The organism is Streptomyces sp. GESEQ-35, assembly GCF_017948485.1.
GTDB lineage: Bacteria > Actinomycetota > Actinomycetes > Streptomycetales > Streptomycetaceae > Streptomyces.
In genome coordinates this window covers 1-57,671 of sequence record NZ_JAFFSX010000038.1, presented here as the reverse complement: position 1 = coordinate 57,671, position 57,671 = coordinate 1, and the positions used below count along the sequence as shown (strand labels likewise).

The following is a 57,671-nucleotide window of genomic DNA, read 5'->3' as shown; positions in this document are numbered from 1 at the left end:
CGCTGCTGCTGGCGCGGCTGGGGCTGCTGGCGGCCGCGGCGGTCCTGCTGCGCAGGCGCATCCCGGTGGTGCCGGGAGCCGTACTCGCGGCCGGCCTCGCGCTGACCTGGGCGGCGGCCGAGCATGCGTCCGCCGGGATCCAGGTGCCGGTGGCGATCACCTCGTCCGCGTTGCATCTGCTGGCGACGGCGGTGTGGCTGGGCGGACTCGTGGCCCTGCTCCTGACCCTGCGCGGCCCGGCATCGGCCCTGACGGTCGCCCGCTTCTCCCGGCTCGCCTTCGCCTCCGTGACCGTCCTGGTCGTCACCGGCGTCTACCAGTCCTGGCGCGGGCTGGGCTCCTGGAACGCCTTCACCGACACGTCGTACGGGCAGATCCTGATCGCCAAGCTGGTCGCGGTCGTGTTGCTGCTGGCGGCGGCGGGATACTCGCGGCGGTGGACGGCGAGGGCCATCACGACGGAGGCCATCACGACGGACGCGGAGCAGGCCGTACGGGAACGGGTGCCGGCCGGCGGCCCGTCCCTTCCGGAACCGCCGCCGCCCGCCCCACCGGCCGCACCTGATCAGCGAGCCCTGCGCCGGTCCGTGCTGGCCGAAGTCGGCGTCGCCGCCGTGGTGCTGCTGATCACGACCGTGCTCACCGGGACGCTGCCCGGCCGCGCGGAGACCGAGGCGGCGCAGGCGGGCGCGCTGCCCGCCGCGTCCGTCACGACCGTCCCCTTCGAGGTCGGCACCGTGGGTGCGAAGGGCAAGGTGCAGATCACCCTCGACCCGGGCCGCACCGGCGACAACACCGTCGAGGCCGTCGTCTACGGCGCCGACGGCGGCCTGGCCGTCGTCCCCGAACTCCGTCTCTCCTTCACCCTCCCCGCCCAGGACATCGGTCCGCTCGACACCGAGCTGACGGACAAGGGCGGCTACTGGGGGAACGGTTCGTTCACCCTGCCGGTGGCCGGGGAGTGGACGATGAAGGTGACGGTCAGAGTGTCCGAGATCGACCAGGTGAGTGAGGAGCGGACGGTGCGGATCGAGGAGTGAGAGGCCCGGTGCTATGCCGTGAGCTTCTTCGACTTCTCGACCGCGGCGGCGAGGCGTTCGACGACGGGGGCGAAGCCGGCGTAGCTGAAGCGCTCCTCCATCGACCAGGGGGTGGTCTGGCCGGCCTTGACCGCGGGGAGTTGGCGCCAGGTGGCCTTCTCGGCGAGCTGGTCGGGGGTCATCGCGCTGGAGCGGTTGTCGACCATGATGAGATCGGCGTCGTACTTGTCGATGTTCTCCCAGCTGAGGAACTCCCAGAAGCCCCACTCGTCGGACTTCTCGCCCTCGACGAAGTCCACGCCGAGGTCCTTGAAGTAGTTCAGGTCGGCGTAGGAGTCGGGCACGGCGACGTAGAAGTTCTCGCTGTCGCCGGTGATCGCCATGACCTTGAGACCGTCGCCCGCCCGAGCGGCACCGCGCAGGGTCTCGACGGCACGTTCGAAGCGGGCCTTGGCGTCGATGACCTTCTTGGCGCTCAGGTCGGCGCCGAGGGATTCCGCCAGTTCGGCCGTGCGCTTCAGCGGGTTCAGCAGCGAGGTGCGGGCGATGCTGATGCCGACGGTCGGTGCGAGAGCCTCGATCTTCTTCTTGCTCTCCTCGGGGACGAACCACAGATCCGGCGCCGGGAACATGTTGCTGATCAGCAGTTGGGGCTGGAGGGCGGCGTACTTCTCGACGTTGAACTGGCCCCAGGCGGTGCCAAGGCTGGTCAGCTCGGCCACGTCCATGTCACCGGCCTGCGGGTTGGGCTTGCCATCGAGCGGCTCGGTGGGGCCGAAGACACCCGTGCACTTGACGCCGTAGTCGTAGAGCGCGGCGGCGGTGCTGACGAACGCGACGATCGTCTCCGGCTTCGCGTCGGTGCTGACCGTCCGGCCGCGGTCGTCCTTGAACGACCAGGGTCCGCCACTCTTGCTCGCCTCGGCGTCCTCCGCCTTCGATGCGCCACTGCCGCAGGCGGCGAGCAGCGGACCGAGGGCGAGCGCCCCGCCGGCCACGAGCAGACGACGACGGGACGGGCCGGGGGCGGAGGCGGCGGAGCGGGGGTTCGCAGCGGTCATGAGAGGGCTTCTTTCCAGCCGTACGGCAAATTTAGGTAAAGCTAACCTAAGTGTCTTCTTTGTGGGTAGCCGTCGGCGCGAGAGTGCGTCGGGTGGCGCCGCTTGGCGTCATCTGATGCCATCCGGTGCCATTCGGTGCTCGAAAAGTCGCGTGAGTGAGTGTGGCGCCACAATGACTCCGCGCGCCCTTCATGCGTTTCCACAGGTCAGTGACGTCCTCTCAAGTTCACCCGGCGTGAAGTGCCGCCATCGCTTGCACATGTCGCCATAGTGGTGCCATGATGGCGTCATGGACCTCACCCCGTATGTCGACACTCTCCGCCGCGAACTCGCGGTGGCCGCCGAAGCCGGCGGCGACGAAGCCCGCGAGCTGGCCCAGCGGCTCACCGCTCCCCTGGAGTCGGCGACCCGGCTGACCATGCTCAACGTGCTCTCCGCCGCGATGGACGAGATCACCCGTGAACTCGCCCCCGGCTCGGTCGACGTACGGCTGCGCGGGCTCGACCCCGACTTCGTGGTGACGCTGCCGCCCACCGACGGCGGTGCCTCCATGGAGCCGACCGCACCCGTCGAATCGTTCATGACCTCGGCGCCGGCCGACGGCGACGAGGGCGGCACCGCCCGCGTCAACCTGCGTCTGCCGGCCCACCTCAAGGCCCGCGCCGAAGAGGCCGCGAGCCGCGAGGGCCTGTCGGTCAACGCGTGGCTGGTGCGGGCCGTGTCGGCCGCGGTCGACGGCGGCACCCGGCCGCGTACGACGGAAAAGGCCCAGACCGTCGGACAGAGCTTCACGGGCTGGGTGCGCTAGCCGCGCCCACCGGCCCGCGCCCCAAGAAGGACTGAGCACAGCACCCACACCACGTCCCACCAGCGGGGACGCCCTGAAGACCCAAGAGGACGGGACAGCCATGCCTACTTTCGACACCCCCGAACCGATCTCGGTCACCGCGAACGTGGAGGCCGGTTCCATCCAGTTCACCGCGAGCGACCGCCTCGACACGGTCGTCGAGTTGCGGCCCCGCGACCCGAAGAGGGAGCTGGACGTACGGGCGACCGAGCAGACCGAGGTCACGTACGCGGGCGGCGCACTGACCGTCAGGACACCCAAGGGCAATCTGTTCGGCCTCGGCCGCACCGGCACCGTCGACGTGACCGTCGAACTGCCCACGGACTCGCGCATCGACATGACCGGCGCCTGGGCCCAGGTGCTCGGCGAGGGCCGGCTCGGCGAGGTCCGCGTGAAGATCTCGGCCGGCGACGCCCGCTTCGACACGACCGGCCCGCTGAAGCTGACCGCGTCGCACGGCTCGATCACCGTGGACCGGGTCGAGGGCACGGCCGAGATCACCACCAGCTCCGGCAGCCTGCGTGTCGGCCTCGTCGACGGCCCCGCCGTCCTGAAGAACTCGCACGGCACCACGACCGTCGGCGCCGCGACCGGCGAGCTGCGGGTGAGCGGCGCCAACGGTGACATCGAGATCCGGCGCGCCGAGGACTCGGTCACCGCCACCACCGCCCACGGCACCCTGCGCGTGGACGAAGTGGCCCGCGGCACCGTCCAGTTGGAGACCAACTTCGGCGCCATCGACGTCGGCGTCCGCGAGGGCACGGCCGCCTGGCTCGACGTCAACTCGGGCTCCGGCCAGGTGCGCAACACGCTCACCGCGTCCGAGACCCCGGAGCAGACCGAGGACACCGTCAAGATCCGCGCCCGCACCCGGCACGGCAACATCGACGTCCGCCGCGCCAAGGCCTGACCCCACCGGAGCCGGTCTCGATCCCCCTACTTCCCCAGTGACTTCAGCCTTCTAACGGGAGGGCCCCATGCCTTCATCTGTCATGCCCACGTCCAGTCAGGGCGACGGTCGCCCGTCACCGGCCGCCGTCTCCGCCGTCGGTCTGCGCAAGTCGTACGGCGACAAGACCGTCCTCGACGGCATCGACCTCACCATCCCGGCCGGCTCGGTGTTCGCGCTGCTCGGGCCGAACGGCGCCGGCAAGACCACCGCCGTGAAGATCCTCTCCACGCTCATCACCGCCGACGGCGGACAGGCCCAGGTCGCCGGCCACGACATCGCCACCTCCCCGGACGGGGTGCGCGGCGCGATCGGCGTCACGGGACAGTTCTCCGCCGTCGACGGCCTGATCACCGGCGAGGAGAACATGCTCCTCATGGCGGACCTGCACCTGCTGCCCAAGAGCGAGGGGCGGCGGGTCACCGCCGAACTGCTGGAGCGGTTCGACCTCACCGAGGCCGCCAAGAAGCCCGCCTCCACCTACTCCGGCGGCATGAAGCGCCGCCTGGACATCGCCATGACCCTGGTCGGCAGCCCCCGGATCATCTTCCTGGACGAGCCGACCACCGGCCTCGACCCGCGCAGCCGCCACAACATGTGGGGCATCATCCGCGAGCTCGTCTCCGACGGGGTGACCGTCTTCCTCACCACCCAGTACCTGGAAGAGGCCGACGAACTCGCCGACCGCATCGCCGTCCTCAACGACGGCAGGATCGCCGCCGAGGGAAGCGCGGAGGAGCTGAAGCGGATGATCCCCGGCGGCCATGTGCGCCTGCGCTTCTCCGACCCGGCCGCCTACCGGTCCGCCGCCTCCGCCCTGCGCGAGGTCACCCGGGACGACGAGGCACTGGCATTGCAACTGCCCAGCGACGGCAGCCAGCGCGAACTGCGCTCCATCCTCGACTGGCTGGACTCGGCCGGTATCGAGGCGGACGAGTTCACCGTGCACACCCCCGACCTCGACGACGTGTTCTTCGCCCTGACCGGGCCCGCCGGCATCCCCAACCAGCCCAAGGAGACCGTCCGATGAGCTCCACCCAGGCTCCCGCCCACCCGGCCCGGATCTCCCTGGCCGTGCGCAACTCGAGCACCATGCTGCGCCGCAACCTGCTGCACGCCCGGCGCTACCCGTCCATGACCCTGAACCTGCTGCTCACGCCGATCATGCTGCTCCTGCTGTTCGTCTACCTCTTCGGCGACGTGATGAGCGCGGGCATCGGCGGCGGCGGAGCCGACCGCTCCGAGTACATCGCCTATCTCGTCCCGGGCATCCTGCTGATGACCATCGGCGGCACCACGATCGGCACCGCGGTGTCGGTGTCCACGGACATGACCGAGGGCATCATCGCCCGCTTCCGCACGATGCGGATCCACCGCGGCTCCATCCTCATCGGACATGTCATCGGCAGCGTGCTCCAGTGCGTGCTGAGCGTGGTCTTCGTCGGCGCCGTCGGTGTGGCCATCGGCTTCCGCTCCACCGACGCCACCGTCCTGGAGTGGGTCGCGGGCTTCGCCCTGCTCGTCCTGTTCGCCCTGGCGCTCACCTGGATCGCGGTCGGCATGGGCCTGGTCAGCCCGAACGCCGAAGCGGCCAGCAACAACGCGATGCCGCTGATCTTCCTGCCCCTCATCTCCAGCGCCTTCGTCCCGGTCGACGCGATGCCGGGCTGGTTCCAGCCGATCGCCGAGTACCAGCCGTTCACCCCGACCATCGAGACCCTGCGCGGCCTGCTCCTCGGCACCGAGATCGGCCACAACTGGTGGATCTCCATCGCCTGGTGCCTGGGCCTCGCCGTACTCGGCTACTTCTGGTCCAAGGCGTCCTTCAACCGCGACCCGAAGTAGACGAACACCTCAGGGCCGAACCACTTTCGTGGTCCGGCCCTGAGAACTGAGCGTTAATTCTCGGCTAACTCTTCTACAACCTTCCGTCGCATGCGTCCGTCTGGTTAACGCAGGGTTATTCAGGGGTTGATGAAGAGGAGCTCAGAACGTGACTGTGCGTTCCTTTGCCCGGCGGATGCGACCGCGAGTCGAGCGGAAGGCCGCCGAAAGGGTGTGGCAGCTGCGCACCATGCGGCGGCGCCGCATGGCGGCGGTCACAGATCCGGAGCTCCGCCCGGTGGCCGTGCGCGGCCAGCGGCTCTACGGACGGGTCGTGACCCGGTTCAGCGCTGCCGAGGCCGCCGCCGCCAACCTCGGCCTGGTCGTCGCCGCGCTGGAGCAGGAAGGTATCCCCTACTTCCTGGTACCGGTCTCCCGTACACGCCACACGGTCGGCATGAACGCCGTAGACCGGGAGCGCTTCCTCACCACCCTCGAGGCGCAGAACGCGGGGAAGGCGGTGTTCATCGGCAGACCGCTGCCCGGCGGAAGGCTCAAGCACCCCGCACTGTTCATGGACGGTGTACTGCCGACCCCACTGCGTACGGCCCCCGCACTGCGGATCGGGGAGAACCACCTCGGGCCCTCGGGCCAGCTGCTCGCCGGGCCGGAACTCGCCTGCGACGTCGAGTTCTGGGAAGACGGGGCAGAGCTCCTCGCCTCCGACGACGGACCTCGCCGACTGGCCAAGGTGCAGCCGCAGGCGTCCGAGGACGTCTTCGCCGATTCCCTCGTCGCGCCGCGGAACAACGGCATCACGGACGTACTTCCGGCGTCCGAGCAGAAGCCGGCCACGGTGCAGGTCGGCGACCGGGAGCTGCCGAGCTTCGTCCCGCTCACCCTGCCGACCGTGAACGACGTGACCTTCCCCGTCGATGTCGTCTACACCTGGGTGGACGGCGAGCAGCCGGAGATGCGCGCCAAGCGGGCCCGGTACCAGGAGCACGGCACCGCCGAGATCCTGGACAAGGAGACCAACGCCTCCCGCTACACCAGCCATGACGAGCTGAAGTACTCGCTGCGCTCGCTCGCGATGTACGCCGACTTCGTCCGGCACATCTACCTCGTGACCGACGGCCAGAAGCCGCACTGGCTCGACGCCCGGGCCCCGGGGATCACGGTCGTCGACCACCGCGACATCTTCCCCGAGGGCGTCCTGCCGGTGTTCAACTCCCACGCGATCGAGACCCGCCTGCACCACATCCCGGGCCTGTCGGACCACTACCTCTACTTCAACGACGACGTGTTCGTCGGCCGCCGGGTCACCGCCGAGCACTTCTTCCACGGCAGCGGTCTGATGAAGATCCCGGTGTCCCCGCTCAAGATCGGCGTCGGCAAGCCGCACGCCGAGGAGACGGCCACCAACTCCGCGAGCAAGAACGTCCGTCGGCTGCTGCTGGAGAAGTTCGGGCGGATGACGACGAACAACTTCATGCACACCCCGCTGCCGCAGCAGCGAGAGACACTGCGGGCGCTGGAGGAGCTCTTCTCGGAGGACATCCGCCGCACCACGGCGTCCCGCTTCCGCGCGCCGCAGGACATCGCCCTGACGGCCCCGCTGCTCTACCAGTACGCGCTGACGACCGGCCGCGGCGTGCCGGGGAAGTACAGCTTCCGGTACGTGAACATCAGCCGTCCGGACGCCGAGGTGCGCCTGCGCGACCTGCGCCGCAACCGCCGCTTCGACTTCTTCTGCCTCAACGACGTCGACGTACCGCCCGAGGAACGAGAGCAGGTGGGCGTCCGCATGAACGAGTTCCTGGAGGACTACTTCCCCTTCGCGAGCCCGTACGAGAAGCAGAAGTAACGAGGGCGGGGGGCATGGACATGGGGGGCATTGACATCCGTCAGCGCTTTGGACGGCCGGGGGGCATCCGAGCGGCCCGGGACTTTCTGGCGCGCCTGAGGCTCTGGCCGGCGGCCCGGCTCTGGGCGCTGCGCGCGACCAGGGCCCGACGGCGCCTGCGGGCCGCGGTCCCCGGACTGCGCAAGGTCACCTTCGGACCGATGCGGCTCTACGGCCGTACGGTCGCCGGCTACAGGGCCGTGGACGCCGTGGAAGCGGATCTGGAGCGGGTGTGCGCCCTGCTGGAAGGGCTCGGCGTCCCGTACTTCCTGGTCCCCGCCGACCACGGGCACAGTGCGCCGCGGCACGTCATCGGCGTCGACGAGACCTACCGTGACGCGGTCCTCTCCCGGGCCGCCCAGCGCTTCGCCGGCACCGTCGGGTATGTCGGCGCCGTCGGACCGGACGGCACCGTGACGAACGCGGCACTGTGGACCGACGGGAAGCTGCCGCGGGCGCTGCGGCGGGCCGGGGTGCTCCGCACGGGCGTGGTGCGCCTCGGCCCGAATGGTCAGGTCCTCACCGGCCTGGAAACGGGCTGCGACATCGAATTCTGGCGTCACGGCCAGGACCTCGGCACCGCCCCGGATCCCTCCTGGCTCACCGTGCCCGGCAGCCGGTTACCGGACGTCATCGGCCCGGCGCTCGTCGCTCCGCGCCGCAACTCCGTGTCCGAAGTGCTCCCGGCGGCGGCGCAGCGTCCTGCGGCGGTCGCGGTCCGCCACCGCAACGTACCGACGTTCGCTCCGTTCGCCGAGCCGGGCATCGACGAGGTGCGCTTCCCCGTCGACGCCGTGTACACCTGGGTCGACGGGGACGACCCGGCGATGGCCTCGAAGCGCCGCGCCCATCAGGCGCTCTCCGACAACGTCATCGCTCCGCGCGAGACCGGTGCCTCCCGCTACACCAGCCATGACGAACTGAAGTACGCACTGCGCTCGTTGGAGATGTACGCCGGGTTCGTCCGGCACGTCTACCTCGTGACCGACTCCCAGATCCCCGCCTGGCTGGACCCGGACGCGGAGGGCCTGACCGTGGTCGACCACCGGGACATCCTCCCGGCCGACGCGCTCCCCGTCTTCAACTCGCACGCGATAGAGAGCAGGCTGCATCACATCCCGGGCCTGTCGGAGCACTACCTCTACTTCAACGACGACGTTTTCATCAATCGCCCGGTACGGGCCGAGCACTTCTTCCACGGCAACGGCATCGCCCGCATCCCCCTGTCCCCGCTGAAACTCGGAGTCGGCGCTCCACACCCACTCGAACCGGCCCCGAACTCCGCGGGCAAGAACGCCCGCGAGGTGATCAGACGCTTCCACGGCAGACACATCACCAACAAGTCGTTGCACACCCCGCATCCCCAACTGCTGTCGGTCATGCGGGAGATGGAGAGCCTCGGAATCGAGGAACTGGAGCGGACCTCCTATTCGCGCTTCCGCTCCACCTCCGACGTCGCTCCGGCGTCCACACTCCACCACCACTGGGCGATCGCCACCGGCCGGGCCGTCCCGGCCGACTACCGCTTCCGCTATGTGCAACTGGGCACCCTCGACATGCGGCGGCGCCTGGCCCGCCTCGCCACCGGCGAGGACATCGACTTCTTCTGTCTCAACGACGTGGACACCGCCCCGGCGGCCAGACCGGCGGCCCAGCTCGCCATCGACGCCTTCCTGAACCGCAAGTACCCGTTTCCGAGCCGCTTCGAAGGGCCGCCCCGGCCCACCTCCCGCCCGCTCCCGCCGCTCACAGCGCGTCTCCGGCGGCAGCCGACGCGGAAGGAAGCACAGCTTCGCGACTGAGACCGCACACGTCGAAGGGCCCAACCAGAACTGCAACCATCGCCCGCCTATCGGGCAGGTGGCGATGAGCCCGGCGGCTGCCGCCTGGTTTCGTCCAGGTCGATAACCGTCCGGCTCACGAGTGCCTCGCTGATATCAAAGGTGGGGTCAAGTAAATCTCGTGAGGTGCCCGCGGGGTGGCACGCCCGGGCACCCGGCCTTGGCCGCCGAGTCCTACGCGGGCATCACGCCGTGGATGCGGGAGAGAGTGAAGACGCGTTCCGCTTCGCGCAGGTGGCACCAGGCGTCGAGGTAGGGCGGGTCGAGTTCCAGGTCGCTGAGGGTGCGTACGGTCCGGTCGCCCGAGGTGGCGACGTACTCGACCGTGATGGCCGCACCGGCGTCGATGGCATGGGCGACCTGGCGGACGTCGCTGTACGACAGGTGCTTCGCGTATCCGGCGACGATCTCCTCGGTGTCCGTGGCGAAAGGCACCCCGCTGCCGAACGGGTCGGGTTCCGGTGCTGTCGGCGGGGCCTTGAGCAGCCGGTCGGCCAGGACGTCCGTCCCGGCGTCGGTGGGCATGTCCGAGGCGCGGGTTGCGGTGGTCCGGGGGCCGCGCCGCCCTGCGTTCCTTCGCGGGGGCGGGACGGCAGCGGCGGCCCTCTGCGGCAGGCGCTTTTCGATGCGTACCGTTCCCCCGGCGGTCTCGGCGACCGGGGCGTAGCCCGCGGCACGGAGCGCGGCGAGAGTCGCCGCGGGTGGGCTGTCGCTGACCAGGACCGTCGGGGCGAGCTGCCGCAGGGCGAGCTTGGACAGTGCGCGGTGGGCGGCGAGTTCGGCCAGGAGCGCGGGTTCGTCGCCGTGGATGACACAGGCCGCGGGGGCGATGCGCACCCGTCCGTGACCTCGTGCGGTGTCGGCGATGAGATAGGTCAGCGGCTGTGGCAGGGCCGTGGCGGAGACGGTTGCCAGGTCGGCTGCGATGTCGTCCGGGGTACGGCCGGCGTCCAGGGCCCGGCGGATACTGCCGGCACTGAAGCGCCATACCGACGCCGTGCCACTGGTCTCCCGGTCGGCCGTCGAATCCAGCAGCGCCGCGAGTCGCGTGGACGGGGTGCCGGTGACGACGGCGGTGAGGTCGGCGCCGATCCGGGCCGTCGTGGTCGCGGGGGGCAACAGCCGCCGGGCCGTGATGTCGAGCTCCTCGTCGGCGTGGGCCGCCAGGTGGGCACCGAGCGGGGACAGCGCACCCCGTGCCAGCACGCCCAGCAGTTCGCCTTCGCGGATCACGGTGCTGAACGGTGCCGTGTCCGGGGGCGAGGCGTCGTCGGCGAGCGGACGGTGCCAGGCCACGAGCGGACCCAGCTCCGAGGCGACCTTCACACGCTGTCCTGCCGGGAGCCCCGCGGCCGCTGTGAGCAGCCCGTGGCGGGCCTGCAGACAGCCGCCGCAGTCAGGCGCACCGGCGAGCGCGGGAAGCGCCTTGTTGTCCTCGTCGCGCGCCCGGGTGGGGGTGAGCGGCAGGTCCCGCCAAGCCCGGAGCAGTACGGCGAGTTGTTCTGCGGGCTCCTGCTCGGCCCAGGCGTCGTACGCCTCGGTGGGAGGTACGCGATCGCCGTCGCGGGCCAGCAGTCCGGCGGCGTACGCGGTCTCCAGGGCGATGCGTACGACGGCGTCGTCCGCTTGGGCGGCCTTGCCGAGCCGGGCCAGTTCACGCGCGCCGATCCCGCCCGACTTCAGCCGGGTCGGTGGAGCGGTCGCGCACGCCGTAAGAACGGAGGCGGCATGGGCCGCGAACGCGGTGGCGGCCACCGCGGCCTCCCGCTCCACCTCCGATGAGGTGATGGGTACCAACTGTGCGACGGGCGGCAGAGGTTCGAACGGAGCGTGCCAATCGGGGCCCCGCAGAGCCAAGGCCACCTCGACCGGCATCCGGACGGCCCCGTACCGGTGACGGTCCTGAAGCAGAAGGCCGCGGTCGAGTGCCCATCGGGCGCCCGGTTCGAGGTCGCGGTCAGGAGCCCCGAACACGACGAACAGTGACTGACGCGGCGTGGACCTGGCGCTCTGCTCAAGCACCTTCCGTGTGGCCGCCGGTGCCCCCGCCACCAACGCGGCGACCCGTTCCGCGTCACTGTGATGCTCCACCAGAGCCGCGAGCCGCTGCTGCTTGCTGCCGGGTGGCTTGATACCCAGGACCGCCAGCATGCCGCGCAGTTCCTCCGAGGTGGTGCCGGCCAGCAGCTCTTCCAGTGGGGCGTCAAGTCCCAGGGGCGTGCTCCACGCCTGCCGCAAGGGCGTAGACATGCGGAGTGCCTCGTCGCCGTCGTGCCACACGAGCGCCTGATCCGACAGCGCCTCCAGGGTCGCGTCCAGCGCGTGTACCGCCGCAGGGGATGTCGAGCCGAGCAACTCCGCGAGGCTGTCCCGGGTCGCTCGTGCTCCCAGGGCTGCCAGCGCCTCGGCGGCCTGCAAGCACGGCAGCGTGAGCTGCGGCAGGACGAGTGCCACTGACCCCGGACGTTGGAGACGGTCCGCCAGTTCCCCCACCGAGCGTGGTTCCGGAGAGGAGGCTGCGTCCTTTCGCATGGTGAGTACGCGTGCCAGGCGGGAACCGTCGAGTCCGCTCAGCCAAGTCGCAAGCGTCAATCGGGACTTCATGAGGGTGCACCTCGACAGACGGGAAACGTCATGGGCGGGCCGAAGCCGCTTCGGCGCCAAGGTCAAGGATGGCTCAGTCCTCCTGCTGGGGTCCGTCGATCAGGAGGGCTGCGCCCAGTGCCTCCGTGAGCACGTCGGGGGCGTGCGGTACGCCCGCTTCCGTTGTGAGTGGGATCGTTGCGATGCGGCGGCCGGCAGGATGCGTGGGGCGGGTCTTCCGCTTCGGCCGAGCCGCGGCTGCGGAGGTACTGGGCCTGGCTCGTCCCTGCCGGCCTGGAAGTATGTCGGCCCGGGCTCACTGATGCTTCGCGGGGACCAGCCGCAGGGCGATGACGGCGGAGACTCCGGCCATGCCCGCGGCGACGAGGAACGCGTCGTCGAAGCCGGAGGCGGTCTGGGCGCCGGTGTGGGCGGCGATACTCGTGGCGGCGGCGCTGGAGACGGCCGCGGCGCCGGCCGAGGCGCCGAACTCGTGGAAGGTACTGACGATGCCCGATGTCACCCCGGCCTCGTGGGGGGCGACCGTGGCGAGTGCGGTGGCGGACGCGACGACGAACAGGGCGCCCAGTCCCGCCGCGGCCACGCTTACGCCGGTGACCATTGCGGTGGTTCCGGACCAGAGCACCGGGACGAGGAACCCGGCGGCTGCCACAGCGAGGGCGAGCACAGCCAGCAGCCGTGCCCCCATGCGGCCGATCACGCGGCCGGCAGCAGCAGCGGCGACCATGGTCAGCAGCGCCACCGGCAAGAACAGCACGCCGGTTGTCAGAGCGCCGTGGCCCTGGTGGTTCTGGAGGTAGAAGGAGCCGAGAAAGAAGGCCCCCACCATCAGCGCCGTGGTGACGGCGATCACGAAGGTCCCCGCCACCACGGGGCGCCGGCCGAGCAGCCGCAGGTCCATCAGCGGTGTCGCCGCCCGGCGTTGCCAGAGGGCGAAGGCCGCGTAGCCGGCTGCCGCGGCGAAGGCCAGGGCCACGGTGACCAGGTCGAGCCAGCCGTGGTCACCGGCACGGATCAGGGCGTAGATGAGGGCGCCGGTCGCGGCGGCGACCAGGACGGCGCCGGGTATGTCGAGGGAGCCGGTGGCCGCGCGGGGCAGGCGGGGCAGGATCCGGGCGAGTGAGATGAGGACGGCCAGGCCAACGGGGACGTTGACGAAGAAGACCCAGGCCCAGCCCGGACCTGCCGTGATCAGCCCGCCCAGCAGCACGCCGAGGGCGGCGCCCCTCCACCGAGCGCCGACCAGATGCCCAGCGCGCGATTGCGCTCGTCACCGTCGAACAGCCGCACCACCACGGACAGAGCGGCAGGCGAGAGCATCGCGGCGCCCGCCCCCTGGGCGATTCGTGCGGCGAGCAGCAGCGGGGCGCCAGTGGCGAGCCCGGCGGCCAGCGACGCGGCGGTGAAGACGGCGAGCCCTGCCAGCACGACCCGCTTGGGGCCGAACAGGTCCGCGGCCCGGCCGCCGAGCAGCATGAGACTGCCGAACGTGAGGGCGTATCCGCTGACCACCCAGGTCAGTGCCGCGCGGCCCAGGTCCAGTTCGGAGCCCATGTCAGGCAGGGCGATCGCGACCACGGTGATGTCGAGGATCAGCATCAGCTGGGCCAGCCCGAGCAGCCCCAGCGCCGTCCAGCGCACCGGATGCACCGCATCCGGTGCGCGGGTGGTGGTTTCCGAGTCGCTCATGACGCTCACCCCTCATCACTAAGTCGTACAGTGCTGTTCACGTTATACGCCCCGGGGGTATAAGCCAAACAGTGCTGTACGATTTACCGGGGTAGGGTGGGCGCCATGGGCAGCAAGAACTCCACGACCGCCAAGCGCGCCGACGCGCTGCGCAGCATCGAGGCGATCGTGCAGGCCGCCACTGAATGCCTCGGGCGCAACCCGGAGGCGAGCCTCAGCGAGATCGCGCGGGCCGCAGGAGTGGGCCGGGTGACGCTGTATGGCCACTTCGCCTCACGGGCGGAAGTCGTCGACGCGGCGATGAGCCGCGCTCTCGACCGGGGCAACGAGGTCCTGGACACGGTCGACATGACCGGTGACCCGCGGCTCGCCCTGTCCCGGTACATCGCCGCCGGCTGGCACTTGGTGGATCAGGCTCGGGCGCTGCTCGCCGCCGCGCAGAAGGAACTCTCAGCGGGACGCATCCGCGAACTGCATGCCGGGCCCGCCGCCCGGGTCGAGGCGCTGGTCGCTCGCGGCCGCGCCGAGGGCGCCTTCCGTACGGACCTGCCGATCGCCTGGATGGTCAACGTCCTGCACACAGTCATGCACAGCGCCGCGGAGGAGATCCGCGCCGGCCGCCTCACCTCCGACCGCGCCGCCGACCACATCACGGCCACTGTGCTCGCCGCCTTCACGCCGCCGGGCAAACCGGTACCCGAGATCGGCGGCGGGGAGTAACGCCGACGGCATCGGACACCGGCTGCGGAGGAATCGGCTGTGAGTGACCTCCAGCCGCCGGAGTTTCGGGTGCCGTCCCGCCAGGAGGTGTCCGGGGTGTCGTCAAGAAAGTCCACCGCGTCGCGCCCGAACTGGGAGTAGCGCGTGTTCTGAGGAGACCCTGGTCGTTGACGGGGGTATGAAGATCAAACAGATGACCCGGGGCTATCAACGCACTGGAGGTTTCCAAGGCCGGGACTGCACAGCCGCGCATAGCAATCGAAGCCTGTGGGCCACCGGTCACGAGAGCGCACCTGCGTCCGCTGCCGGAGTGGTGAGCCTGTGACTTTGAGTGCCGTTGATGCCGAGGAGATCGACCTGCGTGCCGTGCGGGAGCGGGTCGATGCGGTGCTGGAGGACTTTCTTGGGGGAAAGGCTCGGGCGGCGGCAGGCAGGGGCCATACGCCGGAGGTGGTGGAGACCTTGCGGGGCTTCCTCGCCGCCGGCGGCAAGCGCATCCGGGCTCTGTTGTGTGTGGTGGGGTGGCATGCCGCGGGCAGGGGCGAGGATCCCGCTCGCGTCGTGCGGGTGGCAGCGTCGCTGGAGATGTTCGTGGCCTTCGCCCTCATCCACGATGACATCATGGACGACTCCATCAGCCGTCGCGGGCGCCCCGCTGTCCATCGTGCCCTTCGAGCGCGCCTGGGGAACTCCGAGCGTGCGGAGCGGCTTGGTGCGGGCGGTGCTCTCCTGGTGGGCAACCTCGCTCTGATCTGGGCACAGGAGCTGCTGCACACAGCCGGGTTGGATGCCGAGCGGTGCAGGGCGGTGCATGGCCTGTACGACGCGATGCTGGAGGAGGTGATGTACGGCCAGTACCTGGATGTCATGGGCACCGGCCGCGGCGATGACGACGTCGAGGCGGCCCTGGAGATCATCCATTACAAGACGGCCACTGCGACGGTTGAGCGCCCACTCCAGCTGGGGGCTGCCGTCGCCGGAGCGGATGCGGCCACGTTGGGCGTCTGTACGGCGCTGGGTCTTCCGCTGGGAGAGGCGTTCCAGATCAGAGATGATCTCCTGGACGTGTTCGGCAGCACGGACGGCGCCTGCGCGCCGGGCCTGGGTGATCTGCGGGAGGGCAAGCGGACCGTCCTTCTGGCCCTGGGCTTGCAAGCGGCCGACGCCGGTCAGCGGCAGCGTCTTCGCCACCTGGTGGGCCGGGCCGATCTGGATGAGGACGGAGCTGCGGAGGTGCGGACCATCCTGGAGTCGACCGGAGCCCGCGCGCGTACCGAGAAGATGATCGCCTCGCGCTATGAGCAGGTTCTGCGAGTCTTGGAGTCCGCCGGATTTCCGCCGGCGGCCTCGAACGCGCTGCACCGGCTGGCGGTGACCGCCACGCAGTACACCTCCTGAGGCTGCTTGCGTCCCACAAGCGCCTTGGACAGGCCGACAGTATGCCTCCGGCCTCGCGGATCGGCACGGGGTGCAGCTGAGCGCTGTGCCTGTCCACCGTCAGAACCTGACGCGCGCTCTGCCCGTCCCTCACCGAACGGAAGACTCTCGCGTGACCGAAACCGCCGTCCTCGCCGAACAGATCAAGGGTCGTCTCACTGCCTACGAACACCGCTTCAACACACGGTTCGAGCAGTACTTCCAGAGCCTGCACAGCACGTTGGATGCGCCGGCACTGAGTCGGTTCACGCCAGAATGCCTCGGCCTCCTGAAGGATCTGTCACTCCGCGGGGGTAAACGCCTGCGGGTCGCGTTCATCTATGAGGCGGCGCGGCTGGTGACGACCGAGCCCGTCACCGGCCTGGACGAAGCCGCGCTGAGCATCGAACTGCTACAGACACACCTGCTGGTCCACGACGACATCATCGACGACAGCCCCACCCGTCGCGGCGGCCCCTCCACCTACTACGCCTACCGTGCCAAGTTCCCCGGCGATCCGCAGGCGGCGCTAGGGCTCGCCGTACTCGCCGGTGACCTCGCGCTGGCCCTGTCCATGCAGATCCTCCTCGACTGCGAGGCTTCCCTCCCGGTGCGCCATGCCATGGTCGAGGTGCAGACCAGGGCGGCGTCCGACACGTTCCTGGGGCAGATCATCGACCTGGAAAGGGACTTCACCGACCTCCCGTCCGAGGACCTGCTGCACTGCGTTTCCGACTACAAGAGCGCCCGCTACTCGATCCTGGCGCCCATGCAGCTGGGGCTCCTGGCCGCGGGTGAGCCGCCGGCCCGTTTCGATGACCAACTGCGCCGCTACGCTTCGCTGCTCGGTATCTGCGGACAGCTGCGCGACGACTACCTGGATCTCTTCGGCGACGCGCAGACCATGGGCAAGCCCACCGGCACGGACATCCGGGACGGCAAGCGCAGTTACACGGTCAGCGCACTCCTTGCGGCCGTCAACGGACCGGAGCGCACGGTGGTGGAATCGGCGCTCGGTGACGCCTCCTGTCCCCCCGAGACCATCGCTGCCGTCCGGGAGATCGGCCAACGCTGCGGCGTTGAGCAGAAGCTGCGGGCGGACCTCCAGCGCTATGCGGAACTGGCCTCGGCCGAAGCCGCGAGCTGGCGGCCGCAGTGGCGTCAGGAGGCGGTCACCTTCTTCGAGTTGTTGCCCTTGTGGAGCGTCGAGCGAGTCCGGTAACCGGCAAGGTAAGACAGCGTCCGCTCTGTGCCATCGAGTAACGGAGCGGACCTCGGCGCGCAGCTCACTGGCTCGGGGCGGCCATCTCTTCAAGGGCCTGACGCCAGCGGGCGGGGAGGCCCTCGGCGTCCGGGAGGGCTTCGTCGATGCGGAAGCAGGCGCTCGCCACGTCCTCGTAGACGCACATGGCAACCGCCGCAGGAACACCCGGTGGGCAGCAGATGAGGGGATCCACGCGGTTCACCACTGCGTCGCCGTAGCGAAGTCGGTGGCGCAGTACGAAGGACGAGGCGCAGACAGTGAGCCGGCCAGGATCGGTACTCATCGCCACCAGACGCTGAAGCGCCCAATGCGGAAGCCGGGCGAGGGCTGTGCGGAGAACTGCCTTGTGTTGGGCGGATCTCAGGGCAGCGGTGGCCGCGCGGGTGAGCGCCAGCCGTCGGGCGAAGGGCATGTTGCCGCCCGGAAGGGCGACGCCGGTCAGGAACAGCCGGTTGCCGGGAGCCGCTACTTCGTCGGCCGTGCGGAGGTTGACGGGGACCATGACGGGGATCGGAATATCCGCGGCGCGCGGCCATCCGCTTCCGGCCCATTCCGCAATCGCGTGCGCCAGGGCGGCGAGGTAGACGTCGTTGGTACTGGCCCTGCCGGTGCGGGCTGCCGTACGCAGCCAGGCAGTGGGCACTTGGGTGAGCAGCAGGTGGCGGCGGCTGGACAGCGGCTGGGACGGAGCCTTCCACAGACCGTGCTTCCTGAAGTGGCGCAGCAGCGTCGCGGTGCTCCGCAAAATCTGCCCCGGCCGGGGCCGCGGTGCGCGCGGTACTCCTCGCGCCACGGCCGACTGATCGGGCAGCAGGGAAGACCCGAACAGACCCTCCGTCACCGCGACCAGATTGCCGCCGTCCTGCACCGCGTGGTGGGCGAGATACAGCAGCGCGAACCCGTCCGTCACATGACCGTGCAGCAGGACCATGCGCCAGGCCGGGGCTCCTTCCGGCAGAGGCTCTCGCAGCAGGCCGCGCACCGCGGCGTCCAGGGACTGCGGTTCCCTGCCCACCTGCACGGCAACGATGTGACGCTCCATGTCCGGGGTGGCGGACACCCAGTGCGCCTTCGGCCCGTCGCCGCTCAGCACGTGCGTCAGACAGGGCAGCCCGGAAAGGCATGCGGCCACGTGATCTCGCAGGTCCGCCAAGTCGGGGACGGTGCCGGTCAGGTGCAGCACCGCTCCGACGGTCGACATGGCGTCGGGGTGCTCCGCGCGCCGTTCGGTGTCGCACATGAGGAGATCAGCGGGGCTGGGACCGGGGAAGTCACGCGGACCTGTCACCGCAGGAGACCGAACGCTACGCCGCCGACAGTTGCTCCCGTGATGGCCCCGACGATGACCTGGGCGGCGGTGTGGCAGCGCAGTCGGATCCGGGACCAGCCGATCAACGCGACCACGGGGACCAGCAAGCCGGCCCAGGGCCCGAAGACCGACACCAGGATGACGTTGGCGCCCGCGGCGACGGCCGCATGCACCGACACCTTCCAGGAGAAGGTGATGACCAGCAAGGCAAGAAGGACGGCCAGCATCGCGGCGACCAACGCGCTCACCTCGCTCGGAGCCCCCAGCACAAACAGCAGCGCCGTGCCGACAATGACCGATGCCAGGACACCAGGGGCGGCCACGACACGGTCCTGGCGCCGACGCACCTGCCGGTCGCCCCAATAGTGGTGCCGCTCACCGAATCCCAGGATCAACGTGGGCAGCACCGCAGTGAACACAGCCGCGAACAGACCCCAGCCGGCACCTGCGAAACCGTCAGCGTGCCAGCCCAACAGCACGGTCAGGAACACCATCCAGTTCTTCGGCTCGAACCCCTCGCTCACAAGCCACGCGACGGGCGCCTCACCACGGGACGCCGACCTGAACTCCCGCGCCGCATGGCCCAGATGGGCGGGGCCCGAAGCATGCTCCGCCGAGTCCATCCCTGCGGTCCCCTGCTCGGACACCCAAAGCCCCTGCCATCCCGGTTCCGACAACTCTGCACGAACGCCCACCCCCACAACGACAGCCGCCGAGTGCGTGCGGGTGCGTACGGCGAAGGCGGCCATGCCCAACGCTGCTGTTCCCAGCGCCCATCCAGCTCCCAGCAGTAGGCCGCTCCAGGGCACGCCATGCAGTCCGGCGGCCGCAACGGAGCTCTGCACTGCCCCGTAGGCCGGCAGGTAGCGCACGAGGGCGCTGTCCGCGTTCGGATTGATCAGCGGGTTCTGCAACAGCAGATCGATGGAACTGATCATGATCGCCAAGAACATGCCGGCCAGCTCGCTGCGCAGCACCGCCGCGAGCACGATGCCGATGCCGCCGTAAACCAGAGCACCAGTGAACATTCCCGCGGCGAACACCACGGGTTGCACCGGCCGCCAGAACAGGTGCACCCACGCGGTGGCGTACACGGCGACCGCGGCTGCCACCAACACGAGCGAGGAGCACTTCGCCACGGCCAGGCACGACCGCGGGTAGCCCGCCTGCACCAGACGCCGGTCGAAGAGCACTGAGCGGGCCGTGGCGACGAACATCATGAAACCGACCACCAGCGCCAGTGCCTGCAGTGCCCCGGTCACCTGAGTCAAAATGTTGCCGTCCATGACCACATGGCGGCCGACCGGACGGACGTAGAAGCGCAGCGGCAAGCGGGCAACGACCTCGAAGGCCAGAGTCGTCCACAGCGGAACGAACAGAACCACAAGGATCAGCGCCAGCCTGTTGCGGGCTTGTTCGACGACCGCGAACCGCATCGCCGTACCGAAGCATGACCACCAGCGATTCACTACGATCCCCCACCGGCAGCCGTCTGCTCCGTCTCGCGCAGGAACCCCGCGTCGAGCCGGTACAGGGTGTCCAGACGGGCCGCGTCGTAGGCGAGATGGGATACCACCAGCACCGCACAGCCCCGATCGCGCAGTGCCGCTGCCAGGTCCCAGAACCCCAGGTAGGTCTCCCAGTCGAAGCCCTGATAGGGCTCGTCCAGGAGCAATACCTGCGGATCGTGCATGAGCGCCAGAACCAGGTTGAGTTTCTGCCGGGTGCCGCCGCTGAGGGTCTCCAGGCGCTCGCCTTGGTAGCCCGTGCACTTCAGCTGGTCGAGCAACTCATAGGCCCGATCCAGACGGTCCAGGCCGTAGGCCGCCTGGAAGAACCGCAGATGCTGCTCGACCGAGAAGGCACTGTGCAGAACGGCGTCCTGCGGGCAACTGCCCACCACCCCATGACGCTCCACAACGCCTCCGTCCGGTGCGAGGTCGCCCACGAGGATGCGCAGCAACGTGCTCTTGCCGGCACCGTTCTCGCCCACGATGCCCACCAGTTGCCCTGGAGACAGATCCAGCGACACCTCTCGCAGCACCGGACGTCGTCGATAACTCTTGCGGACATCCCTGATACGAAGAACCGGCCGGCTCACAGCCACAACTGCGCCGCCCACAAGCAACCCCTATGCCCACTGGTCAGCCACCCACGTCGCGCACTCGCAGCCTGTAGCAACAAGGTCACCATCCAGTCCCCGCCCAACCGACCGCCAACGTGATCAAAAACGACACTGAGCGGAACCGGTGACGGGCTGGAACGCATCGAACAGCAGCCGTACGGGATTCGGTGAACGCCCCTCCGCCGGAGCAGGCGACGGCGAACTGGAACGGCAAGCAGGTCTGCGAAGCGATCTGCGTACGGCTTCCGTACCCATGACGTCCAAGATTCTGCGAACCTGCGCGCTTCCGACATGGGCACACCTACCTGCGCCTGCGCGTGCACGCCCTGGCCGACACCATGCCGACACCCCTACGTACGGCGCCCCGCGTGGTCTTCGTCTGCACTCACAACTCCGCCCGCGCCCACCTCGCCGCAGCCCTGTGGAAGCGCCACAGCACCGTGCCCGCCGCCTCGGCGGGAACCCAGCCCGCGTCACGCGTCCACCCCCGTGCCGTGGCGACCGCACGCAAGCACGGCCTGTCCCTGGCCCTTGCCCGGACCTCCCACATCGACGAGACGCTGCGCCCGGACGACCTGGTGATCGCCGTCTGCGACAACGCTCACGAACAGCTCGGCCCCAAGGTCCCCGACCGTCTGCACTGGTCGGTCCCCGACCCCACCCGCACCGGCACCGGCGACGCCTTCGCCGACGCCTTCGCCGACGCCCTGAGTGATCTCGCCGACCGGGTCGACCGGCTGGCGCCCGCCGTCCGCCCTCCCGGAGGTAGCGATGACTGAAACCGCGCCCGTCCCGCACCGCAACCTGAGCATCGATCAGCAACTCGCCTTGCGCACCGCCGCCACCCACCTGAGCCGCCAGTTCGACGGCACCTTCGGCCAGGAGACCATCGAACGCTTCCTGAACTCCAGCTACGACCAGTTCGCCGGCCGCAGCACGATCCCCAACTTCCTCCCGCTCCTGGCCGAACGGTTCGCCCGCCAGTGCCTGCACGCCCTGGCCAAGGTCGAAGGCCACCACACCGACGGCAAGTCGATCGTGCTCTTCCTCTGCGTCCACAACGCCGGACGCAGCCAGATGGCCATGGGCTTCTTCCAACACCTGGCCGGCGGGGGCGCCGTCGCCTGGTCGGGCGGCTCCGAACCCGGGAACGGGGTCAACCCGGCGGCCATCGCCGCGATGAGCGAGCGCGGCATCGACATCTCCCGCGAGTTCACCAAGCCCTGGACCGACGAGATCGTCCGCGCCGCCGACGTCGTCGTCAGCATGGGCTGCGGCGACGCCTGCCAGGTCTTCCCCAGCAAGCGGTACCTGGAATGGACCCTGGACGACCCCGCAGGCAGGGCCGTCGACGACGTCCGGCCCATCCGCGACGACATCGAGCGCCGCGTCCGCGGACTCCTCGACGAACTCGGCGTCCCGGCACAGCACTGACGCGCTCTCTCAGGCTCTGCTTGGCACGATGAACCAGATCACTGTTCACCGAGTTCGCTCCGGTCCCATCACGCGAACTGAGACCAAAACTGAGACCACACACGACGAAGGGCCCCACCGCGAACGGTGGGGCCCTTCGACATCGTGCCCGGTGAGGCACTGGCGGAGGATACGAGATTCGAACTCGTGAGGGGTTGCCCCCAACACGCTTTCCAAGCGTGCGCCCTAGGCCTCTAGGCGAATCCTCCGCCGCAAACAATACAAGACGTTGAGGAGTGCTAGCGAACTCGTTCCCGCTGGCCGGCATCGGGTACTGTGGGCGCAGCCCCTCACGCGGCGCTATCTGACTGAACTCCCCCAGGGCCGGAAGGCAGCAAGGGTAGGTTGGCTCTGGCGGGTGCGTGGGGGGCGCTTGTGTGCCCGGGGACTCGTGGGTTCTCGGGGGCCGGGTCGGTGGGCGGGGCGTGTTGTCAGTGGGCGCCTATAACCTCGTATGCGTGTCGTCTCTCGCGCTGTACCGCCGCTATCGCCCGGAGTCGTTCGCCGAGGTCATCGGGCAGGAGCATGTAACCGACCCGTTGCAGCAGGCGCTGCGGAACAACCGGGTCAATCACGCGTACCTGTTCAGCGGCCCGCGCGGGTGCGGCAAGACGACCAGCGCGCGCATTCTCGCCCGGTGTCTGAACTGCGAGCAGGGACCCACACCGACCCCGTGCGGCGAGTGCCAGTCCTGTCAGGACCTGGCGCGGAACGGCCCGGGATCGATCGACGTCATCGAGATCGACGCCGCTTCGCACGGTGGTGTCGACGACGCCCGTGAGCTGCGGGAGAAGGCCTTCTTCGGGCCCGCCGGCAGCCGCTACAAGATCTACATCATCGACGAGGCCCACATGGTCACGTCTGCCGGTTTCAACGCGCTGCTCAAGGTCGTCGAGGAGCCGCCGGAGCATCTCAAGTTCATCTTCGCCACCACCGAGCCCGAGAAGGTCATCGGGACCATCCGGTCGCGGACCCATCACTATCCGTTCCGGCTCGTTCCGCCGGGGACGCTGAGGGACTACCTCGGCGAGGTGTGCGGGCGGGAGAACATCCCCGTCGAGGACGGTGTGCTGCCGCTCGTCGTGCGGGCCGGCGCCGGGTCGGTGCGTGACTCCATGTCCGTCATGGACCAGCTGCTCGCCGCGGCCGGTGCCGACGGTGTGACGTATGCCATGGCCACCTCGCTGCTCGGTTACACGGAGGGCTCGCTGCTCGACTCCGTCGTCGAGTCCTTCGCCACGGGTGACGGGGCCGCCGCCTTCGAGGTCGTGGACCGTGTCATCGAGGGGGGCAACGACCCGCGTCGCTTCGTCGCCGATCTGCTCGAGCGGCTGCGGGATTTGGTGATCCTCGCCGCCGTTCCGGATGCGGTGGACAAGGGGCTCATCGACGCCCCCTCCGATGTGCTCGAGCGTATGCAGGCCCAGGCCGGCACCTTCGGTGCCGCAGAGCTCAGCCGTGCCGCCGACCTGGTCAACGAAGGCCTGACCGAGATGCGGGGCGCCACCTCGCCCCGACTCCAGCTCGAACTGATCTGCGCCCGCGTGATGCTGCCCGCCGCGTACGGGGACGAGCGGTCCGTGATGGCCCGCCTCGACCGGCTCGAGCGGGGCGTGAACTTCTCGGCGGGCGGCGCGGCGCCTGCCATGGGGTACGTGCCGGGGCCCGAGGCGCACGCCGATGCCGGCAGCGGCGCCATGGGTGCTCCGGTTCCTCCGGGGGGCGGGGCCGCAGCGGCCCGGGCTGCCGTGCGGGGTTCGGGGGCGCCGGCCGGAGCCGGTCCGGGCTCCGGCGGTCCCGGGTCGGGTGCGATGGGAGCCACCGGCCCGGACGGCGGTACGGCGTCGGGGGCAGGGCCGGTCCCGCCGGCGACCACCGGCCCGGCCGGCGACCCTTCCGACGCCGGTCAGCCGCAGCAGGGCCGGCAGCAACCCCAGCAACCCCAGCACACCCAGCACTCGCATCAGGCGCAGCAACCGCAGCCAGCCCAGCCCGACCAAGCCACGCCCACTCCTGCCCCCGCCTCCCAGCCCCCCGCCGCTTCCGCTCCCGGCGCCTGGCCCACCGCCACCCCCGCCGGCGGCGGCCGACGCCCCGGCGGCTGGCCCACGGCTGCCCCGGCGGGCGGCGGCCAGCCCCCGAGCACACCCCCACCCCCACCCGCGTCCGAACCCGCACCTGAGTCCACGCCCACACCGTCGTCCGCCCCACCCGCACCGCCCCCCGCATCCGCCCCGCCCGGCGGCCTCGACCCCCGCACGGTCTGGCCGAACATCCTCGAAGCCGTCAAGAACCGCCGCCGTTTCACCTGGATCCTGCTCAGCCAGAACGCCCAGGTGGCCGGCTTCGACGGCACCACCCTCCAGGTCGGCTTCGTCAACGCCGGCGCGCGGGACAACTTCGCGAGCAGCGGCAGCGAGGACGTGCTGCGGCAGGCGCTGGCCGAGCAGTTCAACGTCCAGTGGAAGATCGAGGCCATCGTCGACCCGTCCGGCGGCTCGGCACCCCCACCGCCCGGCGGTTCCGGCGGCCCTTCCGGCTTCAACAGCGGTGGTGGTTACGGCGGTGGCGGCAGCGCCGGTGGAAGCGGCTACGGCGGTGGCGGCGGCGGAAGCGGCCATGGCGGCGGCAGTACGCCGCCCCCGCCCCCGCGCCCGGCGCCCCCCCAGCCCACGCCCGCCACACCCACGCCGCCCCCGGCTCCCGCCGCCCCCGCACCCCGGCCCTCGTCCGCCCCGGAGCCACCCCCGGTATCCCCCGAGGACGACATCCCCGAGGACGACGACCCCGACCTGGACGAGTCCGCGCTCTCCGGCCACGAGCTCATCGTGAAGGAGCTGGGCGCAACGGTGGTGGAGGAGTTCACCAACGAGTAGGCATGACCACGCCTCGAACGAGTGGTCACGGCCGCACCTGGGAGGAAGCTCCAAGCAGACAGCCCCCGGCCCCTCGGCAACCCGCACAATTCACGCGGCCCACCGCCGGATAGGCTGAGCCCTGTGAAGGTCCTCGTCATCGGAAACGGCGCCCGCGAACACGCCCTGTGCCGTTCCCTGTCCCTCGACCCCGGCGTCACGGCGCTGCACTGCGCCCCCGGCAACGCCGGCATCGCCGAGGTCGCCGAGCTGCACCAGGTCGACGCCCTGGACGGCACGGCCGTATCCGCGCTGGCCGCCGAGCTCGGCGCCGATCTGGTCGTCGTAGGCCCGGAGGCGCCGCTCGTCGCCGGGGTCGCCGACGCCGTGCGCGAGGCGGGGATCCCGGTCTTCGGCCCCTCCAGGGAGGCCGCGGAGCTGGAGGGTTCCAAGGCCTTCGCGAAGGAGGTCATGGCAGGGGCCGGCGTCCCGACGGCCCGGTCGTACGTCTGCACCACCCCCGCGGAGGTCGACGAGGCACTCGACGCCTTCGGCGCGCCGTACGTCGTCAAGGACGACGGGCTCGCGGCCGGCAAGGGCGTCGTCGTCACCGGCGACATCGAGGCGGCCGCGGCACACGCGAACGCCTGTGAGCGCGTCGTCATCGAGGAGTACCTGGACGGCCCCGAGGTCTCCCTCTTCGCGGTCACCGACGGCACGACGGTCATCCCGCTCCAGCCCGCCCAGGACTTCAAGCGCGCCCTGGACGGCGACGAGGGCCCGAACACCGGCGGCATGGGCGCGTACTCCCCGCTGCCGTGGGCCGACCCGAAGCTGGTCGACGAGGTCATGCAGACCGTCCTCCAGCCCACGGTCGACGAGATGAGGCGGCGCGGGACCCCGTTCTCCGGTCTGCTCTACGCCGGTCTCGCGATCACCAGCCGGGGCGTACGGGTCATCGAGTTCAACGCCCGCTTCGGCGACCCCGAGACCCAGGTCGTCCTCGCCCGCCTGAAGACCCCGCTGGCCGGCGTCCTGCTCGCGGCGGCGAACGGCACCCTCGAGGACCTCGCGCCCCTGCGCTGGAGCGACGACGCGGCGGTCACCGTGGTCGTCGCCTCGCACAACTACCCCGCCACCCCGCGCACCGGCGACCCGATCACCGGCCTCGCCGAGGTGGCCGCCCAGGACGCCCCGCACGCATACGTGCTGCACGCCGGGACGAAGCGCGCCGGCGACGCGGTCGTCAGCGCGGGTGGCCGCGTCCTCTCCGTCACGGCGACCGGCGAGAACCTCACCGAGGCCCGCGACCGCGCCTACCAGGCCGTCTCCCGCATCCACCTCGACGGCTCCCAGTACCGCACGGACATCGCCGCGAAGGCAGCGGACGCGTAGGCCAAAACCGAGGCCAAAACCGAGGCCAAAACCGCCCAGAACCCGGTCACCGACCAACCCTCCAGGCCCCGAACCCGTCTATGGATTCGGGGCCTGATCCTCGCGGTCCGTCATCCACCTTTCCCCAAAGCCATTCCATCGAGTGACCGGGTCCCCATACGGCTGACGAGGGCCGGGGCCCCAACTAGGGTGCGGCGCAAGCGTTCCGGCACTTGGCCCACCGGCATTGCGATGTCAGTGGTCGGTGCCACAGTGGGGGAGTGAGCAACGCCAGGGCGGTCGGCGGCGACCACTGTGACGGACACCGTCACAGTGGACGCCCCACATGCCGCCGTACGGGACAGCAGGGAGGGGGTGACATCCGGTCGTGACCGGTATGGGTGGGGAGGCGGGCGCACTGTCCGCGCGCTCCCGGGCTCTCGCCGTGCTGCACATCCGCAGCCGGGCGCTTGCCGTCGCGCTGCTGCCCGCGGCTCTCGCCGTGGTGCTGCTGGCCGGCGGTTCCACCGGCCATCTCGTGGGTGCGGGCTGGCACACCGTCCGCTGGGTCGTGATCCCGGTCGCCGTGCTCGTGCTGCTCGCCGCCGGCGGCATCGCGCTGGTCGTCGCCCGTTCGCGTCCCGCCGTGAGCCCCACCGTCCCGATCGCCGAGGAGTCGGCGCCCGATCTGTACCGGATGGTGCGCGACCTCGCCGACCGCCTCGACGTCCCCGCCCCCTCCGCCATAGCGCTCACACCCGACTGCGACAGCTGGCTGGAGGACCGTACGCATCCGTCCCACGGCCCGCCCCCGCCGGAGGACGGCGATGAGATAGCGGGCCTGGGCAGGCACGCCCACCGCCGCAGCGCCGCCGCCCCAGTCCTGGTGATCGGCTCCCCGTTCCTTTGGTGGATGCGCGTCGGCGAGCTGCGCGCGGTCCTCGCCCCGGTGGTCGCCGGTACGGGACCGTCTGCGCACCCCGACATAGCAGCGGCCCGCCGTTTCGTGCGGGGGCTGGACGCGGCGGTGGCCGTCACCTCGGCGCCCCACCGGGGCCCCGTGTCCCGCACGGTGCTCGCGGGCGTCGGCTGGGTCGCCCGTCTGCTGCTGCGCAGCTGCCGGGGGCACGCGGCCGAGATGGAGCGGGGTGTGGCCGCCGCGGCCGCCGAGCGTGCACAGGCTGTGGATTACGGACTGCGGATCGTCGCGCAGGAACAGGTCGGCCTGGCGTACGCGGGCTGGGACCGGCTGCTCACGCGCGTGGCGCTGCCCGCCTGGCGGATGGGCCGCTGGCCGTCCCGGCTGGACGCGGGTGTCGTGGCCGCCCTCACCGAGCTGTCCCGCCGCGACCGGCTGGCCGAGGGCTTCGCCTCACGGCTGGGCGAGCGTCCCGCCTGCGACCTGCTCGAAGAGCCCGGCACGGTGGACGAGGCGGCCTCACTGCTGGCCGCCCGGCTCTTCCACGGCGGCCCCGCCGAGCCCGGCCCGGACTGGTCCCCGGTGAACTGGCAGGAGTACCCGGAGGAAGTCGTCGACCGCAAATGGCGCATCGACGCGGCCCGCCTCCACCGTGTCCTGGACACCCTCGGCGTCCGCCGCTCCCCCGACCACACCGCCCCCGCAGCCGCCGACCCGACCCTCGCCCGCGTCCTCGACCACCTGTCGGACCCACCGGACACCGGCACCGACACCCCCGCCCGGCGGGAGAACCCGGCCGACGGTCCCGAAGCCTCCGCCCGGCGGGACGACCCACCCCACGGTGCCGATGCCTCCGTACGGCAAGCGGACCCGGCCGACGGTGCCGACGCCTCAGTACGGCGGGACGACGCGACCCACGGTGCCGAAGCCTCCGCCCGGCGGGAGAACGCGACCCACGGTCCCGAAGCCTCCGCCCGACGGGACGACCCACCCCCCGGTCCCGAAGCCTCCGTACGCCAAGAAGACCCGGCCGACAGCGACGCAGGCACCGAGCGCAGTTCGGCGCTCGCCGCGGTCCTCACCGCCGAGCTGGCCCGAGAGGAAGCCGCGGCCCCCGCCGAACGGAAGGCGTCGGCCGCCGGCCAGGGCCCCGACACCGCCCTCTGGGACGACGGCACGCTCCCGCTCTTCCCGCTGCAACCGCCCCGCACCGCCCGTGAGCTGCTCGCCGACCACGTCACGGCGATGGTGTGCTGCGCCGCGATGGACACCGCGGGGGCGACCCCGGGCCTCGACTGGCTCGACGGCCCGTCCCTCATCGTCAACGGAGAGCGGGCCGCCGACCTGACCCCCAGAGTCCTCAGCCTGATCGAGGACGGCGACCCTGCCCCGCTGCGGGCCTGGCTGGTGGAGTCGGGGATACGCCCGGAGAAGCCGGTCCGTCTCGTCTGACGGACCCCCATCGGACCCTCATCGGAGGCCGGGCCGAATGTGGGACCGCGTCCCACCGGAAGCCCCCATTCCACTTTCGGCCAATTCGCAACGAATAGTGACAGGGTGCGTGCGTTATGTGATGTGCTGGGACCGATCGCGCACATGGCAAGGGCTTGCGACATAAGACACGCACACGACGTACGAACACGGGGGCACCAGGGAGGGGAGCGAGCATGGGGTCGCAGCAGATCCGCCGCTGGGAGTCGGGCGCGCTGGCACACGCGGTGACGGACCCCTTCGGCCAGGGCCCCGTCCCCTGGCTGCGCGGCAGCGAGACCTACTTCGACGACACCGGCCATGTCGTCCCCTGGTATGTGGACCCGGTCCAGCAGCCGACGGCCACCACCGCCGACGCCCCGAGGGTCCCCGCTCCGCGCAGCGGCACCGGCGGCCCCCGTTCCGCCGACGACGTCAAGCGCCAGATCAAGGGCTTCGTCTCCACCGGCGCGGTCGCCCCCGGCGAGGCCGTCGACTTCCACATCACCGTCGACCCGCCCCAGGAGTTCAGCGTCGACGTCTACCGCATCGGCCACTACGGCGGCGACGGCGCAGCGAAGATCACCACCAGCCCCCGGCTGTCCGGCATTGTCCAGCCGCCCCCGCTCACCGCCGACCGGACCGTCTCCTGCCACCACTGGTGGCTGTCGTGGCGGCTACAGATCCCGTCGTACTGGAGCATCGGCGCCTACGTCGCCGTCCTCACCACCGCCGACGGCTACCGCTCCCACGTGCCGTTCACCGTCCGCGACAACCACCCCGCGGACCTGCTGCTCCTCCTGCCCGACATCACCTGGCAGGCCTACAACCTCTACCCGGAGGACGGCCGCACCGGCGCCAGCCTCTACCACGCCTGGGACGAGCAGGGCCGTCTCCTGGGCGAGGCCGACGCCGCGACCACGGTCTCCTTCGACCGTCCGTACGCCGGCGCGGGCCTCCCCCTCCATGTCGGCCACGCCTATGACTTCATCCGCTGGGCCGAGCGCTACGGCTACGACCTCGCCTACGCCGACACCCGCGACCTGCACGCCGGCCGGATCGACCCCGCCCGCTACCGCGGCCTGGTCTTCCCCGGCCACGACGAGTACTGGTCGCCGGCGATGCGCCGCACCACGGAACTCGCCCGCGAGCACGGCACCTCCCTGGTCTTCCTCTCCGCCAACACCATGTACTGGCAGGTGGAGTTGGGCCCGTCCCCGTCCGGCGTCCCGGACCGCCTGCTCACCTGCCGAAAACGGCGGGGGCCGGGCAGACCCGTCCTCTGGCGTGAGATCGACCGGCCCGAGCAGCAACTGGTCGGCATCCAGTACGCGGGCCGCGTACCCGAGCCGCACCCCCTGATCGTCCGCAACGCCGGCCACTGGCTGTGGGAGGCGACCGGCGCACACGAGGGCGACGAGATCGACGGGCTGGTCGCGGGCGAGGCCGACCGCTATTTCCCGCGCACTCCGCTCCCCGAGCACGAGAACCGCATCCTGCTCGCCCACTCCCCGTACACCGACAGCGAGGGCGCCGCACGCCACCAGGAGACCTCTCTCTACCGCGCCCCGTCCGGCTCCCTGGTCTTCGCGTCCGGAACGTTCGCCTGGTCCCCGTCCCTGGACCGCCCCGGCCACGTGGACCCCCGTATCCAGCGGGCCACGGCGAACCTCCTGGACCGCATCTGCAAACGCGACTGAACCCCAAGGTCCAAGCTCACCTCCCCATACGGGAGAATCAGCTCACTTGGACATCACCACGGGGAGGAACCGTGTCCGGATTCGTTGAAAAGCCCGAGCCCCTCCAGGTTCCGGGTCTGGTGCATCTGCACACCGGCAAGGTGCGCGACCTGTACCAGAACGAGGCGGGAGACCTCGTGATGGTCGCCAGCGACCGCATCTCCGCGTTCGACTGGGTGCTGCCGACGGAGATCCCCGACAAGGGCCGTGTCCTCACCCAGCTCTCCCTGTGGTGGTTCGACCAGGTGGCGGACCTGATCCCCAACCACGTCCTGAGCACCGACCTGCCCGCCGGCGCCCCCACCGAATGGGAGGGCCGCACCCTCGTCTGCAAGTCGCTCCAGATGATTCCCGTCGAGAGCGTGGCCCGCGGCTACCTCACCGGCTCGGGCCTCGCCGAGTACAAGGAGTCCCGTACGGTCTGCGGCCTCGCCCTCCCCGAGGGGCTGAGCGACGGCTCGGAGCTCCCCGCCCCGATCTTCACCCCGGCCACCAAGGCGGCCGTAGGTGAACACGACGAGAATGTCTCGTACGAGGAGGTCGCCCGCCAGGTCGGCGCCGACACGGCCGCCCAGCTGCGCCAGGCCACCCTCGCCGTCTACGGCCGGGGCCGCGACATCGCCCGTGACCGCGGGATCATCCTCGCCGACACGAAGTTCGAGTTCGGCTTCGAGGGAGAGACGCTGGTCCTCGCCGACGAGGTCCTCACCCCGGACTCCTCCCGCTTCTGGCCCGCCGACCAGTGGGAGCCGGGCCGCCCGCAGCCGTCGTACGACAAGCAGTTCGTCCGCGACTGGCTCACCGGGCCGGAGTCCGGCTGGGACCGGAAGAGCGAGCAGCCCCCGCCCGCGCTGCCGCAGGAGGTCGTGGCGGCGACCCGCGCCAAGTACGTGGAGGCGTACGAACGGCTGACGGGCACGAGCTGGGCGTGAACGACGAAGACCCCGGTCGGTTCCGACCGGGGTCTCGATACAGAGCGGACGACCAGGTTCGAACTGGCGACCTCAACCTTGGCAAGGTTGCGCTCTACCAACTGAGCTACGTCCGCACTGCGCCGTGGCGCGAGAACAACTATACCCAACCCCGCTCACGCGCGAGCCGCACGGCCGTGTGCCGGTTCTCCGCCCCGAGCTTCGAGACGGCCGACGACAGATAGTTCCGTACGGTCCCCTGCGACAGGGCGGCCCGCTCCGCGATCTCCGATACGGGCGCCCCGTCGGCGGCGAGTTCCAGCACCTCGGCCTCCCGCGCGGTCAGCGGCGAATCCCCGGCGGAGATCGCGTCGGCGGCCAACTCCGGGTCGACGTAGCGGTTTCCGGCGTGCACCGTGCGGATGACCTCCGCGAGCCGCCGCGCGCTCACCGTCTTCGGGACGAACCCGCGCACACCGGCAGCAAGGGCCCGCTTGAGATGCCCGGGGCGACCGTGACTCGTCACGATCAGCACCTGACAGCCGGGCAGTTCGGCACGCAGCGATGTGGCGACCTTCACACCGTCCGCGCCGGGCATCTGAAGATCCAGTACGGCGACGTCGGGTGCGTGCGCCCGTGCCATCGCCAGCGCCTCAGGACCGGTGGCCGCCTCGGCGACGATCACGAGATCGTCCTCCAGCGCGAGCAGCGCGGCGAGCGCACCCCGGATGAGGTGCTCGTCGTCGGCGAGCAGCAGCCGCACGGTCATGAGGTGACCCCACTCACGGCCGACGCCTGCGAAGCCGCCCCCGCCCTCACCGGTACCTCGGCCACCACCCGGAACACACCCTCCCCGACCGGTCCCGCCTCCAGCGTCCCGTCCACCGCCGCCAGCCGCTCCCGCAGCCCCGCCAGCCCCGATCCACCGGAGCCGGACGTCGTACGGGTCCCGTCGTTCTCCACGGTCAGTACCACCCGCCCCTCCCTCACCCGCACCGAAATCCCACACCGCGAGGCGTCACCGTGCCGCAGCACGTTCGTCGTCGCCTCACGCACCACCCAGCCGAGCGCCGACTGCACGTCGAGCGGCAGCCCCTCGGCCGAGGCGGACACCTCGCAGTCGATCCCGGCCGCGGTCAACACCCCCTGCGCACCGGCGAGTTCGACCGACAGATCGGACTCCCGATACCCCCGTACGACATCCCGTACCTCCCGCTGCGACTCATGAGCGATCCGCTGCACCTCGATCATCTGCTCCACGGCCTCCGGCCGCCCCCGCCGCGCCAGCTGCACGGCCAGCTCGCTCTTCAGCGCGATCACCGCGAGGTTCCGCCCCATCACGTCATGCAGATCCCGTCCGAACCGCAGCCTCTCCTCGGCGACGGCGAGCCGGGTTCGGGTCTCGCGGGCCTCGTCGAGTGCGAAGACGGCGTTGAGGAGCCAGACGGAGAACGCGGAGGTGAAGGAGAGGAAGGAAGTACCGGCCAGCAGCACGAGGCCCACGGTGAGCGCGTCGGACCACGGGGCACCCAGCGCGAGCGACACGGCACAGGCGCCCGCGGTGAAACCCGCCATCAGCATCAGCACGCGTCGTCGGGCGCGGATACCGAGCGCAATGATGCCGACGCCGATGATCAGCACCGTTGCGGCGAGGCCGCCCGCCGCGGCGTCGGCATCGGCGTCGTCCAGGATCCGGCGAGCGAGGAACATCGTGCCGAACGCGATCAGCGCCGAGGTCACACCCAGTGTCCACATCAGCCTCAGGGGCTGCTCACGACGTCCACGCGTCCAGTCGAGCGCCCGAGCGGCGGTGAGCATGCCGAGCGCGGCGTGCGCGCACACCGTCACCATCAGCCACACCGCGAACTGGCTCCCCACCTGGCTGAACGCGCTCAGTCCGACGGCCGCGATCTCGGCCACCGCGAAGGAGTGGAACGACCACCGCGTATACGTCTCCACCTTCGCCGGCGTGCTCTTCCCCCGCCACCAGCTCTCCGGCCCCCGCATACCCTTGCTCCCGTCCGTCAGTGCCGCGGCTCCCACCGGAACCACCGCCGTACAGCAAACACCGCGACCACGGTCCAGGCCAGCGCGATCGTCATGGAGGCGAGCGCTTCGCTCGCCGCGAGATCCCCGGTCCAGCCGCCCCGTACCAGCTTCATCACCGGCGTCAGCGGCAGCAGTTCGAGGACGGAGGCCAGCCCGTCGGGCAGAGTCTCCAGCGGGATGGCGATGCCGGAGCCGAGCATGGAGACGAACAGCAGCGGCAGCGTGGTGACCTGTGCGCTCTCCGCGGTCCGTGAGTAGCTCGCGGTGACGGCCGCGAGCGCCACGCACATCACCAGCCCCAACAGCACCCCCAGGACGGAGAGATACACGGCCTTGGGTGCCGGGATGTCGACCAGGACGGTGAGTCCGGCCGCGAGCAGCAGGCACTGCACGAGCCCTGTCGCCACGGCCGGTGTCGCGGCTCCCGCCAGGATCTCCGTGTCCCGCAGTTCCCCCGTGCGCAGCCGCTTGAGCACGAGTTCCTCGCGCCGCGCGGTGAAGACGCCGACCAGCGCCGAGTACACGGCGAACAGCAGCGAGAACCCGATCGCGGCGTTCAGCATCACCAGCCCGACGGTGAGCCCGGCGTCATCGAGCTCGGACTCCGGAAACGCCGACCGCACACTGATCGGCACCACCAGCGGCACGAACAGTGCCGAGAATAGCGTGGCCTTGCTGCGCCCGAACAGCGTCAGCTCGGCGCGGGCGAGGGCGGCCATGCGCCCCGCAGGCGTGGTCACGGTACTCACACGTACTCCTTCTCGGCGGCGGGAGCGTCGGACGCCTCCCGGGCGATACCCAGAAACGCCTCTTCCAGCGAGGCCGACCGCGCATCGAGGCGGTGCAGCTCGACCTGGGCCTGCGCGGCCCACATCAGCAACCCGGTGGCCGTCCGCTGAAGCTCCTGTGTCCGCAGCCGTACGACACGCCCGTCCACCTCGTGCGCGCTCACCCCCAGCTGCGCGAGCGGCGGCAGGTCTCCGACGAAGTACCCCGCGGGCAGCTCGAAGGAGATCCGGGACGGCTGGGACGCCGTCACCTCGGCGGGCGTACCGGCGGCTGCGATCCGGCCCTCGTGCATGATCGCCAGCTGGTCGGCGAGCTGCTCGGCCTCCTCCAGGTAGTGCGTGGTCAGCAGCACGGTCGTACCGGCCTCGCGCAGCGACCGCACCAACTCCCAGGTGTCCCGGCGCCCTTCGGCGTCCATCCCGGTCGACGGCTCGTCCAGGAACAGCACCTCCGGGTCGCCGAGCAGCGCGAGCGCGAGATCCAGCCGCCGCCGCTCACCCCCGGACAACTGCTTCACCCGTACGTCGGTCCGCCGCGCGAGCCCGACCAGCTCCAGCGCCTCCGCCACCGGCCGCGCCCGACTCGTACACGCGGCCCACATCCGCGCGGTCTCGGCGACGGTCAGCTCGGACGGAAAGCCGCCCTCCTGCAACATCACACCGGTCCGCGGTCGTACGACGGCCCGATCGGCGTACGGATCATGGCCCAGCACCCGCACCCGGCCCCCGGCCGGCACGGCGAGCCCCTCCAGCAGTTCGACGGTCGATGTCTTGCCGGCCCCGTTGGTGCCGAGCAGCGCGAAGAGCTCGCCGCGGGCCACGGAGAAGCTGACCCCGCGTACCGCCTCGAACCCGCCCCCGTACACACGCCTCAGGTCGGTGACCTCGATCACGTGATCGTGTTCGTTGGTGTCCATGACCTCAGCGTCCCGTCGGACGGGGCCCGACAGCAGTGCGCGCTGTCATCACTCGGCGTGACAAATGTCAGACGGCCCGAAGGGCAGCGGGGGCACGAGAAAGCCCCCCGGTCGGATCGACCGAGGGGCTTCGAAAAGAGAGCGGACGACGAGGTTCGAACTCGCGACCTCAACCTTGGCAAGGTTGCGCTCTACCAACTGAGCTACGTCCGCATTGCATCCGACCGGCTCTCACCGACCGGCGCGAGCACCAGCCTACCTGATCCACAAGAGTGACCGGGACGGCGATGCAGAGCGGGTGACAGGAATTGCACACTGCGCCTTCCCCCTGGAAGGGGGATGTTCTACTACTGAACTACACCCGCATGTACTCCGTGAGCTGGGCCTTTTCGGCCTTGCCCGGCGGCGTGCTCCAGACTCTAGCTGATCAGGAGGGGTGCAGCGCAAGTCGGCTGTCCTCAGGGCCCGCTGACACGGCCTGAGGACAACGGCAGCGGCGCCTTACTGTGCCGCGGCGAACGCCTCGTAGACCTTCTTCGGGATTCGCCCGCGCGCCGGGACCTCCATCTTGTTGGCCTGGGCCCAGGCCCGGACGGCCGCCGGGTCGGGGGCGACCTCGGTCTGCCGGTATGCCTTGCCGGAGCGCGACCGCTTGCGGCCGGCGTCCACGTACGGCGCGAGCGCCTTACGCAGTTTCTTGGCATTGGTTTGATTCAGGTCGATCTCGTACGACTTGCCGTCGAGTCCGAAGGCGATCGTCTCCGCCGCTTCGGAACCGTCGATGTCGTCAAAGAGGGTGACCACGACCTTCTGCGCCACGAATATCGGTCCCTTCATGCGGCACTTGCCAATTCATTTGTACAGTGCCCAGCAATGCAATGTGAAGCCCGACTAAATCCTTCCGCGTGTCCGAGCGCAATAGGCATCGGGTGTAGATCAGGGATCTTTCCCGGAAATTTTCGTGAACGCGGCTTCTGATGCCGGATCGTGACAGCGGTCACGTAGGTTCCTACAAGTCGACGCGCGTAGAAATTTTGTGCGGGTAGTCTGAACACACCTGTAGGAACCTGCTCAGCACCACAACACCGGGAGTGCCAGTGGCACGCGTCGTAGTCGACGTCATGCTCAAGCCGGAGATCCTCGACCCCCAGGGCCAGGCGGTGCAGCGCGCACTGCCGCGGCTGGGTTTCGACGGGATCTCCGATGTACGTCAGGGAAAGCGATTCGAACTGGAAGTTGACGGGCCGGTCGACGAGGCCGCGCTCGCCCGCATCCATGATCTTGCGGAATCCTTCCTCGCCAACACGGTGATCGAGGACTTCACCGTCAAGGTGGAGGAAGTCGCGGAGGCCGCGAAGTGACCGCTCGTATTGGCGTCGTCACTTTCCCGGGCAGTCTCGACGACCGCGACACACAGCGCGCGATCCGACTCGCGGGTGCCGAACCCGTCGCTCTCTGGCACAAGGACAAGGACCTCCACCAGGTCGACGCCGTGGTGCTGCCCGGCGGTTTTTCCTACGGCGACTATCTGCGGGCCGGCGCCATCTCCCGCTTCTCGCCGGTGATGGAGACGCTCATCGAGCAGGCGAAGGCCGGGCTGCCGGTTCTCGGTATCTGCAACGGCTTCCAGATCCTCACCGAGGCCCACCTCCTCCCGGGCGGGATGCTCGGCAACGACCACCTCCACTTCATCTGCCGCGACCAGAAGCTGCGGGTGGAGAACGCGGGGACCGCCTGGACCGCCGATTACACGGCCGGCCAGGAGATCCACATCCCGCTGAAGAACATGGACGGCCGGTACGTCGCCGACGAGTACACGCTGGACAAGCTGGAGGCGGAGGGTCGGGTCGCGTTCCGTTACGTGGACTTCAACCCCAACGGCTCGCTGCGCGACATCGCCGGCATCACCAACGAGGCCGGCAACGTCGTAGGCCTCATGCCGCACCCGGAGCACGCCGTCGAGCCCCTCATCGGGTCGGGCCGCACCGACGGCCTCCCCTTCTTCACCTCGATCCTCAAGAAGCTGGTCAACGCATGAGCCGGACGCCTCTGGACACGGTCGAGCACGCGGCCGAGACCCCCGACGTCGAGCTGCCCTGGGCCGAACTCGGCCTGAAGAAGGACGAGTACGAGCGGGTGGTCGAGATCCTCGGACGCCGGCCCACCGGCGCCGAGCTCGCCATGTACTCCGTCATGTGGTCCGAGCACTGCTCGTACAAGTCGTCGAAGGTGCATCTGCGCCAGTTCGGCGAGAAGGCCCCGCAGAGCGATGCGCTGCTCGTGGGCATCGGTGAGAACGCCGGTGTCGTCGACGTCGGCCAGGGCTACGCGGTCACCTTCAAGGTCGAGTCGCACAACCACCCGTCGTACGTGGAGCCCTACCAGGGCGCGGCGACCGGTGTCGGCGGCATCGTGCGCGACATCATCGCGATGGGGGCGCGGCCGGTCGCGGTCGTCGACCCGCTGCGGTTCGGTGCGGCCGACCACCCCGACACCAAGCGTGTCCTCCCGGGTGTCGTCGCCGGCATCGGCGGCTACGGCAACTGCCTGGGTCTGCCCAACATCGGCGGCGAGGTCGTCTTCGACTCCTGCTACCAGGGCAACCCGCTGGTCAACGCCGGTGCCATCGGTGTGATGCGGCACGAGGACATCCACCTGGCGAAGGCGTCCGGCGCGGGGAACAAGGTCATCCTGTACGGGGCTCGTACGGGTGGTGACGGCATCGGCGGTGCCTCGATCCTGGCGAGTGAGACCTTCGACGACGCGAAGCCGAGCAAGCGTCCGGCGGTCCAGGTCGGTGACCCCTTCCAGGAGAAGCTGCTCATCGAGTGCACCCTGGAGGCGTTCCAGGAGAAGCTGGTCGTCGGCATCCAGGACCTGGGTGCGGCGGGCCTCTCCTGCGCCACCTCCGAGCTGGCGTCCAACGGCTCCGGCGGCATGACCGTGACGCTGGACGACGTACCCCTGCGTGATTCGACTCTCTCTCCTGAGGAAATCCTCATGAGCGAGTCGCAGGAACGCATGTGCGCGGTCGTCGAGCCGGAGAAGGTCGACCGGTTCCTGGAGATCTGCGAGAAGTGGGACGTCATCGCCACGGTGATCGGTGAGGTCACCGACGGCGACCGGCTCGAGATCTACTGGCACGGCGGCAAGATCGTCGACGTCGACCCGCGGACCGTGGCGCACGACGGGCCGGTGTACGAGCGGCCGTACGCGCGCCCGGAGTGGCAGGACGCCCTTCAGGCCGACGACGCGGGCAAGCTTGCGCGGCCCGCGGGTTCGGCGGAGCTGAAGGACCAGGTCCTGAAGCTGGTCGCCTCCCCGAACCAGGCCTCCAAGAAGTGGATCACCTCGCAGTACGACCACTTCGTGCAGGGCAACACGGTGCTGGCCCAGCCCGAGGACTCGGGCATGATCCGCATCGACGAGTCGTCCGGCCTCGGTGTCGCCATCGCGACCGACGGCAACGGCCGTTACGCGAAGCTCGACCCTTACGCGGGTGCGCAGTTGGCGCTGGCAGAGGCCTACCGAAATGTGGCGACGACGGGTGCCAAGCCGCTCGCGGTGTCGGACTGTCTGAACTTCGGCTCGCCCGAGGACCCGGCGGTGATGTGGCAGTTCGCGGAGGCGGTGCGCGGACTGGCGGACGCCTGCCGGCAGTTGGGCACCCCGGTGACCGGCGGCAACGTGTCCTTGTACAACCAGACGGGCGAGGTGGCGATCCACCCGACCCCGGTGGTGGCCGTGTTGGGCGTCATCGACGATGTCGCCCGCCGCACGCCGGTCGCCTTCCAGGAGGAGGGCCAGCTGCTCTACCTCCTCGGCGACACCCGCGAGGAGTTCGGCGGCTCGGCCTGGTCGCAGGTCGTCCACGACCACCTCGGCGGCCTGCCCCCCAAGGTCGACCTGGAGCGGGAGCGGCTGCTGGCCGAGATCCTGATCTCCGCCTCCCGCGACGGCATGATCGACTCCGCGCACGACCTCTCCGACGGCGGTCTGATCCAGGCCCTGGTCGAGTCGGCGCTGCTCGGCGACAAGGGCGCGCGGCTCATCGTCCCCGACGGGCTCGACGCCTTCACCTTCCTGTTCTCGGAGTCGGCGGGACGTGCGGTCGTCGCCGTGCCGCGTTCCGAGGAGCTCCGCTTCAACGACATGTGCGGGGCGCGGGGTCTGCCCGTCACCCGCATCGGTGTCGTCGACGGGGATTCGGTGGACGTCCAGGGCGAGTTCGCGCTCTCCCTGGCGGAGCTGCGGACGGCCCACGAGGAGACGATCCCGGCGCTGCTTGCGTAACGGCGAAGCAGTCCGGTTGTACGTAGCCGGTTGTACGTAGCTGAAGGCCCCGTCCGGAAATCCGGCCGGGGCCTTCGGCGTGCCCGGGCCCGCAGAAAAGTCTCGTCCCACCTGCAACCTCGGTGGGGTCGGAACGTCTGTCCGGGTGGAGGCGCCTCCAGCCAAGGCCTTCGCCACGGGTAGCCACCTGTGGCGGTGGCCGCCGGAACCAGTCACGATCGACGATTCGAGGAATCACATGTCTGAAGGTCAGACCGCCCGAAGCAGCCTCCTCTCGCGCCGAGTGCGTCTCGCCATGGGAGCTACCGCTGCCGCCGCAGCGCTCGCCCTCGGTGGCACTTTCACCGCCCACGCCGACAACTCCGGTCCCGCCCCTGAGAAGTCGGCCACGCAGATCAAGGTCGACGACGTGTGCGCGGAGCCGGAGCCGGTCGAGGACCCGGTCGAGGCGGTGCCGGGTGGGGACGACGACGTCGCGAAGCCCGACTCCTACAAGGACGCCACGGTCGACGACGAGGACCCGGTCGACGCGGAGCCCGTCGACGACTGCGTGGAGGACCCGGAGCCCGGTGGGGACCCGGTCGAGGCGGTGCCGGGTGGGGACGACGACCTCGGGAAGCCCGACTCCTACGTGGATGTCGAGGTCGGTGCCGTCAAGCACTGACGGTCGGAGAACGGAGGGCGTGGGCCGCTGATCGGCTTCGGTTGTTCAGCGGTGGCCCGAGGTGGAGCTGCCGGGTGTGGGGCCCGGCAGCTCCACCGTCCCCGCGTCCGGTGATTCCGGTCCGGGCGGGGGTGTGAAGACCATGATGTCTAGGAGATCCATGAAGGCAGCGACGATCCCGGCCGCCCCGGCCCCCGCCTCGGCTTTGGTCCCGGTCCACGGTGTGCCGACGGGTGGGTACAGACCCGTGGGCTGCTCGGTGCGTGGGTGGGGGGATGCGCTGCGCCGGGCGTGGGGCCGGCTGGTGCGTGGAGTGTCGTACCGGGGCGGGGACACCCCGGCGGGCGGGCTGCCGTCGGTGCCGGGTTCACCGGCCGGCTACGCGGGCTTCGGTGAGTCGGACGTCGATGAGCAGCCGGGTATCGATGAGCTCTACGCCCACCGTCGTCTGCATCTGGTCCGGTTGGCGCTTCTTCTGGTGGATGACCTTCCCACGGCGGAGGATGTGGTGCAGGACGTCTTCGCGGCGCTCTACCGCCGCTACGGTGAGCGGCTGGCCGGGCTGGACAATCCGGACGCCTATCTGCGGACCAGTGTGGTCAACACCTCGCGCTCGGTGTTGCGCCGCCGCCGCACGGTACGGGCCCATGTGCCCGAGCGTGCGGGGCACGCACCCTCGGCCGAAGAACCCGTACTGCTGCGTGAGGAGCACGGTGAGGTGATCGCGGCGCTTCACCGGTTGACCCGGCGGCAGCGTGAGGTGCTGGTGCTGCGGTACTGGTCCCACCTGAGCGAGGCTCAGATCGCCGAGACCCTGGGGCTGTCCTGTGGGGCGGTCAAGTCCACCGCGAGCCGGGCGCTGGCTGCGTTGCGCAGACAGATGGAGGCCCCGTGACGAAGCCACACGTGATCCCGGAGGCACCCCGATGATCGAACAGGACCCCGGCTCCGGCCTGCCCCCGGATCCCCTCGAACAGCGACTGAGCGACGCGCTGCGGGCGCGGACCCACTCCGTAGAGCTGTCCGATCTGCGGCCCGCCGTACCGCCGACCCGGCAGGTGCGGTTCCGGCTGTCCGTCAGCCGGCCCGTCCGCCGGACCGTGGCGCTGCTGGCCCTGGCGGCCGTGGTGGCCGCCGTGCTGCTCGTGTCGGCGCGTTGGGAACGGCAGTCACCGACGATTCCCTCGAACACCCCCTCGGTGTCACCCACCCCCACGGACGCGGTCAACGCCTCGCCCGACCCTTCTGACGACGGCACGGACGCGGTTCCCCATCCCTGACCGAGGGCGGGGACCGAGCCCCCCGGCCATCCTCAGGGCCTAGGCTCGCCGTCATGCCCCCGGCCAAGAAGCGCGCCCGCACCTACGATCCCGCCAAGATCCGCACCGCGGTCCTCGCCCAGCTCGCGCACGTCCAGGAAGCCGTGCGCGGCCTCACGCCCGGGCAGCTCGCGCTCCCCACCCGGCTCGGCGAGTGGACCGTACGGGAACTGGTCGCGCACATCGGGATGGCGCTCACGGCCATCGGGCGCTCCCTCGATCTGCCGGAGCCGCCGAAGCAGGACGCCGTGCTCCTCGACTGGCCGTTCGAGACCGCCGCCAGCTCCTCGGCCATCGATGAGTTCACGAAAAGGCTCGTCCAGGAACACCCCGACCTCGACACCTACCTCGCCGACATCGCGCAGGGCCTCGCCGAGCAGCTCGACACCCACGCCGGCACCCGGCTGCTGGAGACCAACGCGGGCGCCCTGCCGCTCGCCGACTACCTCGTCACCCGCACCGTCGAGCTCGTCGTCCACACCGACGACCTGAACGCCGCCGTCCCGGGCCTGGACATCCCGTACGACCGTCAGGCCCTCGCCGCCTGCACCCGGCTGCTCGCCGATGCGCTCGCCGCCAGGGCGCCCGGTGGCTCGACCGAGGTGCGGATCCCGCCGTACGCCGTCGTGCAGTGTGTGGAAGGGCCCCGGCACACCCGGGGCACGCCGCCGAACGTCGTCGAGACCGACCCGCTCACCTGGATCCGGCTCGCGACCGGGCGGACGGAGTGGAAGGCTGCCCTCCATGACGCCAAGGTCAGCGCGAGCGGGGAGCGGGCGGATCTCGGGCCGCTGCTGCCACTCCTCAGCTGACGGACAGGCACATGACAACAGAGTCATAACGGGACCGAACCCGTCGGACGTCCCGTACGTCAAAGAGCCATGAAGCGGACGACGAAGAGCATGACGTACGCCGCCGCGGCCCTGGCCGGCTCCGCCGTCCTGGCCGCCTGTGGCACGGAGTCCGGCAGCGGCAGTGGCGCAGTCGGCGACGAAGGCCAAGTCAAGGACGTCTCGACCATCGCGGACACCTCATGGGTGCCGCAGCAGGTGACCGTCGACGGCAAGGACTACGCCCTGCCCAAGGGTGACGCCCACCGGCTCGAAGAGGCTCACATCACCTTCAAGCCGGGTGCCGCCGAGCCGGATACCGGCGGCGGGGAGTCCGGCGGCACGGTCGGCTGCAACAGCTTCGGTGCCGACGTCGAGATCGAGGGCGACACCGTGAAGGTCTCCGACCTCGCGATGACGGAGATGGGCTGCCAGGGGGCCGTCGGGGAGTTCGAGGAGAAGTTCGTGGGCGTCTTCCAGGGCAACCTCAAGGCCGCCGTAACGGAGCGCGACGGCACCAAGACACTCACCCTGACCAGCGGAAACGGTGACCGCATCACCCTCCGCGAGGGCACCGCCGAGACCACCCCGGCCCTCAAGGGCACCCGGTGGACGATCGACACCCTGCTGTCCGGGACGAGCGACGACTCGGACGCCGAGTCCCTGCCCGCCGAAGCCAAGGCGCATCTCACCCTCACCAAGGACAACACCGTCACCGGCAGCCTCGGCTGCAACACCTTCAACGCCAAGGCCACCGTCAAGGACGGCACCATCGAGGTAGGCCCTCTCGCGACCACACGCATGGTGTGCTCGGGGCCGGTCATGAAGACCGAGCGGGAGCTCACCGAAATCCTCTCCGGCAAGGTCTCCTACCAGCAGAAACACACATCCCTGACGCTCACCTCGGCCTCCGGCGAGGGCTTCGTGGCACGAGCGGAGTAATCAAGCCCACTCCCCGCGAATTCGGACCAGTGGTCGATCTCGCCTACACTCGGTGGCGTGCCACGTGGTGACGGTCGACTCAGTCATGATCTGCTCCCCGGTGAGAAAGGCCCCCAGGACGCTTGCGGCGTCTTCGGTGTCTGGGCTCCGGGCGAAGAGGTCGCCAAGCTCACTTACTTCGGGCTCTACGCCCTCCAGCATCGGGGTCAGGAATCCGCGGGAATCGCGGTCAGTAACGGCTCCCAGATCCTCGTCTTCAAGGACATGGGGCTCGTGTCCCAGGTCTTCGACGAGACTTCGCTCGGCTCTCTCCAGGGGCATATCGCAGTAGGTCACGCCCGCTACTCGACCACCGGTGCCTCCGTGTGGGAGAACGCCCAGCCGACGTTCCGTGCGACCGCGCACGGCTCCATCGCGCTCGGCCACAACGGCAACCTGGTGAACACCGCTCAGCTCGCCGAGATGGTCGCCGACCTGCCCAAGCAGGAGGGCCGCACCCCGCGTGTCGCCGCGACCAACGATACCGACCTGCTCACGGCACTCCTCGCCGCCCAGGTCGACGAGGACGGCAAGCCGCTGACCATCGAGGAGGCCGCCCACTCGGTCCTCCCGCAGGTGCTCGGCGCCTTCTCCCTCGTCTTCATGAACGAGCACACCCTCTACGCCGCCCGTGACCCGCAGGGCATCCGCCCGCTGGTCCTCGGCCGTCTGGAGCGCGGCTGGGTCGTCGCGTCGGAGTCCGCCGCCCTCGACATCTGCGGCGCCAGCTTCGTCCGCGAGATCGAGCCCGGCGAGTTCGTCGCCATCGACGAGAACGGTCTGCGAACGTCCCGATTCGCGGAAGCGAAGCCCAAGGGCTGTGTCTTCGAGTACGTGTATCTGGCCCGCCCGGACACCGACATCGCCGGCCGGAACGTGTACCTCAGCAGGGTCGAGATGGGCCGCCGCCTCGCGAAGGAAGCACCCGTCGAGGCCGACCTCGTCATAGCGACCCCGGAATCCGGCACGCCGGCGGCCATCGGCTACGCGGAGGCGTCCGGCATCCCCTTCGGTGCGGGTCTGGTGAAGAACGCGTACGTCGGCCGGACCTTCATCCAGCCCTCACAGACCATTCGCCAGCTGGGCATCCGGCTGAAGCTGAATCCGCTCAAGGAAGTCATCAAGGGCAAGCGCCTGGTCGTCGTCGACGACTCGATCGTGCGCGGCAACACCCAGCGGGCCCTGGTGCGGATGCTCCGTGAGGCCGGGGCCGCCGAGGTCCACATCCGGATCTCCTCGCCGCCCGTGAAGTGGCCCTGCTTCTTCGGCATCGACTTCGCCACCCGCGCCGAGCTCATCGCCAACGGCATGACCATCGACGAGATCGGCACCTCGCTCGGCGCCGACTCCCTCTCCTACATCTCCATCGACGGCATGATCGAGGCGACCACCATCGCCAAGCCGAACCTCTGCCGCGCCTGCTTCGACGGCGAGTACCCGATGGAGCTCCCGGACCCCGAGCTGCTCGGCAAGCAGCTCCTGGAGACCGAGCTGGCCGCCGGTCCGGCAGCCACGGCCGCGGCCGACGCGATCCGTCGCCCGTAAGCCCAGCATCACTCAACCCGAAAGATCCCAGGCAATGTCTGAGACTCATGCTGCTTCCTACGCGGCTGCCGGCGTCGACATCGAAGCGGGCGACCGCGCGGTGGAGCTGATGAAGGAGTGGGTGAAGAAGACGCAGCGCCCCGAGGTCCTCGGCGGCCTCGGCGGGTTCGCCGGCCTCTTCGACGCCTCCGCCCTCAAGCGCTTCGAGCGCCCGCTGCTCGCCTCCGCCACCGACGGCGTCGGCACCAAGGTCGACATCGCGCGCCAGATGGGCGTCTACGACACCATCGGCCACGACCTGGTCGCCATGGTGATGGACGACATCGTGGTGTGCGGCGCCGAACCGCTGTTCATGACCGACTACATCTGCGTCGGCAAGGTCCACCCCGAGCGCGTGGCCGCCATCGTGAAGGGCATCGCCGAGGGCTGCGTCCTCGCCGGCACCGCCCTGGTCGGCGGCGAGACCGCCGAGCACCCCGGCCTGCTCGGCCCGGACGACTTCGACGTGGCCGGCGCCGGCACGGGCGTGGTGGAGGCCGACCGGCTGCTCGGCCCGGATCGTATCCGTACGGGTGACACGGTGATCGCCATGGCGGCCTCCGGTCTTCACTCGAACGGGTACTCGCTCGTCCGACACGTCCTGCTGGACCGTGCGGGCATGGCGCTGGACAACCAGGTGGCCGAGTTCGGCCGCACCCTCGGCGAGGAGCTCCTGGAGCCCACCAAGATCTACTCGCTGGACTGCCTGGCCCTGACCCGCACGACGGACGTACACGCGTTCAGCCATGTCACCGGCGGCGGACTCGCGGCCAACCTGGCGCGGGTCGTCCCCGACCACCTGCACGCGATCGTCGACCGCTCCACCTGGACCCCGGCCCCGGTGTTCGACCTCGTCGGGAAGACCGGCGACGTCGAGCGGCTGGAGCTGGAGAAGACCCTGAACATGGGCGTCGGCATGATCGCGATCGTCCCGGAGGAGTCCGCGGACGTGGCACTGGCGACGCTGGCCGACCGCGGTGTGGGCGCCTGGGTCGCAGGCGAGATCACGGACCGGGGTGAGCACACCTCAGGTGCCGCACTGGTGGGCACGTATTCACATTAGGACCGTCTCCTGAGCGGCAGCACGAAACCCGGTCCAGCGCCGAAGCTCCGGACCGGGTGAAGTGCAGTTGTGACGGGAACTGCGAAGCGCGCTACGTCAAGCGCCGCGACGCTGCGACGTGGGACCGGACTCGTCGTCCTCTTCGTCCTCGTCGTCGTTATATAGATCCGCGTACTGCGCGTACGGGTCGTCTTCGTCGTCTTCGTCATCCTCGAACGGCTCGCCGTTCGGCGGCTGGTTCGAAGTCGAAGCGCCCAGCTCGTTGGCCAGACGCGACAGGTCAGTCCCGCCGCTGTTGTACTTCAGCTGGCGGGCGACCTTCGTCTGCTTGGCCTTGGCCCGGCCGCGCCCCATGGCTCGACCCCCTCGGTGACGGGGCTCGACGGCCCCAGAGTCTCGACACGCGTTCATGTTCTAGAACGGACTCTCCATGGAGAGACCGGTCCGTAGGGCTTCCACGGTACCTGAGCCCGTGCCCATACGGTACGTCGCCCGCAGGAGCCGCGTGTGCACAGGGCCTTCGAGGAGCCCGGTCTTCGCTGGTCAATCGCGATTTTAACCACTTATTGGCGGTCGACCCGCCGACAGAAGTGAGAGTTCTCTCTAAGTGCCCATCGGCGGGTACCGGCCAAACCTCTTCGGCCGGACCTCGCGGTCCGGCCCCGCGGAGGGTCAGCGTCCGCGTTTCGCCGTCGCCTCGTGCATCCGCTGCTCGGCGATCCGGTCGGCCGCGGCGGCCGGCGGGATGCCATCCTCCTTCGCACGTGCGAATATCGTGAGCGTCGTGTCGTAGATCTTGGCCGCCTTCGCCTTGCACCGCTCGAAGTCGAAGCCGTGCAGTTCGTCGGCGACCTGGATGACACCGCCGGCGTTCACCACGTAGTCGGGCGCGTACAGGATGTGGCGGTCGGCCAGGTCCTTCTCGACGCCCGGGTGGGCCAGCTGGTTGTTGGCGGCGCCGCACACGATCCGGGCGGTGAGGACCGGGACGGTGTCGTCGTCCAGCGCCCCGCCGAGTGCGCACGGGGCGTAGATGTCGAGGCCCTCGATCCGGATCAGCGCGTCCGTGTCGGGGGCGACGGTGACCTTGGGGTGGGCCTCGGAGATCCGGCGTACGGCCTCGGCGCGTACGTCCGTGATCACGATCTCGGCGCCCTCCGCCCTCAGATGCTCGACCAGGTGGTGGCCGACCTTTCCGACGCCGGCGATACCGACGGTGCGGCCGCGCAGCGAGGGGTCGCCCCACAGGTGCTGGGCGCTGGCCCGCATGCCCTGGTAGACGCCGAACGCGGTGAGGACGGAGGAGTCGCCGGCGCCGCCGTTCTCGGGCGAACGGCCGGTGGTCCAGCGGCATTCACGGTGGACGACGTCCATGTCGGCGACGTACGTACCGACGTCGCACGCGGTGACGTACCGGCCGCCGAGCGAGGCCACCATCCGCCCGTAGGCGAGCAACAACTCCTCAGTCTTGTCGCGCTGGGGGTCACCGATGATCACGGCCTTGCCACCGCCGTGGTCCAGCCCGGCCATGGCGTTCTTGTACGACATTCCCCGCGCGAGGTTGAGCGCGTCGGCGACGGCCTCCTCCTCGCTCGCGTACGGGTAGAAGCGCGTACCGCCGAGCGCGGGGCCCAGGGCGGTGGAGTGGATGGCGATGACGGCCTTGAGGCCGCTGGCGCGGTCCTGACAGAGCACGACTTGCTCATGACCGCCCTGGTCCGAGTGGAACAGGGTGTGCAGGACGCCGGCTGATACTTCGGTCACGGTGGTGACTCCTGGATGCGTGGCGGCGGTTGGGACGGGCTCCCGTAAGGGTGGCGGGGGCTGGTAGCACGAGATTAGAGCCTGTACGCCCCGCCGACCGCGACGTGCTCAGGATCACCTACTCCCGGAGTACGCCCGTGCGACGATTTGCATAGTTTTCCCGCACGTTTGTCAGCGGGTTTCGCAGGTTTTCCTGGCAGACGGCGGGGGAGGGAGCAGGCGTGCCCAAGGTGTCCTCGGTGATCGTCCCGTACGCGACCTATCTGCGCGTGTACGAACCGCTGGCCGCCTTCCCGGAAGCGGAGCGCGACCACTGGGCGCGCTATGCCCGGCGCCCCGACCGTCCGACGTACCAGGACGAACTCCGCCGCGCGCTGGCCGACTTGCTGCCGACCCCGCCTGTCCCGGTGCCAGTACACGAGAGCAGTGACGCCTTCGTGCTGGAGGTCGACGGGGTGGTCTGCGTCTGTCCCTGGCGCACCCGGCTGCGCGGCTGGCAGGCACTCGGCGACCTCGCCGAGGAGCTCCCGCCGCCCGTTCTGGACGCGGTCCTGCCCCCGGTCGTACGGCGCCAGGCGACCCAGGACTACGAGCGCTGGCTGACCCGCAACCCCGACGCCCGCCCCTGGATCCGCACCTCGACCTGGCAGGTGCCGCTGCACTGGTTCGTGCTGGTCGCGGACGAGGAGCGGCGCTTCGACAAGGGGTCCGGCGACATTCCGCCGATGCTGCGCTACCGGACGCCCATGGTGCAGGCCCGGCGGCGGGTGGCGCGGGCGCTGCGGACGCTCAGGGACGCCATCGACGAGGGGCCGCTGATCGACGGCCTGATGGACGTGGGGCGCTGGCTGGAGGAGTTCCATCCGCGCTCGCTGGTCGAGCTGGACTACGGCGGTCTGGTGCACGCCCTGCCGGCCGGCGAGCTGGAGGACGATCACTCGGCCGCCGACGTGGCCGAGGGGATCGCGGCGCTGCGGCAAGGGGACGGGGAGGCGGCGGGTGAGGCGTACGGCCGGCTCGTGGAGCGGTGGCGGTCGGTGCGGGACCGGCGATCGGCGAACTGACGTTTGACCTGACGCCCGTTTTGGGGTTTCGTCCTTGATTTGAGGGTCCCGAGGTTCCTGAGGTTTCGTCAACATGGGACGTAGGTCCTGATCCGGGCTTATGTCTCAAGCGTGACGGACCGCACGTACGCGGCCCTTGCCTCCCTTGCCCCTCCTCATGTCAAAATAGGACAAGGAGTCCGGGGAGGACTCCGTCCGTCCCACTGTGTTCCACTGTGGGCGGAATCTCAGCATTGCAATGCTTTGGGGGGTCTTGTGACTCCTGATCGTCCTGTGACTGATCGTCACAGTGGCGTGACTGTCCGCTATGGCATGGTCCATCGGCTTCCGTCGCCGATGAACACCTGGGGGGCAATTCCATCGGTTTGGCCGACGCGGCTGGACAGATGGTGTAGTTGTAGTGCCGAGGACAAGCCGTTCGTCCTATAACCGACTCGACTCGCGTCCGCCATTTCGGGCAACGCGGGTCAAGGTGCAGAATTTAGAGGAAAGAACCGAGATGGTTCGGTTCTCCCGAGGAGGCCGCTCATGACCGCTCGCACCCCTGATGCCGAGCCGCTGCTGACCCCGGCTGAGGTCGCCACCATGTTCCGTGTGGACCCGAAGACGGTCACGCGGTGGGCGAAGGCCGGGAAGCTTACATCGATCCGCACGCTCGGCGGGCATCGCCGCTACCGCGAGGCGGAGGTCCGTGCTCTGCTCGCGGGCATCCCGCAGCAGCGTAGCGAAGCCTGAACAACTGAATAAACCGGGCAAATCGGCAGGTCCCCCAACAGGCCGACACGCTCGGAACCTAGCTCCAAACGACGCGGGTTCTGCCCCAACGGAGCCCACGCCCACGTTCCACAGAGCTTTTGAAGCACATCACAGGGTGCGTCGTCGATCGCGCTGGACTCCGCCGGGTCCAGCGCGATCTTTTTTGTGCCCTGTCGCGGGGGATCCGGGTGGGCCTGTGAGTGGCCTTGTCGGAGTCTGGGGAGGGGTGTCGGATCTTCTGTGTGTGAGCTCTGAGGGACCCCTCAGGCTGGTGCAATTGCACATATTAAATTGACCAGTTGTAGGACCAGGGTAAGAACCGGGGTTTGGAAAACTCATCCGGTGACACCCGTCACATGCCAGAGTCCTTGTTACCCCTGTCCCCCGTGCGCTATTGGGAGGTCTCCCGCGGCGCCTGGGTCGTCCGCGGGGCGGTGTCCGTGGCCAGTCGCAGCAGCCGATGGCAGATCGAGCAGTGGCGCGTCAGATGGCGATAGGACGTGGCGGCCGACAGATGCGCACGAAGCAGCGCCCGCGTCTCGTGCCTGGCCGATGCCGACATACCCCACCTCCGCAGAGCCGCCCGGGAAGCGTCCCTGGTTTCTGAGTACCGAGGGATGGAGGCGACGTCAAGACGGCGCCAGGGGGCGGCGGGAGACAACGCGGAAACACAAGGAAGCCCGGGTCTTCCGACCCGGGCTTCTCTTCGATGCGGTCCTGACGGGATTTGAACCCGCGGCCTCCACCTTGACAGGGTGGCGAGCACTCCAAACTGCTCCACAGGACCAGGTTTCGCGGCACTTGTTGGTGCGTTGCGCTGCGAAAAGAGACTGTACAGGAGGGGGGCCGCCTGGTCGAACTCACTTAGCGTGCGGGGCCCGTTACGGCACCGCCGCGTCGATCGCCTTCACGATGCGCTTGTCGGAGACGGGGTACGCCGTGCCGATCGCGTGGGCGAAGTAGCTGACCCGGAGCTCCTCGATCATCCAGCGGATGTCCAGGACAGTGGAGGGGACCGGGCGGCCCTGTGGCATCTGCTCCAGCAGCCACGCGTACTCGTCCTGCATCTCGTGGACCTTCTCCATGCGCGTGGTGTCCCGCTGCACGTTCGCCGGCATCTGCTGGAGCCGGCGGTCCGCGGCCACCAGGTAGCGCATCAGGTCCGGCAGCCGCCGTATCCCCGCCTCCGTCACGAAGCCCGGCTTCACGAGGCCGTCCAGCTGCGCCCGTACGTCTGCCACGTTCGACAGCAGGACGGGGCTCCGTACGCCCTTCAGGCGGCGCTCACAGGCCTGCCAGGCGGCGAGGACCTGCTGTACCTGGCCCACTGTGCGGACCGTTGTGTCGACGATCTCCGCGCGCACCTTGTCGTACAGCTTGCGGTACGACTCCTCGTCCCACGCCGGTCCCCCGAAGTCCCCGATGAGCTTGTCCGCCGCCGCCATCGCGCAGTCGTCGAACAGGCCCTGGACGGAGCCGTGCGGGTTCGCGGAGAGGGCGAGCTTCTGGGGGTTCGTCAGCTTGTCCGACGCGAACTTGGCCGGGTTCACCGGGATGTTCCGCAGGATCAGCCGCCGCGTGCCCTTCCACATGGCCTGCTGCTGCTCCGCCTCGGTGTCGAAGAGCCATACGGAGACTGTGTTGGCCGTCGGTCCGTCGTCGACCAGCGCCGGGTACGCCTTCACCGGCTGGCCGGCCCGACGGGTCTCGAAGACGCGGGTGAGGGAGCCGATCGTCCAGTCGGTCAGGCCCTTGCGCTCCAGCGACTCGCCGCCCTGGCGCTCGGCGGTCGCGGCCGCCGCCTGCGAGAGGGCCTGTCTCGCCTTCGGCTTCAGCCGGAGCTTCAGCGCTTCGAGGTCCTTGTCCTCGGCCAGCTTGCGGCGTCGCTCGTCGACGATCCGGAACGTGATGCGGAGGTGGTCGGGGACCCTCGCCCAGTCGAAGTCGTCCGCCTCGAACGGCACTCCGACCATGCGCTTCAGCTCGCGCGCCATGGTGGTGGTGAGGGGTTCCTGGAGGGGGACGGCCGCGTCCAGGAACCGCTGCGCGAAGTTCGGGGCCGGCACGTAGTTGCGGCGGATCGGCTTCGGGAGGGAACGGATCAGCTCGGTGACGACCTCTTCCCGCAGCCCCGGGATCTGCCAGTCGAAGCCCTCGTCCGTGACCTGGTTGAGGACCTGGAGCGGGATGTGGACGGTCACGCCATCGGCGTCCGCGCCCGGCTCGAACTGGTACGTCACCCGGAACTTCAGCTGCCCCTGCCGCCAGGAGTCCGGATAGTCGGCCTTCGTGACCGCCTCCGCCGACTCCCGGATGAGCATCTCGCGCTCGAAGTCGAGATGGTCGGGCTGCTCGTGCCGCTTGTGCTTCCACCAGGAGTCGAAGTGGGCGCCGGACACGACGTGTTCGGGCACCCGCTGGTCGTAGAAGTCGAAGAGCGTCTCGTCGTCGACCAGGATGTTCCGGCGCCGGGCGCGATGCTCCAACTCCTCGACCTCGGTGAGGAGTCTGCGGTTGTCGGCGAAGAACTTGTGGTGCGTGCGCCAGTCGCCCTCGACGAGCGCGTTACGGATGAACAGCTCGCGGGACGCCTCCGGGTCGATCCGGCCGTAGTTGACCTTGCGGTCGGCGATGATCGGGACGCCGTACAGCGTGACCTTCTCGTACGCCATCACCGCGGCCTGGTCCTTCTCCCAGTGCGGTTCGCTGTACGTCCGCTTGAGCAGGTGCTCGGCGAGGGGTTCGACCCACTCGGGCTCGATGCGGGCGTTGACACGGGCCCAGAGGCGGGAGGTCTCCACCAGCTCGGCGGACATCACGAAGCGCGGGGGCTTCTTGAAGAGGGCCGAGCCCGGGAAGATCGCGAACTTGGCGCTCCGGGCGCCGAGATACTCGTTCTTCGCGCCGTCCTTCACGTCCTTCATGCCGATGTGGGACAGCAGGCCGGCGAGCAGTGAGACGTGGACGCTGTGCTCCGGCGCGTCCTCATCGTTCAGATGGATGCCCATCTGCTTCGCGACCGTTCTCAACTGCGTATAGATGTCCTGCCATTCGCGAATGCGCAGGAAGTTCAGATACTCCTGCTTGCACATCCGGCGGAACGAGGACGAGCCGCGCTCCTTCTGCTGCTCGCGGATGTAGCGCCAGAGGTTGAGATAGGCGAGGAAGTCGCTCGTCTCGTCCTTGAAGCGGGCGTGCTGCTGGTCGGCCTGCGCCTGTTTGTCGGCCGGACGCTCGCGCGGGTCCTGGATGGAGAGCGCGGCGGCTATCACCATGACCTCGCGTACACAGCCGTTCTTGTCGGCCTCCAGGACCATCCGGGCCAGCCGGGGGTCGACGGGCAGCTGCGCCAGCTTGCGGCCGCTGTCGGTGAGCCGCTTGCGTACGTCCTTTTCCGCCGGGTCGATGGCGCCGAGCTCCTGGAGCAGTTGGACGCCGTCGCGGATGTTGCGGTGGTCCGGCGGGTCGATGAAGGGGAACTTCTCGATGTCGCCGAGGCCCGCGGCGGTCATCTGGAGGATGACGGACGCGAGGTTCGTACGGAGGATCTCGGCGTCGGTGAACTCCGGACGGGCCTCGAAGTCGTCCTCGCTGTAGAGGCGGATACAGATGCCGTCGGACGTACGGCCGCAGCGGCCCTTGCGCTGGTTGGCGCTGGCCTGGGAGATCGCCTCGATGGGGAGCCGCTGCACCTTCGTGCGGTGGCTGTAGCGGCTGATCCGGGCGAAGCCGGGGTCGATGACGTACTTGATGCCGGGGACGGTGAGGGAGGTCTCCGCGACGTTGGTCGCCAGAACGATCCTGCGGCCGGTGTGGGGCTGGAAGACGCGATGCTGCTCGGCGTGCGAGAGCCGGGCGTAGAGGGGGAGGACCTCGGTGAAGCGCAGGTTCTTCTTCGTCAGCGCGTCGGCGGTGTCGCGGATCTCCCGCTCTCCCGAGAGGAAGACGAGGACGTCGCCCTTCCCCTCGCCCTGAAGCTCGTCGACGGCGTCCATGATCGCGGTGATCTGGTCGCGGTCGGAGTCGTCGGAGTCGTCTTCGAGGAGGGGGCGGTAACGCACCTCCACCGGATACGTCCGTCCGCTGACCTCGATGATCGGGGCGTCGCCGAAGTGCCGTGAGAAGCGCTCGGGATCGATGGTCGCGGAGGTGATGACGACCTTCAGGTCCGGCCGCTTGGGCAGCAGCTGGGCCAGATAGCCGAGCAGGAAGTCGATGTTGAGGGACCGCTCGTGGGCCTCGTCGATGATGATCGTGTCGTAGGCGCGCAGCTCGCGGTCGGTCTGGATCTCGGCGAGCAGGATGCCGTCGGTCATCAGCTTGACGAAGGTGGCGTCCGGGTTCACCTGGTCGGTGAACCGCACCTTCCAGCCGACGGCCTCACCGAGCGGGGTGTTCAGCTCTTCGGCCACCCGCTCGGCGACGGTGCGCGCGGCGATCCGCCGGGGCTGCGTGTGCCCGATCATGCCGCGCACGCCCCTGCCGAGCTCCATGCAGATCTTCGGGATCTGCGTGGTCTTCCCGGACCCGGTCTCACCGGCGACGATCACGACCTGGTGGTCGCGGATGGCGTCGGCGATCTCGTCGCGCTTCTGGCTGACCGGAAGCTGCTCGGGGTAGCTGACGGCGGGTACGTGTGACCGCCGCTCGGCCATCCGCCCCTCCGCCTTGCCGACCTCGGCCTCGATCTCGGCCAGAACGGCGGCACGGGCCTCCGGCTTGCGGATCTTGCGGGCACCTTCGAGCCGCCGGCCGAGTCGGTGGGCGTCGCGCAGCGACAGCTCGGTCAGACGGGGGGCGAGGGCGCCGAGGGCTGGGGTGCCGGGGGCGGGGTGCGTAGACATACGCGACCCAGGATCTCATCCCGGGGAAATCACTGGCGAACGCTTTTGCCTCCGGCGGTGCGACCTCGACTCAGGGCGTCGGTGGTGCCGGCGGTGCCGCCTGCGTCTCCTGCGGCGTCGGTGCCGGCGACTGAGGCGCGAAGGACTTCGCCGTATTCGACACGGCCTTGATCCCCAGGTAGGCCGTCGTCATGCTGCTCACCGCGGTGAACGCGGCCGTGAGGACGCCGACGATCACGGACTTGTCCCCGTCGAGCTGCCACACCCCGAAGATCGCGACCCCGGAGATGGCGGCACTACTGATGACCACCGAGAGCAGCCCGTACAAGGCCCGGACCTTCTCCAGCGCATCGGCTTTCTCGTCCCGCTTCATTGCACCCGCCCCCTTCGGCACAACGTCGAAGACCCCGTCCGGCCGGACGGGGTCTTCGGGTGGTGGCTGGGGCCGGGGTCGAACCGGCGACCTATCGCTTTTCAGGCGATCGCTCGTACCAACTGAGCTACCCAGCCATGAGGGTTCAAGTGAAACCTCAGCGGTCCTGACGGGATTTGAACCCGCGGCCTCCACCTTGACAGGGTGGCGAGCACTCCAAACTGCTCCACAGGACCATGCGATGCGTACGACAGTGTCGCACACGGTGTTGCGTGCCCCCAATCGGGGCACACGCAAATGGTTGCAGGTCTGACCGGCAGTGTCCAATCCGTATCGGGCGCCTCGTGGTGGAGGGACGTTTCCGGCCTGTGGCCTGGGACGGGACCCGGTGAAACGGGACACGGATCCGGCAGCCGTCATGGGGCGGACGAGTGCTTCCTACGAGCGGAAGATCACGCTTCGAGCGGTCACGCTGATCATGGGAGCCGTGGTCGGACTCACATTCCTGTTCGGCTTCGGGAACGTGTGGACCCTGGCGCTGCGCCTGGGCGTCCCGCTCTGGGTGGCGCCCCTCGTGGCGCCGGCGGTGGACCTGTCGGTGATGGGGCTGCTGCTGGCGACGCGGTATCTGGCGTTGCACGGTGCCCGGCCCGAGCAGCTTCGGCCCGCCCGTCGGCTGCTGGTCTTCCCCAGCCTGATGACGCTGGCGCTGAACGTGACGGATCCGCTGCTCGCTGGCCAGATGGGCAAGGCCGCGTTCGATGCGGTGGGACCGTTGCTGCTGATCGGATGGGCGGAGGTCGGTCCAGGCTTGTTGCAGGCCATTGCGGGCGCTCACGATGCGAGGCCGACCAAGGAGCAGAGGCTTGTGCACAACGCGGCGCAGGAGGAGGTCGCACCGGACTCGGGTTGCGACAAATCGATCTTGCCGTCTCGTATTGACCCTGATCTGGGTGAAAGCCGGATGGCTCCCGGAGATGATCTCCTGGAGCGTGCTCGTCAGGAGGATGCTCGGCACTGGGAGACGTTTCAGCGACCGATCTCCGCTGAGACCTTGCGTAAACGGCTGCATATCGGAGCAGCGAGGTCCCGGATGCTCGTGGCCGCGGTGCGGTCAAGCGGCAGTGATCGGTCTGGTGGGGACAGGGCTGACCGGGTCCGGGTGCCGACTCCGTAGCTTGCCGTGCGGTCTGCGGATTCACCTGTGGCGCTTTTCCCCTGCGGGGCAGGCTGTGTGGGCATGATTGATGGCCAATTGTATCGGGGGTTGTCCGGCTCGAGCTGTCGGGCATGCCTGCCCGACTACCCGGCCATCAGTCCGTGGCGGCCAACCTCAGATCCAGACATTCGATTCTCCTCGGAAGTCACATGGAAGGCATGCAGTCACGCGAGTGGACATCTGTCCACATCCGACGGCCACTGGGCAGCTCAGACGGAATGGACCTCGGAGACGGAACGCACCTCGGAGTCGGAACGTGACCCGGGGCGACTCCGTCTTGTTGCCACTAATGAGATCCACAAGCGTCTGCTCGAAAAAGGCACGGTGAATTCCAAGGGCCCACTGATCGGCTCATCAAGGCCTGCCACGTACCTTGACCGCTGCGCAGGGGCGGGGGGCCACTGCCCTTCGGCCCTCATCGCCCGACCGGACGGCGGCCGATAGCCGACGGGGCCGCGTCGGCCGCCCGCCTGACCGCGGACGAGGTACCTGCCCGGACCCCGGGCGACGTCGTCCGGGGTCCGGGGAGACGGCGGAACGCGTCCGTCATGTCCTTCCAGACACCTGAGCTTTCTCGGCATTCGCGGACATCAACTCCCAGGTCCCGCCGGATCAGCTCCCGAGCCAGTTGCTCGATCTGCCTGCTTCCGGTCCCCATGGGCTGTCAGAGGGATCGGTTCATGGTCTTGTCGATCGGCACACCGCTGCGAAAGCCGTCCAGGCCCGCGAAAGGGCCGTCGTGGAATTCTCCGGTCAGCAGACCAGAAGAGGTGGATTGCGGTCCGCTCGTGATTCCTCCCGCGTGTGAATCAGTCTGACCTTTGCTCAGAAACCGTCGATTACGGTGGTCACGTGAAATGCTGCAGGGGGTGCAGTGAAGAACAGTCTGACGGCGTTCGAGAACGTGGTGAAGGCCTCGATCTTCGTGAATACCTCGGTGTGGTACTCAACCGACTGTCACTGGATGAGGAGCTGGAACACGTCCTCCTTGTCAACGGCTCGCAGCAGCTTCACGTCCAGGCAGCCCTCGGTTCCTTGAGGAGCGGCGCCTGCGACCGGACAACGGATTCGAACTCGTCCTCGGTGCCATCGGCGACCGTCAACTGGACAACTTCAGGGCAGCGCGAGAGTGACGAATCGTGCGCCGTCGCAGTCGATGGCAAGACCCTGCGCGGCTCGCGCACCGTCACCAGGCGGGCCATGCATCTGGTCGCCGCTGTCACCCACGGCGAACGCGCCGCGTGCACGTAGAGCGGGCGAATCGGTAGGCCCCGCCGCCAGTGGACTGGGCCCGGCGGCGGGGGATGGTGCCGCCAGGTCCGGTCCAGGCAGGGAGACCGCCGGGAGGAACGGCAGCCTCGCCCCTACAACGGGAGAGGCTGCCGAGCGGTTCACCGTACCGCGTGGCCAATGCTGCCAACGCGGCGCGGCGGATGCCTCCCGCGGCGAAATGGGCGAGCGCGCCCAGGCGTTCTCGTCACCGGAATCATGATGGCGGTGTCCGTGAAGCGCGGCGAGGGCTCCGAGCGCATGAGCCGCCTGGGCATGCTTCTGGGCGGCTGCATCCTGGTGGCCGGCGCGGGGCCCCTCGTCGAGTTCTTCTTCCGGGACGAGGGGACGAGGGGACGGCGCAGGGCGGAACGGGGAGAGCCGCGACCTGCTCCCCACCACACTCGCCGGTCGCGGCGCAGGAGGCCACCACGGAAGACCGCCGCGAACGGTTCAGTCGGCTCCGCCGCTCCCTCGTTACGTTGACGGACCCACGCGGTACTGCCCGGTCCTGAGCCGGCAAGGGGCTTCCAGGCCGTGCGCGGCACCGACATCACC

The 57,671-nt window shown here is 69.6% G+C and carries 46 protein-coding genes, 7 tRNA genes, 1 other RNA gene and 1 pseudogene (1 of these 55 running past the window's edge); 32 read left to right on the top strand and 23 right to left on the bottom strand.

From position 1 onward, the window contains the following. Window positions 1-1,040, top strand: the 3' portion of a protein-coding gene (locus KCH87_RS44850; protein WP_210593727.1) for a copper resistance protein CopC. The gene continues 667 nt to the left of window position 1, outside the view; 1,040 of the gene's 1,707 nt are visible here — the last part of the coding sequence; its start codon lies beyond the left edge, outside the window; it ends in the stop codon at window positions 1,038-1,040. 11 nt (window positions 1,041-1,051) lie between these two features. Here KCH87_RS44850 and KCH87_RS44845 read toward each other — a convergent pair whose 3' ends face one another. Continuing rightward, window positions 1,052-2,101, bottom strand: a complete 1,050-nt coding sequence (locus KCH87_RS44845) for an ABC transporter substrate-binding protein (RefSeq protein ID WP_210593726.1) — start codon at window positions 2,099-2,101, stop codon at window positions 1,052-1,054. Between the two features lie 289 nt (window positions 2,102-2,390). Here KCH87_RS44845 and KCH87_RS44840 point away from each other — a divergent pair, with 289 nt between their 5' ends. From KCH87_RS44840 to KCH87_RS44815, 6 genes are all read left to right on the top strand, one after another. Then, window positions 2,391-2,909, top strand: coding sequence for a toxin-antitoxin system HicB family antitoxin (locus tag KCH87_RS44840; RefSeq protein WP_210593725.1), 519 nt, complete (start codon window positions 2,391-2,393; stop codon window positions 2,907-2,909). Between the two features lie 100 nt (window positions 2,910-3,009). Continuing rightward, window positions 3,010-3,858, top strand: coding sequence for a DUF4097 family beta strand repeat-containing protein (locus tag KCH87_RS44835; RefSeq protein ID WP_210593724.1), 849 nt, complete (start codon window positions 3,010-3,012; stop codon window positions 3,856-3,858). Between the two features lie 67 nt (window positions 3,859-3,925). Beyond that, entirely contained in the window at window positions 3,926-4,927 is a 1,002-nt protein-coding gene (locus KCH87_RS44830) for an ATP-binding cassette domain-containing protein (RefSeq protein ID WP_247197769.1), read from the top strand. Beyond that, window positions 4,924-5,742, top strand: a complete 819-nt coding sequence (locus tag KCH87_RS44825; RefSeq protein WP_210593723.1) for an ABC transporter permease — start codon at window positions 4,924-4,926, stop codon at window positions 5,740-5,742. Before KCH87_RS44830 ends, KCH87_RS44825 begins: the two co-directional genes overlap by 4 nt. 148 nt (window positions 5,743-5,890) lie before the next feature. Then, window positions 5,891-7,588, top strand: coding sequence for a stealth family protein (locus KCH87_RS44820; protein ID WP_210593722.1), 1,698 nt, complete (start codon window positions 5,891-5,893; stop codon window positions 7,586-7,588). Window positions 7,589-7,608: 20 nt separating this feature from the next. Continuing rightward, window positions 7,609-9,429 carry a stealth family protein gene (locus tag KCH87_RS44815; protein WP_247197768.1) on the top strand — a complete coding sequence of 607 codons (1,821 nt, stop codon included), beginning with the start codon at window positions 7,609-7,611 and terminating at the stop codon, window positions 9,427-9,429. A 213-nt stretch (window positions 9,430-9,642) separates the two neighbouring features. Here KCH87_RS44815 and KCH87_RS44810 read toward each other — a convergent pair whose 3' ends face one another. Together KCH87_RS44810 and KCH87_RS44805 are read right to left on the bottom strand one after the other, a co-directional pair. Then, window positions 9,643-12,072 (bottom strand): helicase-associated domain-containing protein, encoded by a 2,430-nt coding sequence (locus tag KCH87_RS44810; protein ID WP_210593721.1) that lies wholly within the window; start codon window positions 12,070-12,072, stop codon window positions 9,643-9,645. Between the two features lie 295 nt (window positions 12,073-12,367). Next, window positions 12,368-13,761 (bottom strand): annotated as a pseudogene (locus tag KCH87_RS44805) (MFS transporter). 105 nt (window positions 13,762-13,866) lie between these two features. Here KCH87_RS44805 and KCH87_RS44800 point away from each other — a divergent pair. The 3 genes from KCH87_RS44800 to KCH87_RS44790 all read left to right on the top strand — a co-directional run bounded on the left by KCH87_RS44800 (window position 13,867) and on the right by KCH87_RS44790 (window position 17,119). Further along, window positions 13,867-14,481, top strand: a complete 615-nt coding sequence (locus KCH87_RS44800; RefSeq protein ID WP_210593720.1) for a TetR/AcrR family transcriptional regulator — start codon at window positions 13,867-13,869, stop codon at window positions 14,479-14,481. Between the two features lie 321 nt (window positions 14,482-14,802). Further along, window positions 14,803-15,879 (top strand): polyprenyl synthetase family protein, encoded by a 1,077-nt coding sequence (locus KCH87_RS44795; RefSeq protein WP_210593719.1) that lies wholly within the window; start codon window positions 14,803-14,805, stop codon window positions 15,877-15,879. 151 nt (window positions 15,880-16,030) lie between these two features. Continuing rightward, complete coding sequence (locus KCH87_RS44790; RefSeq protein ID WP_210593718.1) at window positions 16,031-17,119, top strand: polyprenyl synthetase family protein; 1,089 nt, start codon at window positions 16,031-16,033, stop codon at window positions 17,117-17,119. 64 nt (window positions 17,120-17,183) lie between these two features. On the opposite strand, the gene KCH87_RS44785 is transcribed toward KCH87_RS44790, so the two are convergent. The 3 genes from KCH87_RS44785 to KCH87_RS44775 are packed head-to-tail and all read right to left on the bottom strand — an operon-like array spanning window position 17,184 to window position 20,577. Beyond that, window positions 17,184-18,401 (bottom strand): wax ester/triacylglycerol synthase domain-containing protein, encoded by a 1,218-nt coding sequence (locus KCH87_RS44785; protein ID WP_210593717.1) that lies wholly within the window; start codon window positions 18,399-18,401, stop codon window positions 17,184-17,186. A gap of 44 nt (window positions 18,402-18,445) precedes the next feature. Beyond that, complete coding sequence (locus KCH87_RS49780; protein WP_247197765.1) at window positions 18,446-19,906, bottom strand: hypothetical protein; 1,461 nt, start codon at window positions 19,904-19,906, stop codon at window positions 18,446-18,448. Window positions 19,907-19,938: 32 nt separating this feature from the next. Next, window positions 19,939-20,577, bottom strand: coding sequence for an ABC transporter ATP-binding protein (locus KCH87_RS44775; RefSeq protein WP_210593771.1), 639 nt, complete (start codon window positions 20,575-20,577; stop codon window positions 19,939-19,941). 356 nt (window positions 20,578-20,933) lie between these two features. On the opposite strand from KCH87_RS44775, the gene KCH87_RS44770 reads away from it, so the two are divergent. Continuing rightward, a complete protein-coding gene (locus KCH87_RS44770) occupies window positions 20,934-21,374 on the top strand; it encodes a low molecular weight phosphatase family protein (protein ID WP_247197763.1) in 441 nt (146 codons plus the stop codon). Beyond that, a complete protein-coding gene (locus KCH87_RS49775; RefSeq protein ID WP_210593716.1) occupies window positions 21,367-22,029 on the top strand; it encodes an arsenate reductase ArsC in 663 nt (220 codons plus the stop codon). The genes KCH87_RS44770 and KCH87_RS49775 overlap by 8 nt, the downstream gene beginning before the upstream one ends. A 160-nt stretch (window positions 22,030-22,189) precedes the next feature. Here the strand turns inward: KCH87_RS49775 and KCH87_RS44760 are convergent. Continuing rightward, a tRNA-Ser gene (locus tag KCH87_RS44760) sits at window positions 22,190-22,277 on the bottom strand. A 72-nt stretch (window positions 22,278-22,349) separates the two neighbouring features. Here KCH87_RS44760 and ffs point away from each other — a divergent pair. The 6 genes from ffs (at window position 22,350) to KCH87_RS44730 (ending at window position 31,357) form a co-directional block, all read left to right on the top strand. Further along, an RNA gene (gene ffs / locus KCH87_RS44755) (signal recognition particle sRNA small type) lies at window positions 22,350-22,448 on the top strand. Between the two features lie 78 nt (window positions 22,449-22,526). Continuing rightward, window positions 22,527-24,944, top strand: a complete 2,418-nt coding sequence (locus tag KCH87_RS44750; RefSeq protein ID WP_210593715.1) for a DNA polymerase III subunit gamma and tau — start codon at window positions 22,527-22,529, stop codon at window positions 24,942-24,944. Between the two features lie 123 nt (window positions 24,945-25,067). Further along, window positions 25,068-26,318, top strand: coding sequence for a phosphoribosylamine--glycine ligase (gene purD / locus KCH87_RS44745; RefSeq protein ID WP_210593714.1), 1,251 nt, complete (start codon window positions 25,068-25,070; stop codon window positions 26,316-26,318). 376 nt (window positions 26,319-26,694) lie between these two features. Beyond that, window positions 26,695-28,668: a hypothetical protein gene (locus KCH87_RS44740; protein WP_210593770.1), complete on the top strand. Its 1,974-nt coding sequence runs from the start codon at window positions 26,695-26,697 to the stop codon at window positions 28,666-28,668. A gap of 215 nt (window positions 28,669-28,883) precedes the next feature. Next, window positions 28,884-30,386 carry a N,N-dimethylformamidase beta subunit family domain-containing protein gene (locus KCH87_RS44735; protein WP_210593713.1) on the top strand — a complete coding sequence of 501 codons (1,503 nt, stop codon included), beginning with the start codon at window positions 28,884-28,886 and terminating at the stop codon, window positions 30,384-30,386. Window positions 30,387-30,457: 71 nt separating this feature from the next. Then, window positions 30,458-31,357, top strand: a complete 900-nt coding sequence (locus KCH87_RS44730) for a phosphoribosylaminoimidazolesuccinocarboxamide synthase (RefSeq protein WP_210593712.1) — start codon at window positions 30,458-30,460, stop codon at window positions 31,355-31,357. Window positions 31,358-31,400: 43 nt separating this feature from the next. On the opposite strand, the gene KCH87_RS44725 is transcribed toward KCH87_RS44730, so the two are convergent. The 8 genes from KCH87_RS44725 to KCH87_RS44690 all read right to left on the bottom strand — a co-directional run bounded on the left by KCH87_RS44725 (window position 31,401) and on the right by KCH87_RS44690 (window position 35,909). Then, a tRNA-Gly gene (locus KCH87_RS44725) sits at window positions 31,401-31,473 on the bottom strand. A gap of 23 nt (window positions 31,474-31,496) precedes the next feature. Next, window positions 31,497-32,105 carry a response regulator transcription factor gene (locus tag KCH87_RS44720; RefSeq protein ID WP_210593711.1) on the bottom strand — a complete coding sequence of 203 codons (609 nt, stop codon included), beginning with the start codon at window positions 32,103-32,105 and terminating at the stop codon, window positions 31,497-31,499. After that, window positions 32,102-33,343, bottom strand: a complete 1,242-nt coding sequence (locus KCH87_RS44715; protein ID WP_210593710.1) for a sensor histidine kinase — start codon at window positions 33,341-33,343, stop codon at window positions 32,102-32,104. The genes KCH87_RS44720 and KCH87_RS44715 overlap by 4 nt, the downstream gene beginning before the upstream one ends. A gap of 17 nt (window positions 33,344-33,360) precedes the next feature. Continuing rightward, a complete protein-coding gene (locus KCH87_RS44710; RefSeq protein ID WP_210593769.1) occupies window positions 33,361-34,104 on the bottom strand; it encodes an ABC transporter permease in 744 nt (247 codons plus the stop codon). A gap of 26 nt (window positions 34,105-34,130) precedes the next feature. Further along, a complete protein-coding gene (locus tag KCH87_RS44705; protein WP_210593709.1) occupies window positions 34,131-35,090 on the bottom strand; it encodes an ABC transporter ATP-binding protein in 960 nt (319 codons plus the stop codon). Between the two features lie 140 nt (window positions 35,091-35,230). After that, window positions 35,231-35,303 (bottom strand) — tRNA-Gly (locus KCH87_RS44700). A gap of 80 nt (window positions 35,304-35,383) precedes the next feature. Continuing rightward, window positions 35,384-35,455: transfer RNA gene (locus KCH87_RS44695), tRNA-Gly, on the bottom strand. A gap of 136 nt (window positions 35,456-35,591) precedes the next feature. Next, a complete protein-coding gene (locus KCH87_RS44690; RefSeq protein ID WP_210593768.1) occupies window positions 35,592-35,909 on the bottom strand; it encodes an Lsr2 family protein in 318 nt (105 codons plus the stop codon). Window positions 35,910-36,187: 278 nt separating this feature from the next. Between KCH87_RS44690 and purS the strand changes: the two genes are divergently transcribed. From purS to purM, 10 genes are all read left to right on the top strand, one after another. Then, window positions 36,188-36,451, top strand: a complete 264-nt coding sequence (gene purS, locus KCH87_RS44685) for a phosphoribosylformylglycinamidine synthase subunit PurS (RefSeq protein ID WP_007383088.1) — start codon at window positions 36,188-36,190, stop codon at window positions 36,449-36,451. Then, window positions 36,448-37,128 (top strand): phosphoribosylformylglycinamidine synthase subunit PurQ, encoded by a 681-nt coding sequence (gene purQ / locus KCH87_RS44680; protein ID WP_210593708.1) that lies wholly within the window; start codon window positions 36,448-36,450, stop codon window positions 37,126-37,128. Before purS ends, purQ begins: the two co-directional genes overlap by 4 nt. Next, on the top strand, window positions 37,125-39,383 hold the full coding sequence (gene purL / locus KCH87_RS44675) for a phosphoribosylformylglycinamidine synthase subunit PurL (protein WP_210593707.1): 2,259 nt from the start codon (window positions 37,125-37,127) through the stop codon (window positions 39,381-39,383). Before purQ ends, purL begins: the two co-directional genes overlap by 4 nt. Window positions 39,384-39,678: 295 nt before the next feature. Beyond that, the gene (locus KCH87_RS44670) at window positions 39,679-40,047 is read left to right on the top strand and encodes a hypothetical protein (protein WP_210593706.1); all 369 of its coding nucleotides are present in this window, start codon (window positions 39,679-39,681) and stop codon (window positions 40,045-40,047) included. Window positions 40,048-40,207: 160 nt separating this feature from the next. After that, window positions 40,208-40,942 carry a SigE family RNA polymerase sigma factor gene (locus KCH87_RS44665; protein WP_247197760.1) on the top strand — a complete coding sequence of 245 codons (735 nt, stop codon included), beginning with the start codon at window positions 40,208-40,210 and terminating at the stop codon, window positions 40,940-40,942. Window positions 40,943-40,973: 31 nt separating this feature from the next. Beyond that, complete coding sequence (locus tag KCH87_RS44660; protein ID WP_210593705.1) at window positions 40,974-41,327, top strand: hypothetical protein; 354 nt, start codon at window positions 40,974-40,976, stop codon at window positions 41,325-41,327. A gap of 53 nt (window positions 41,328-41,380) precedes the next feature. Further along, window positions 41,381-42,178, top strand: coding sequence for a maleylpyruvate isomerase family mycothiol-dependent enzyme (locus KCH87_RS44655; RefSeq protein WP_210593704.1), 798 nt, complete (start codon window positions 41,381-41,383; stop codon window positions 42,176-42,178). 69 nt (window positions 42,179-42,247) lie between these two features. After that, window positions 42,248-43,138, top strand: a complete 891-nt coding sequence (locus tag KCH87_RS44650; protein WP_210593703.1) for an META domain-containing protein — start codon at window positions 42,248-42,250, stop codon at window positions 43,136-43,138. 57 nt (window positions 43,139-43,195) lie between these two features. Beyond that, window positions 43,196-44,722, top strand: a complete 1,527-nt coding sequence (gene purF / locus KCH87_RS44645) for an amidophosphoribosyltransferase (protein WP_210593702.1) — start codon at window positions 43,196-43,198, stop codon at window positions 44,720-44,722. A gap of 34 nt (window positions 44,723-44,756) precedes the next feature. Then, window positions 44,757-45,824: a phosphoribosylformylglycinamidine cyclo-ligase gene (gene purM, locus KCH87_RS44640; RefSeq protein WP_210593701.1), complete on the top strand. Its 1,068-nt coding sequence runs from the start codon at window positions 44,757-44,759 to the stop codon at window positions 45,822-45,824. A 96-nt stretch (window positions 45,825-45,920) separates the two neighbouring features. Here the strand turns inward: purM and KCH87_RS44635 are convergent, their stop codons facing one another. Together KCH87_RS44635 and KCH87_RS44630 are read right to left on the bottom strand one after the other, a co-directional pair. Next, on the bottom strand, window positions 45,921-46,178 hold the full coding sequence (locus KCH87_RS44635) for a DUF3073 domain-containing protein (protein WP_210593700.1): 258 nt from the start codon (window positions 46,176-46,178) through the stop codon (window positions 45,921-45,923). A gap of 318 nt (window positions 46,179-46,496) precedes the next feature. Then, window positions 46,497-47,588, bottom strand: coding sequence for a Glu/Leu/Phe/Val dehydrogenase (locus KCH87_RS44630; protein ID WP_210593699.1), 1,092 nt, complete (start codon window positions 47,586-47,588; stop codon window positions 46,497-46,499). 221 nt (window positions 47,589-47,809) lie between these two features. Between KCH87_RS44630 and KCH87_RS44625 the strand changes: the two genes are divergently transcribed. Together KCH87_RS44625 and bldC are read left to right on the top strand one after the other, a co-directional pair. Further along, complete coding sequence (locus KCH87_RS44625) at window positions 47,810-48,652, top strand: hypothetical protein (RefSeq protein ID WP_210593698.1); 843 nt, start codon at window positions 47,810-47,812, stop codon at window positions 48,650-48,652. A gap of 528 nt (window positions 48,653-49,180) precedes the next feature. Next, on the top strand, window positions 49,181-49,387 hold the full coding sequence (gene bldC / locus KCH87_RS44620) for a developmental transcriptional regulator BldC (RefSeq protein ID WP_003949541.1): 207 nt from the start codon (window positions 49,181-49,183) through the stop codon (window positions 49,385-49,387). A gap of 412 nt (window positions 49,388-49,799) precedes the next feature. Here bldC and KCH87_RS49770 read toward each other — a convergent pair whose 3' ends face one another. The 6 genes from KCH87_RS49770 to KCH87_RS44595 all read right to left on the bottom strand — a co-directional run bounded on the left by KCH87_RS49770 (window position 49,800) and on the right by KCH87_RS44595 (window position 54,861). Then, complete coding sequence (locus KCH87_RS49770; protein WP_247197758.1) at window positions 49,800-49,970, bottom strand: DUF6274 family protein; 171 nt, start codon at window positions 49,968-49,970, stop codon at window positions 49,800-49,802. 150 nt (window positions 49,971-50,120) lie between these two features. Further along, window positions 50,121-50,195 (bottom strand) — tRNA-Asp (locus KCH87_RS44615). Between the two features lie 94 nt (window positions 50,196-50,289). Next, complete coding sequence (gene hrpA, locus KCH87_RS44610) at window positions 50,290-54,252, bottom strand: ATP-dependent RNA helicase HrpA (RefSeq protein WP_210593697.1); 3,963 nt, start codon at window positions 54,250-54,252, stop codon at window positions 50,290-50,292. A 70-nt stretch (window positions 54,253-54,322) separates the two neighbouring features. Further along, window positions 54,323-54,625, bottom strand: coding sequence for a hypothetical protein (locus tag KCH87_RS44605; protein WP_210593696.1), 303 nt, complete (start codon window positions 54,623-54,625; stop codon window positions 54,323-54,325). A 60-nt stretch (window positions 54,626-54,685) separates the two neighbouring features. Further along, window positions 54,686-54,762 (bottom strand) — tRNA-Phe (locus KCH87_RS44600). Between the two features lie 24 nt (window positions 54,763-54,786). Continuing rightward, window positions 54,787-54,861: transfer RNA gene (locus tag KCH87_RS44595), tRNA-Asp, on the bottom strand. Window positions 54,862-55,013: 152 nt separating this feature from the next. Here KCH87_RS44595 and KCH87_RS44590 point away from each other — a divergent pair. After that, a complete protein-coding gene (locus KCH87_RS44590) occupies window positions 55,014-55,802 on the top strand; it encodes a SpdA protein (RefSeq protein WP_210593695.1) in 789 nt (262 codons plus the stop codon). A gap of 846 nt (window positions 55,803-56,648) precedes the next feature. Next, window positions 56,649-57,095: a hypothetical protein gene (locus KCH87_RS44585; RefSeq protein ID WP_210593694.1), complete on the top strand. Its 447-nt coding sequence runs from the start codon at window positions 56,649-56,651 to the stop codon at window positions 57,093-57,095. Window positions 57,096-57,671 lie beyond the last annotated feature (576 nt).

Excerpts from the sequence above, each read along its gene's own strand:
- KCH87_RS44845 (WP_210593726.1), bottom strand. The coding sequence starts at position 2,101 with ATGACCGCTGCGAACCCCCGCTCCGCCGCCTCCGCCCCCGGCCCGTCC.
- KCH87_RS44705 (WP_210593709.1), bottom strand. The coding sequence starts at position 35,090 with ATGGACACCAACGAACACGATCACGTGATCGAGGTCACCGACCTGAGG.
- KCH87_RS44715 (WP_210593710.1), bottom strand. The coding sequence starts at position 33,343 with ATGCGGGGGCCGGAGAGCTGGTGGCGGGGGAAGAGCACGCCGGCGAAG.
- KCH87_RS44740 (WP_210593770.1), top strand. The coding sequence starts at position 26,695 with ATGGGTGGGGAGGCGGGCGCACTGTCCGCGCGCTCCCGGGCTCTCGCC.
- hrpA (WP_210593697.1), bottom strand. The coding sequence starts at position 54,252 with ATGTCTACGCACCCCGCCCCCGGCACCCCAGCCCTCGGCGCCCTCGCC.
- KCH87_RS44650 (WP_210593703.1), top strand. The coding sequence starts at position 42,248 with ATGAAGCGGACGACGAAGAGCATGACGTACGCCGCCGCGGCCCTGGCC.
- KCH87_RS44735 (WP_210593713.1), top strand. The coding sequence starts at position 28,884 with ATGGGGTCGCAGCAGATCCGCCGCTGGGAGTCGGGCGCGCTGGCACAC.
- KCH87_RS44830 (WP_247197769.1), top strand. The coding sequence starts at position 3,926 with ATGCCTTCATCTGTCATGCCCACGTCCAGTCAGGGCGACGGTCGCCCG.
- KCH87_RS44785 (WP_210593717.1), bottom strand. The coding sequence starts at position 18,401 with ATGTGCGACACCGAACGGCGCGCGGAGCACCCCGACGCCATGTCGACC.
- KCH87_RS44660 (WP_210593705.1), top strand. The coding sequence starts at position 40,974 with ATGATCGAACAGGACCCCGGCTCCGGCCTGCCCCCGGATCCCCTCGAA.
- KCH87_RS49770 (WP_247197758.1), bottom strand. The coding sequence starts at position 49,970 with ATGTCGGCATCGGCCAGGCACGAGACGCGGGCGCTGCTTCGTGCGCAT.
- KCH87_RS44800 (WP_210593720.1), top strand. The coding sequence starts at position 13,867 with ATGGGCAGCAAGAACTCCACGACCGCCAAGCGCGCCGACGCGCTGCGC.
- KCH87_RS44655 (WP_210593704.1), top strand. The coding sequence starts at position 41,381 with ATGCCCCCGGCCAAGAAGCGCGCCCGCACCTACGATCCCGCCAAGATC.
- bldC (WP_003949541.1), top strand. The coding sequence starts at position 49,181 with ATGACCGCTCGCACCCCTGATGCCGAGCCGCTGCTGACCCCGGCTGAG.
- KCH87_RS49775 (WP_210593716.1), top strand. The coding sequence starts at position 21,367 with ATGACTGAAACCGCGCCCGTCCCGCACCGCAACCTGAGCATCGATCAG.
- KCH87_RS44720 (WP_210593711.1), bottom strand. The coding sequence starts at position 32,105 with ATGACCGTGCGGCTGCTGCTCGCCGACGACGAGCACCTCATCCGGGGT.
- KCH87_RS44815 (WP_247197768.1), top strand. The coding sequence starts at position 7,609 with ATGGGGGGCATTGACATCCGTCAGCGCTTTGGACGGCCGGGGGGCATC.
- KCH87_RS44770 (WP_247197763.1), top strand. The coding sequence starts at position 20,934 with ATGCCGACACCCCTACGTACGGCGCCCCGCGTGGTCTTCGTCTGCACT.
- KCH87_RS44840 (WP_210593725.1), top strand. The coding sequence starts at position 2,391 with ATGGACCTCACCCCGTATGTCGACACTCTCCGCCGCGAACTCGCGGTG.
- KCH87_RS49780 (WP_247197765.1), bottom strand. The coding sequence starts at position 19,906 with ATGCGGTTCGCGGTCGTCGAACAAGCCCGCAACAGGCTGGCGCTGATC.
- KCH87_RS44670 (WP_210593706.1), top strand. The coding sequence starts at position 39,679 with ATGGGAGCTACCGCTGCCGCCGCAGCGCTCGCCCTCGGTGGCACTTTC.
- KCH87_RS44825 (WP_210593723.1), top strand. The coding sequence starts at position 4,924 with ATGAGCTCCACCCAGGCTCCCGCCCACCCGGCCCGGATCTCCCTGGCC.
- KCH87_RS44665 (WP_247197760.1), top strand. The coding sequence starts at position 40,208 with ATGAAGGCAGCGACGATCCCGGCCGCCCCGGCCCCCGCCTCGGCTTTG.
- KCH87_RS44810 (WP_210593721.1), bottom strand. The coding sequence starts at position 12,072 with ATGAAGTCCCGATTGACGCTTGCGACTTGGCTGAGCGGACTCGACGGT.
- KCH87_RS44835 (WP_210593724.1), top strand. The coding sequence starts at position 3,010 with ATGCCTACTTTCGACACCCCCGAACCGATCTCGGTCACCGCGAACGTG.
- KCH87_RS44605 (WP_210593696.1), bottom strand. The coding sequence starts at position 54,625 with ATGAAGCGGGACGAGAAAGCCGATGCGCTGGAGAAGGTCCGGGCCTTG.
- KCH87_RS44710 (WP_210593769.1), bottom strand. The coding sequence starts at position 34,104 with ATGGCCGCCCTCGCCCGCGCCGAGCTGACGCTGTTCGGGCGCAGCAAG.
- purL (WP_210593707.1), top strand. The coding sequence starts at position 37,125 with ATGAGCCGGACGCCTCTGGACACGGTCGAGCACGCGGCCGAGACCCCC.
- KCH87_RS44635 (WP_210593700.1), bottom strand. The coding sequence starts at position 46,178 with ATGGGGCGCGGCCGGGCCAAGGCCAAGCAGACGAAGGTCGCCCGCCAG.
- purM (WP_210593701.1), top strand. The coding sequence starts at position 44,757 with ATGTCTGAGACTCATGCTGCTTCCTACGCGGCTGCCGGCGTCGACATC.